This is a genomic window from Roseivirga sp. UBA1976 (assembly GCF_002336325.1).
Classification (GTDB): domain Bacteria; phylum Bacteroidota; class Bacteroidia; order Cytophagales; family Cyclobacteriaceae; genus Roseivirga; species Roseivirga thermotolerans.
Map to the genome: position 1 here is coordinate 1 of NZ_DDDQ01000105.1, position 57,671 is coordinate 57,671.

The following is a 57,671-nucleotide window of genomic DNA, read 5'->3' on the forward strand; positions in this document are numbered from 1 at the left end:
AAGAGCCAGCTTTTTTAAATCGGAACTGGCCAAATTTCTGGAACTTACTTCTAAAGAAAAACTGGACCCTCTGGCGATAAAAGGATCATATGCCGGGGCCATGGGCTTCTCTCAGTTTATGCCCAGCAGCTACCTGGCCTATGCCAAAAGCTTTGAAGACGATGGCAGTGCTGACCTGATTTCTGACCCTGCCGATGCCATTGCCAGTGTGGCCAACTACCTGAAGGTACACCGATGGCAGCAAGGTGAACCCGTGGCCACCAAAGCCACTTTTACCCGCAAGGTGACTAACCTGAACAAACAAGTGATCAAACCCAAAAACAAACTTTCTGACTATACGGCTCTGGGAATTAAACCTGCAGCAAACCAAATACCCGGCAGCACTCCGGCCACTTTAGTTATTCTGGACAACGAAAGTGACAAAGAGCACTGGTATGGTTTCTATAACTTCTATGTGATTACCCGGTACAATAGAAGCCCCATGTATGCCATGGCTGTTTACCAACTGGCCGAAGCCATGAAAAGCAAGAAAGACTGGTAGCAATTAGTTGAACCCATATTCCGGAGGCGTTATTCCATTGAGTCTCAGATAGAGTACTGCTTTGGCTCTATGGTTGGTAATATGGTCTCTCATAAACAAAAATGATTGCCATTTGGTAAGCGGAAAAGCTCCGTGTGATTTCCCCTGGGTGAGCAGTTCACTATCTGTCATGCCATTAAGCGTGGTTATTACTTCATCGAAAGCGGCCGTCAAGGCATCTATTATTTGCTGTTTACTCATAGTAGCGGCATTTTGCTCTACCCCTGAGTAGCTTTTCATAAGAATAAACCGGGTATTCATAGAAAGCAGGCTATTGGCCATATGTGTCATTTGTTGACCAAACGACTTAACTCCTGTTGTTGGTGTATAGCTATACTTATCTTCCGGCATAGCTTTGGCCACGGCCAGAGTTCTGGCTTTGGCTAACTCCCACACCTTGGTTTGTTGTTGAGAAAAATTAAACTGCTGAGCCTGAACTCCGGCAGACATGAGCAGCATAATAGAAGTGATAATTATGGTTCGTTTCATTTCTTTTCTTACAAAGAAAGAACCTGAACCTTAAGTTATAGCGGTAATTCTTGCTTTAAAAAAGTAGAGCTCTGCTGTTGCAGAGCTCTGTGGACAGAAAACACTTCTTATGCTAATATATCTCAAACCAAAAACTAATCAGGCATTTGTAAGTGTTTCGTTTTTTGAATTAGATGTTCAACCTCAACCTTTGTAATCACTTCTTTGCCCTCTTCCCGTAATTCTTCCAGTAACAATTCTGCCACAAGTTCTTCCTTTAGTTCTTTAAGACTTTGTTTGCAGAGTGTATCTAAATAGGCATTCAGTTGCGGACAGCAGTTTTTTTCGACATGAAAAACCACACCGCTAATGGTGATCTTATCTTGGCCATTCATGGTTGTCGGGTAAAAAGTTGGTTGATAAAACATCTAGCAGGTTCTTTGTGGTTAGACTCGGAAGCAATAGTTTGGTTACTTCTTTGCCTAGTATTTATACTCTATAGATGCCTGCAAAGCCAAAAATGTTGCATAACATCCTCAATTTTAACAGTTGTTAAGTCAATTTAACATTTACCGCTGCGCCCTGAAGTAAATATTCGAGGTAACCGTCTCCAATCGAATTCGTTTTCCGCCACTTCCCAACTTCCCGTTGATCTTGTGAGAACTAATTAGCGGAAGCCCCTTATCTACCCTGGTCTGAAACTCTCTGTTGGAGTAAATTCCTCCATTCACCGTCTTAATCTCCACCTCTGCTCCTTCTTTTTCAGGCCATGTAAGGTTTATGGTTCCTGTGATGGTTTTTGCCATTAACTGCCCATAAACACCACTTATTTCCAGATCTCCAATAATGGACTCTACCGATATATCGGCATTGGCCGGAATACTTACTTCTACCTGTGCATCTATACACACGCGGGTAGCATTGTCTTTATTGTCCCAGGTAAGAGCATTCTCATCGTCACAATTGTAGTAACCCCTGGCCTTAATTTGTTTATCATCGAACGAAACATTGAGCTTTACATTCCCACCTGACTCTTGCAAGGACACACTCATCAGGTCATTTAGCTGCCCATCGTTTATCGAATAAAGCACCCGAATTCCAATCTCTTTTTTATCCCAGTTCACCACTTTAATGCGATCTACCAGACTGGCATCTACCATGAGGTGCCTTCCATTATAGTCCACCTGTTTTTCAAAAGTCTCGGTTTGAGCTATTCCCTGAACAGCCACTACCCAGAAGATAATTGCGAGCAGTTTTTTCATGGCTAATTATTTCTAAGGTAAATGTGACCGTACTTCGACTTTATCCTGACCGATTCTGCTCCTTTGCTGGCTGAATAGCTGGCTACCATTTGCTCACCTATTCGCTCACCACCGGTTACCTGAATGGGTGAGGTAAGATTAGAAAATATTTGTCCCCAGGAGGTAGACACCTCAAGCTCCTTGAGATTGGGCTCTGCGACCTTCACGTCAGCACCACCATAAGTCGCCACTATCTCTAGCATTTTGGGCATTTCTACCACTTCTACCAGGCCATACCGGGCTTCAACCTCAACCTCTCCTTCTTTGGGAACGAATACTTCAAGCTCTATATCAATACGAGTTCCATTGTGGTAACTCCCTTTTCCATTACCAAATACCAGGGTTTTACCGCCCCGTTTTATACTTACATTCTTCGATTCTTCGATATCCTCATCGATAAAGATGTACTGACTCTTGTACTTGTCCAGATTCTCCAGCTGAGACTCAATAAGAAGTACTCCTGATTTTCTGGAATCGAGGAGCTTGAAATCGTCTCTTACTTCTTCTCCATTAATAAAAACCCTGGCCTTAATGAGCACCTCCTGCTTATTCCATGTTCTCAGTTGAATAAGCTGAGGATAATCGAATTGGAGTGCCAACTTTTCTTGGGGGCCGAGTGCGTAGGTTTTCTCCAAAGTACTTTGACCAAAAAGCCCTCCGGAGATGCACAAAAGAGCAAGTGTTATTGCAATTGTTTTCATGATAGTTTGAGTTTTTGATGAAAAAACTGCCTGCCGCTGAGATACCAATTATCTTTTGCGACAGGCAGTTACTGCATTTATTTCTTTCTCAGGTATACGTTGCCATAAGAAGCCTTTAACTCCAGCTCTACTCCTCCACCATTGAGTGTTCCTTCAATTGCCGAGCTGATTTTGCGTATTTCTTCCGTTTTAGGAAATTCAATGTTCAGATCGGAGTAAGCCTCTCCATAGGGAGTTTTTACCAGCAGATTGGCCTTGGTATTGGTAGGTAGAGTAACATCTACGGTTGAATACACAGAAACCAGTGAAGTGGGGCCTTTTTGGCTAAGCGAAGCAAAATCGGCTTCAATTTTACCGTAAATGGTATTTACCAAAGCAGGACCGGTTATGTTTTTCAGGTATACAGAGTTGTATCTTCCGGAAATTTCAAGTTCGGTAGAAAGTCCGCTAACCTCAATTTTACCACCCTCATGCTGGCCTGTATGTTCTATCTGCACCTTCATGCCTTTGGGCACTTTAATTACGTATTTCCCTTGCGATCTTCTGGCGGCTTGGAATACAGTAACTTCATTTCCTGAAGTGGTCACATTGAGCCCTATGCCTGTATTGTCTTCTCCCCTGGCACTCAATGGCTTTAAGCCTTGCGCTCTTTCCGGATGGTCTCCATGATTTTCGCTTGTCATAAGCACCTGATTGCCATCGTGAGCCTCTACAGCAACACGGTTCAATTCTTTGAGGATAAGGGTCTTACCTGAAGGATTGGATACATCTAACTTAAATTCCTGGGCGTTGAGTCCCGTAAGTGTTGCAGCAGTAAACAATACTGCCATTACCATTCTGTTTAACTTATTCATTTTCATCGTTTTATTGTTTTCAGATATTTGAGTTTGTTCTTTGGACTGTCTTGTTGACTATTTTGAATTACATGTCTTTGAGTTTGAAAATACCTATGTAGGCTTCGTCTCTTACTTCTTTGAGCACCTGATCCTGTTCGGTTAGTTTTTCGAGCGATTCTATGGCCGATTTCTCCTGCAAGGCCACCAAAGCCTCAATAATGGCTATTTGTGCGGCAGGCTCATTCTCTTCTAACAAGGCTCCAGTGAGTGCCTGAACGGATCCGGGTTGTTTTCCCATTTTGGCCAGAGCCTCTACAGCCTTAATGCGCACATGCATGTTTGGGTCGTTTTTCATCACCGCAAAGAGTGTGATGAGCATTTCCTCATCGGGACGTTCAGCATGCTTTATTTGACTAACCGCCTGCAGCCTGCCACTGGCCGAATTGCTTGATAACTGTTGCTTGAGCAGTGCCAGCTCTTCTTTGATCTCAGACACCTCGGTATTTTGAGAAAAGTGCTCTCCTACCCAAAAGCCTACCAGTACAAGTGCTATTGCAGCAGCCACTCTCAAACCCCAGGTTTGCCAGTTGGTTTTTAACTCTACCACTTTAGGCTCTTTTGCCTCACTTGCCTCCTCAATTTTGGCAAACAGATCATCATCATTCAGCTCGGTTCTCACCTTCCTTAACTCGGCAGCCATCAGTATTTGCTGTCGGTAAGATTCCAGTTCAGCGGGAAGATCTTCTCTTTGAAAGAAAACCTGGAGTTGCTTTTCTTCTTCCAGAGAAGTCTCTCCACTGAAATATTTTTCTATTAATTGCTCTATTTCTTTATTGGCGTTCATATTCTGTCTCTTTTAAATAGGCCTCTCTTGCTGCCTTGCGGGCTCTTGAAAGCCCCACTCTTATGTTGTTTATCTGTAGACCGGTTTGCATAGATATTTCTTCGTAGCTATAGCCTTCAACATCGCGCAGCATCACCAGCAGCCTTTGCTGGTCAGGGAGCGTATCGAAGGCTTTGAGCATTAGCTTCATGCTTTCTCCCAACTCCAAACTCCTGTATGGATTGGATAAGCCCGATTCAACTTCCAGTGTCTGCACGTCTTCATGATGCTTGTGCTTTTTAGACTTTAGTTTATCAATGCATCGGTTTTTGCACACCGTCACGGCTAGAGCTTCTACACTACGATACTCTCCTAGTTGTGCTCTTTTATCCCAAAGCCTTACCATTACATCCTGAAGCGTATCTTCGGCCTCTTCGACCGACTTTAGCATTGCTAGTGCTATTCTGTAAAGCCGATCTTTAAGCGGTAAAACTTTGGTTTTAAATTCCTGCAACTCCATTCAATTGTATAGACGAGCCTTGTCTAAAGGCATTACACTGTTTTGAAAAATGCTTGAAAAAATGAGTCAATGATCATTGTATCTCATTGATTTTCAAAAGATAAGGTTTATCAAATAATTGACATTATTTTCGCTATGCATTCCATATGTTTTTTATTCTATCAAAGATACTGTCTCTGTTTGTAGGTCCGTTGACCTGGGTTATCGGCTTGCTCATACTTTCTGTTTTCTTAAAAAATTCCCGATGGAAGAAGCGCTGTTTTTGGCTTTCTGTTGGGCTATTGGCCTTTTTTTCTAATCAATATATTGCCAACCGGGTTATGCTTTGGTGGGAACCTGAGCCGGTACCCATGAAGGAAATGGCTTACTACGATGTGGCTGTGGTGTTTTCAGGAGTTACCAAAGGCAGTAAAACTCCAAGAGACCGAATCTACTTCAATATGGGTGCTGACCGGATCACCCATACCCTCCAGCTTTACAACGAGGGAAAAATTGGGAGAATTCTGGTAAGTGGGGGGCTGGGCTTCGAACAAGTAGACAATAGCAGAGCGGCCGATAGGTTGAAATCTTTTCTAACTATGGCTGGTGTACCCGATTCAGTTATTGTGGTTGAACCACATGCCATTAACACCCACGAAAACGCGGTGAAATCGGCCGAATTATTAAACAGCCATTTTCCGGGTCAGAACTACCTACTCATCACATCTGCTTTTCACATGAAAAGAGCATCGCTCTGCCTGAAAAGGCAGGGTGTCGATTTCGATACTTTTCCGGCCGGGTATTTAACAGACCGAAGCACTCTTAACTTTGATGACCTTGTAATACCTCGCGCTTCAGCCATTGGCAAATGGGAAACACTTTTCAAAGAATGGGTTGGATTGGGTATGTACCGGGTAATGGGCTATATCTAAGGCAGCACAATGGTTTTCTGGTTTACAAACTCGCGGATACCCAGATGAGACAGCTCTCTACCATATCCTGATTTCTTTATTCCTCCAAAAGGCAGCCGGGGATCTGAAGCTACCATTTGGTTCACAAACATGGCTCCGGTTTGTACCTTGCGAGCTACTTCAAGACCTATTTTAGGGTCTGCTGTCCAAACAGAGCCTCCCAAACCAAAACGGGAGTTATTGGCAATTGCCACTGCATGGTCAGTATCTTTGGCTTTGATTACGGAAGCCACCGGACCAAACATTTCCTCCTCGAATGCAGGCATACCTTCCTTTACCCCGGTAAGTATAGTTGGTTCGAAGAAAGCTCCTTGATTACCCGCCATTTTCCCTCCCAATTCTATATGGGCACCGGCCTTGACCGACTCACTCACTTGTCTTTGCAGCTCTTCGGCCAGCGATAGAGAGGCCATTGGCCCACAATTGGTTGATTTTTGAAGCGGATCGGCAGGAATATAGGTTTTCATAAAGGCGGTAAACTTATGAATAAACTCCTCATAGACACGTTCCACCACAATGAAGCGCTTGGCTGCTATACAGCTCTGGCCGCAATTAATCATTCTTGCCTTGGCTGCTATACGACAGGTTTTATCAATATCGGCATCGGCCAATACGATGAAAGGATCACTTCCACCTAGCTCAAGCAAGGAACTTTTTATGTTTCGTCCGGCCGCCTCCGCAACTTTAGCACCGGCCAGTTCACTTCCTGTTAGTGTAACAGCCACAATTCTTCCGTCATCAATAAGCGCCTCTACTCTGGAAGATTCGATCAAAAGATTTTGAAATACCCCAACGGGAAAGCCTGCTTCTATAAAGAGTTGCTCAATAGCCAGGGCGCACTGCGGAACATTGGATGCATGTTTAAGAATGCCCGTATTTCCGGCCATAAGAGTTGGCGCAGCATAGCGAAACACCTGCCAGAAAGGAAAATTCCAGGGCATAACTGCCAACACGCAGCCTATGGGTTCATAACTAATAAAGGCTTTGCCTGAATCTGTTGTGAGAGGCTCATCTCTTAAGAATCGCTCCGCATTTTCTGCATAATACTCACACACCCAGGCGCATTTTTCTATCTCCGCTATTCCTTCGTTAATGGTTTTACCCATCTCTAAAGTCATTAAACGCGCCAGGTCTTCTTTTTGGGATCTGAGTTGAGAGGCTAGCTGAATAAACAGCTTACCACGGTAAGCAAACGATTCTGCCGACCATGATTTAAAGGCCTGCTCGGTTCTTTCTAAAGCTGATTCCACATAGGCCGATGAATGCGGTTCAAACTCGGCTTCGATCTGGTTGTTGGTGGGATTAACAGATTGTATTGCCATACTCTAATTAAGTCAAACTAAAGCTTAATTGTTACGGCTTAACCGGGAATTTACTAGAACACAATCACATCTACATCTTCTAACACTTTAATGAGGTCGGGTACTTCCTTCATTCGCAAGAAATAGAAGATATTCTTACCTTCTCGCTTGCTGCCGAGAATTCCCTTCATTTTCATGTTAGCCAGATGGTGGGAGGTTAGTGATTGTTCCAGTCCAAGGTAAGCGGTAATGTCGTTAACCGACATTTTCTCATGCTCATTGAGCAGGTCGATGATGCCAATTCGCATCGGGTGAGCAATTGTTTTGAGCACAAAAGCAATTTTCTCGACCCTGTCTACGTCCAGTTGCTCTTCCATTTGGATAGGTTTGCTTCAAATATATGAACATACGTTCATATTAAAAAGCGAAAACTGTAATTTTTAACCCCAAGTTGGAGCCATTGCCCACCGAAAAGATATACCGGGTTCAATAAAAAAAGCCAGACGTTGATTCGCCTGGCTTTTCACTAGATATTAACTGATCTATCTATAGATAATTTCTATCTCTACTCTTCTGTTGGCTGCTCTACCGGCACTGGTGCTGTTATCAGCCACAGGGTTAGCAATACCATATCCATCGGCACTAATTCTGCTTGGGCTAATACCCTGTTCTACAAGGTAGTTCTTCACAGCGTTAGCTCTTCTTTTAGACAGCTCAAGGTTTGAAGCTGCATTGCCGGTATTGTCAGTATAGCCACTCAACTTAATATCGAAGTCGTTTTCTTTCATCAGCTGAGCCACTTGATTGAGCGAAGCATAGGAACTAGATCGTAACACATCACTTCCGGAGTTGAACTGAATGCTCTTAACCGCAAGGTCTAATACCTGTTGCACTTCTTCCTGCACTTCAGGACAACCACCATTGCTGGCAAGTCCGGCAGTTTCCGGGCAGCGGTCATCACTATCTTTTACACCATCACCATCTCTGTCGGGGCAACCATTTAGTGTACCAGCCACTGTCGGACATTGATCATCGCTGTCTTTCACACCATCACCATCTCTATCAGGACAGCCATTGAGTGTACCGGCCACGGTTGGACATTGGTCTTCTGAATCCTGAATACCATCTCCATCCGTATCAGGACATCCGTTGAAGCGCGCAATACCGGCCACATTAGGACACGCATCCTCACTATCTTTTATACCGTCACCATCAGCATCAGGACAGCCATTGAGCTTTCCTGCTACCGCAGGACACTGATCGTCTTTGTCCAATACGCCATCGCCATCCGTATCGGGCCATGGGCATCCTTTGTTTTCTGCAGGTCCGGCCTGAGTAGGACAAGCATCTTCTTTATCATAAATGCCATCGCCATCCGAATCTTTTTTGCTGCTTAAGGAGAAGGATACTCCCAGTGAATACTGCATGTAGTTAGGAGCCTGCTGAACACTCTTTTTATAGGCAGCGCCCACTTCTATGCTAGCGCCTTCGGTTAGCTTAAACTCAAGTCCGGCTCCAATCGGCACATGACTCAGCAAGCCATCTTCAAACTCTTCGTATATGCCTTCTATATTGCTGAAAGAAGTGAGTCCATAGCCTATAAAAACAAACGGAGCTACTTTAGACTCTTCTTTGAGGACATACCCATTAGCCAACTTATAAACCAGTCGGGCATCCACATCGAATACATTACCCACGAAAATATTTTCATGGCTCAACTTACCATAAGAGGTTCCCAGCTCTAAATCTAAACTATTGTTGAGGTAGCGATCCACCCCTACTCGAAAACCGGCACTACCCAAGTCTCCAAAATTGAAGAGGCTCTCATAGTAGCGGTAATCAAACTTGTTATTGATGAGGTCAATGTCAATCCACCACTTGTCGTCAGCGGTTTGGGCATGAGCAGTAAATGCAAAAAGAATTGCCGTAAGTGTTAGTAAAAGTTTTTTCATCGATTTAAGGTTTTTGTTGTGTGTTACAGACTCAAAAATACCACCAAACTGTCAGACAATAAACAGTCTTTGAGTAAAAGAGACTACACGATAAATAAAATGGCATTTTTTTTTGAATCCGCATCAAAGCGAGGCCAGAAAAGTTTCTTCATCCTAGAAATGATTCCCAAATTAGGAACATGAAAATTGGCCTTATTTCCGATACTCACGGGTTTCTCGATGATCGCGTTTTTCATCATTTTGAGACATGCGATGAAGTATGGCATGCCGGTGACATTGGTGAGGGCGGGGTGTTAGAGGCCTTGCAAAATTTCAAACCCACTCAAGCGGTTTATGGAAACATAGACGGCCCCGAGATGCAGCGGGAGCTTCCGGAATACATTGCAACCTCTATAGAAGGCTTAAAGATTCTAATGATTCATATCTGTGGAACTCCGGGCAAATATGCCAGAAGGGCGAAAGAACTTATTGCCGAGCACTCTCCTGACCTGCTCATTTGTGGCCATAGCCATATACTTAAAGTAATGCCCGATAAGCAAAACCAACTTTTATACATGAACCCTGGCGCTGCGGGAAGGCACGGTTTTCATCAGGTGCGAACGCTGTTGCGCTTCGACATTGCCCAAGGAAGGGCACAAAACCTGGAAGTTATTGAATTGGGTAAACGAAGTGAAATAAAAAAGCCCTGACTTCAGGGCTTTCATTAGGTTATATTTTTAAAAGATGCTTATTCAGCAGACTCTTCTTTTTTCTCTTCTTTAGCAGGCTTCTCTTCTTTAGCAGCTTTTTCAGCCTTAGGGGCCTCTTCTTTCTTTGCCTTGGCCTTAGTTTCTTTCTTAGGCTCTTCAGCGTTGAAAGACGCCTTCAGCTCCTCTTTATCAACGTTTTTCAACACAGGTTTGCTGGTAAGAAATTTAATTCTGCTCTGTCTTTGAGCCGCTTTTTGCTTATTTCTTCTGCCTTTTCTCTTTAATCTTGTTACTCCCATGACTAAGACCTTATTTCTAAATGAGGGGCAAAGATACTGGTTTAATATTCATTTGCGAATATTTTGACGAAGAAAAACTGTCATTTTTTTCCTATAAGTTAGGAAGAGCTACTCAGTGAGCCATGGTTTTACTAGTTTTGGCAAAAATTTGAATAGATGTCTAAGAAACCATCCCTTCCCAAAGGCACCAGAGATTTCGGTCCGGAACAAATGTTCAAACGAAGCTTTATTATCGAAACCATTAAAAAGGTGTTTGAAAAATACGGTTTTATGCCTCTGGAAACTCCGGCCATGGAAAACCTGAGTGTTTTAACCGGTAAGTATGGGGATGAAGGCGATCAATTGCTCTTTAGAATCCTCAATTCGGGAGACTTTTTGAGTAAGACTCAACCGGCAGATTTCGAAGAAGGCACTAAATCGTTGGTACCTAAAATCTCCGAAAAAGGGCTCAAATATGACCTTACAGTGCCTTTTGCCCGCTATGTGGTAATGAACCGCAACGACATCACCTTTCCGTTCAAGCGTTACCAGATTCAGCCGGTATGGCGAGCCGACAAACCTCAAAAAGGGAGGTATCGAGAATTTTTTCAGTGCGATGCAGACATTGTAGGTACCGACTCGCTGGTTTGCGAGGCCGAGTTGCTGGCCATGGTGCAGGAGGTTTACAAATGCTTTGCTTTCGATGCCTATAGCATCTCTATAAGCAACCGTAAAATACTGGAAGGAATTGCCGAAGTGTGTGGAGCCAAAGAAGAGTTTAGCCGGTTTTGTGTGATTCTCGACAAGCTAGACAAGATAGGCAAGGAAAAGGTGTTTAATGAATTGGCCCTTCTTGGTCTGAATAAGCAATCGCTTCACCGACTCGATCAAATTCTGGCACTTTCCGGCAATAATGTGGAGAAACTGGATGCCCTGCTCTCCCTGCTCAACGAATCTGAAATAGGCCAAAAGGGAATTGCCGAAACCAGAGAAACTCTGGACAACCTAAGTTTACTGGGCTTTCTGACCGACAAAGTACTTGTGGACTTTACCCTGGCCAGAGGACTCTCCTACTATACCGGCATGATCTACGAAGTGAAACCTACCACTATTAAAATGGGAACAATTACGGCCGGTGGACGATACGATAACCTCACAGGAGTTTTTGGACTAGAAGGTATTTCAGGCGTGGGTATTTCTTTTGGAATCGACCGTATTTACGACACCCTCGAAGAACTCAATCTCTTCCCCCAAGCCAAAGCAAGGTACAGCAAGCTTTTGATCGTGTCGTTCGATGATGCTGCACAAAAGCATTCGCTTAATCTGCTATCTAAACTAAGAGCGGCAGGAATTAGCGCAGAACTATACCCTGAACCCGCCAAGCTTAAGAAGCAATTGGGTTATGCGGATAAAAAAGGGATTCCCTATGTCTTATTGGTAGGTTCTGAAGAAATGAAAAACCTGCAATACACGCTTAAGTATATGGAAACCGGTAACCAAGACAGCTTCAGTATAGAAGATGTGATTAAACATCTGCTTGAGGAAACGAACTAGCAAATACGGTTTTGTTTTACCTAATTTGAATAAGTTTCCAATACGCGCTACGTTTATTGGATAGTTCAAATGGATATTCTTCACGTTCATATCCTTTCATTATTGACACGAAGCCGGTGGGGTAAATTTATACTGCTCATGCTGCTTTTTGCACTGCCCTATGGCGCTTATGGCCAGTTCAATAGTAGTAAGGGTTGGATAGAATCTGATTTTGTAGCCGGTTGCGCCCCCCTTTCATTTGTAATTAAACACACCGGCCTTAAACCGGGCACCTTATTTTACACCATAGATGGCGATCCTAACAACCCACAGTTTACCAATGCAGATGGAGCCCTGGACCCCGGAGAAGAGAATACTATTGAGTACCTGGACCCCGGCACATACCATATCATATTGGTCGATCAGGGGGTAATCAGAGAATACGACAGCCTAAAAATCACTGTATATCCTAACGATCCGCCACAGGTTTCTTACAACTCCTGCCAGGGCAACAGCGTGCAACTGGAATTCCGGAAAGATCAGGACATATACGATTTTTATCGAATAGACTTTGGAGACAATAACATAGTAGAACACGATGGCGAAAGCCCCCTAAACTACAGCTATAGCACTCCCGGAGTTTATCGGCTCACCGTGCGTGGTATGCTCAACACAGGCAATGCCTCCAGTTGCCGTGTGGCTATTTTCAACGTATCCTCTTTTGAAAACCTCCCTCCTCCCGTTCTCAACACAGTAGAAGTAGTGGATGAGCAAAGTTTTCGAATTGCCTATGAGGAACTTGAACCTAACCTCAATTATACCCTCGAAATTAACCGGGGCAACGGATTTGAGGTAGTTACTTCTATTAATCCTGACAACAACCCTACCTCATTTGAGTATAGCAACAACGCTCTTTCTTTAAACGATTCTTATGTGGGTATCCGCCTGATGGTAGCCGATGACTGTGGCACTCAAACCATTTATTCGGAGACAGGTTACACCATTGCCTTTAGTTTATATGATGAATCGGTTGACGATAATATAGAAATGACCATTGCCTGGCTTACCAGCACCACAGACTTTAGCGACATACGGCTACACCTGAACGGTTTGGAATGGCAAACTTACTCTGAGGCTGAAAATAGCAACGGACAATCCCTTTCTTTCAACAGCTGTACCGAACTAGGCACCCTGCAAATGGTGTCTGTGTTTAACGGGGTTACGTCTCTGAGCCAAAGCCTTGAACCATTTAATGGTCAGCCCTTCACTTTACCGGCTCCACCGGCTCCTCAAATAAGCGTTCGGGGTGCTGTGGTAGAAGTAGTTCTGCCAGCCACTAATTTTCCCTTGGGGCGATACATTCTGTACAGGAAAGATATTGAAGCAGACTTTGCAGAGATATTTAGCACCGCAGAAACAGAAATAACAGACACCACCATTCCACCGGGTACTTCCGAGGTATGTTACCGCTTGGTTTATGAAGACGCGTGTGGCAACCTTTCCGAAACCAGTGAGCAAGTATGCCTCATACTTTCTACCAATCTGGGTGTTCCTAATGCTTTTAGCCCCAATGGCGATGGAATCAATGACATTTTCAAAGTAAGTGATGGAATTTATAACAACTTTGTACTGAGTGTTTACAGCCGATGGGGAAGTCTCGTTTTTGAAACCACCAACCCCTCAGAAGGTTGGGACGGAAATTTTAACGGTGAGCCCGCGGCATCCGGAACCTATCTTTACCGTGTCTCGTTCGAGAATGCGGACAACCAACCCATAAGAAGAACAGGTTCTTTTATATTAATTCGATAGCTTTGACAAAAAATACAGGCCATGTTTGATATGATGAAAATGATGGGCAAGGTGAAGGAGATGCAAGCCAAAATGAAAGAAGCCCAAGAGAAGCTGGAGTTCATTGAAGAAACCGGTGAAGCCGGAGCAGGAATGGTAAAAGCCACTGTAAACGGCAAGAAAAGCGTAGTCTCTATTGAAATTGACGAAAGCCTGTTGAGCAAGGATGACAAAGAAATGCTTCAGGACCTTACCGTTGCGGCCATTAACAATGCCATGGAAAAGGCCGACATCCGGGCAAAAGAAGAAATTAAGAAAAGTACTGAGGGGCTTATGCCCAATATTCCCGGAATGGATCTGGGCAATTTATTTTAATGGAAAAACTTTCTGTTGTTCTCCTCAACTACAATGGGAGAGCCCACCTGGAAACATTCTTACCATCGGTAGTTGCTCACAGCCAGCCACACACCGTATATCTGGTAGACAATGGCTCTACCGATGATTCACTCCAATGGGTAAAGGCAAACTTTCCTTCCGTAAAAACCATTGCTTTTTCTCAAAATCATGGTTTTTGCGGTGGTTACAACAAAGCACTGCCCCTAATTGAGTCTGAGTATGTGGTGCTCCTCAATACCGATGTGGAAGTAACCAAAGGGTGGATTCATGCTCCCTTACAGTTGCTAGAACAAAACAGAACCATTAAGGCCCTTCAACCCAAAATACTCGATTATAAGAAGAAAGATACTTTCGAATATGCCGGAGCTGCCGGTGGTTATATCGATTGGATGGGCTACCCTTTTTGTCGCGGCCGGATTTTTGAAACGCTCGAAAAAGACAACGGCCAATATAACACCAACACTCCCATTTTTTGGGCCTCGGGCAGCTGCCTTTTCGTGCACCGCAAAACCTACCTAAAACTTGGCGGTCTCGATGAAGACTTTTTTGCCCATATGGAAGAAATAGATCTCTGTTGGCGCATTTGGAATGCCGGGTTTCAGGTGAGTGTAGCTACCGAAAGCATCGTATTTCATTTGGGTGGAGGTACATTAGACAAGTCGAAACCCAAAAAAACTTACCTCAACTTTAGAAATGGTCTAAGCCTGCTCATTAAAAACGAAACCATTGGCCACCTGCTGTGGAAATTCCCTTTGCGCTTAGCCCTGGATTGGGTAGCTGTATTCAAGTTTTCTGTACAAAGCGGCCCACAACACGGCCTGGCCATTCTGCACGCCCACTTGAGCACTTTTTGGTATATGAGAAGAACATGGGCTAAAAGAAGCAAGAAAAGCCAAAGTTTACCCAACATTCCAATCTACCGAGGGTTTATAACCTGGCAGTATTTTGTAAAAGGCCGGAAAGTGTTTGCCAATCTGAACCGAAAAAACCTACCCTAATTATACCAAACAGGGTTTTGTCTTCTTCTAAGATGTTTTCTAATGTTGATGATATAGGCCAAACCCAAATAAACAATGAGAGGGGAGCCAAAGGTTAGAAAAGAAGAGTAAATGAAAAACAAACGGATGCTAGAGGTAGAAAGATTGAGCTTCTCCCCTAGTTTGGTGCATACCCCAAAGGCCTGATTCTCAAAAAACTGCTGAATTCTTTCCATTTAGCTAAAAGATGTACCAATTTAGAAACAAATTCCAATTGGTGAAATCGGAAAGTACTAAAAAATTATTAAACTTGCAGCCTGCTAAATCAGGCTTAAACAGACGAAAACAATCAAAATTCTTATGAAAACCCGAACTGCTAAAAAGTTTTTTCTAGTTGCACTTGTGGGCATCTTCTCATTCACGGGCTGTGCACTCAGCACCATGAAGAAAATGGCCAAAGATCAACAACTAACGGTGACTCCAAGCCCACTTGAGGTACATGCAGACACTGTAAGATTCGAGTTATCTGCCAACCTTCCGGTTAAAATGCTTAAACCAGGCAAGGTGTACCAACTGAATACTTTCTATACCTACGGAACACAAGAGCGTCAGCTAAAAACCATAGAGTTCAGAGAAGTTGACTACCCTAATGCTGGTACCGAACAACCAAAGAAAACCGAAACCTATGCCTTCCCATTTGTAGAGGGTATGGAAAGAGGTAATCTTCAGGTTCAAGGCCGTGCACTAAACCCTAAGAACGGCAACTACCTTGAGACCGAGCGACTTGGCATTGCCGATGGCGTAATCACTACTTCAAGACTGGTACAGTCTTCTTACTATGCCTCTTATGCCCCTCACGGTTACAACGATCAGGAAGAATTGATCCCTACTAACGTAGAGTTCTACTTCGATCAGGGAAAATCGGTATTCAAAACTTCTGAGAAAAACAGTGACAGAGGTGAGCGCTTTGCTGCCTTTATTGCCGAGAAAAACGTAACAAGAACTGTTACCATTACCGGTACTCACTCTCCTGAAGGTAGAGAAACATTCAACTCAGAGCTTTCTCAGGAAAGAGCTGCCGCCATTGAAAAGTGGTATAGAGAAAAAATGGATCAGTATGACTACAAAGGCATGGCTGATCAGATCAGATTTATTCTTAAGCCAATTGTTCAGGACTGGAACGGTCTAAAATCTATGCTTGCCAGCTACGATGGTATCACTGCGGCTCAAAAAGCAGAGTGGACTAACATTATCAATGGAGCCGGTTCATTTGAGCAAAAAGAAAAGCAGCTACAAAAACTAAGCACTTACAACAAAGTGTTTAAAGACATCTACCCTAAGCTTAGAACAGCTAAAACAGAAGTGTTGACTGTGAAGCCAAAGAAATCGAGAGAAGAAATTGCCACGCTGGCTACTCAAATAGCTAACGGTTCGGCTTCGGCAAGCGCTCTTTCTCTTGAAGAATTGCTTTATGCTGCTGCCAACAACCCTTCACTTACTGAAAAGCAAAAAATCTACGAAGCTGCTGCCAAGAAAAGCGATACTTACGTAGTGCACAACAACTTAGGTGCTGTACACCTACAGTTAGCCATGCAAACTTCTGGCAGAGAAATGACTAACCATGTTAGAACTGCATTGAACCACTTCAATATTTCTAACCAAAAACAAGCTAACGTATATGCTCAAGCCAACATTGGTATGGCTCTAGCTATGCAAGGCAACCTTTGGGGAGCACACGATGCGCTTACAAAAGCAGCCGGAATGAACCCAAGCAACGAAGTAAGCCAGGGTATTAACGGTGCCAAAGGAGCTGTAGAAATCAAAGTAGGTCGTTACGATCTTGCCATTGGTTCATTGAACAGAGCTACTAACCGTTCTGTAGATCAGTTCAACAAAGGCCTTGTACAGTTGTTGAGAAAAGACTTCAGAAATGCACAGTCTACTTTGGAAAGTGTAATTAGCAGCGACAGAGGTTATGTAGTTGCTCACTATGCTGCTGCAGTTGCCGCTGCCCGTCAGGACAACGAGAACAAAGTAATTGAGCACCTGAGAAATGCCATTAGTGCCGATGCTTCTTTGAGAGCTAAAGCTGCTAACGACCTTGAGTTTAGACAATACACTGGCTCACAAGCATTTCTTGACTTACTGAAATAAGTAAATCATTAAAAAAATACTCGAAAGCCCCGAATGTGATTCGGGGCTTTTTTTATGCCAATTTATCAGTTCATTCTGTATTAAAAATATCTGAGCTTATTCAAGCTATGTTTTATTACAAAGTTGCGCTCAAGCCTTTCCTTAGAAGTGTTATTCAAACCAAGGTTAAAGAAATGAGAATCTTTCTTAAATGCTACTTATATTTAAAGAGTGGTTTAATTACATTTCTTCCGTGAAAATAAACACTACTCTTCTAATACTTCTCTTTGCATTAGTCTCTTCATGTGATGACTCAAGCAAAGTAGAGCCCGTGGATTTGGGATTACCACCTATTGTTTCAATCGAAGTTCTTAATACAAACTGGACGCCAGATCTTATCGGATTTACAGCCAGCGCAAATGGAACTGGCATTGCAATATCAATGTATGACATTGACCACCTTGGAAGACAATTGGATTTTTTAAGTTTAGGAATCACTAATTCCACAATCGAATGGAATTACCTAGAACCAATATCACTATCTAACCTTTCCACTCCATTTGAACTTAGTTCTAGGTACGACAAATTTGAAGATGGCTTTTCTTCCAAAAAAAGGCGCTGGCTTGCTAGTAAACCGGAGTTTGGAAGCATAATAATTGAATCTATCAATAGCTTGAAAGAAAGAATCTATTACAACGGATCGTTTGAAGTTATACTTTGCAATGGCTCAAATTTACCCGCCTGCCTTACTATAAAGGGATCATTCGAGAACGTCCAATTTTTCAAAAACCCTGATGATAGGACTGAGTATTTCTACTTGTTATCAAGAACTCTAATCAACTAAATAAATGCATGTATGAGAACAAAAATCATATTTCTATTAATTTTTTCTGTGTAATTGGCCTTCACGCAAACGATAAAGCTTGAAGGTTATTCAAGTCCTTATATGGAATTTTGTCCTGAAGGAGTTACAGAACTGGAATTTTCTGCCCGAGATGTTTGGAACAACAAACTCCATGGAGATTTTACTTTTGAATTTTTTGTAAATGGAGTTAGCGACAATAGCATAAGAATATTTGTGGGAAATAATAATCCCCCAGGGATTAACCCACTTCAAACACCTACTGTGGCCATTGGTACAGATAGCAATAAGGAGGTAATTATAAGAGTTGTACACTATAATCCCATCTCAGAAGAATGGGAAGATGGGTTCGCTTTTCAAAGCAACAATATCAAATTGAGGGTACGTTTCAAACAAAGTATTCCTTTTTCTACATGGAAACAAGACGACTTTTTTATCAAATCTAATGTGATTGAACCAGGACTTGCAACAAATCAAGGTTTTGGTTACTTATTTTTCTGTGAACCGGGAGACATCATACAGTCACACTCTCTAGTTTTCCTGAAAACGCTAATTTCCCGGAATTTTGTAATTGGCATCATCAATGGATTTGGGAGCTGCCACTTGGTTGGAAAATAACCTCCTCAATTTCCCCCAATTTTAGTACAGCTACTAATATTTTTCAAGGCGGAAGAACAGTGAAAATACAAGCTCCATTAGGTAGTTTACCATCCTCAGCAACACTTAACGTAAGATCTGAAAGTGCATGGCCATACCCTATCAATACTCAGACTCCAATCAGATTGGGCAATGCTCCTGTAGGCTCAGACATTCATTACAATGGAAATCCATATACTCCGATAGAAATTTGCTATGACTCTAACAACACAGGTACCTTTAATGTGATATTACCTGCGGGTTCAAATGCGGATAGCTATTATTGGGAGACAAATGCTGGAACTATCTCTAACCGAACCACCACTCAGCCTTCAGTTACAGTTAATTTTAATACTCAAGGCCTTAATAGATACATAAGAGTAAAAACGACAAATAACTGTGGAACATCCGCTTGGTACACCAAATACTTTGATCTGACATACCAATCATTTGGATGCTCAGGCGGGGGTGGCGGAGGCCCGATGTTCTCGATCATTACATATCCAAATCCTTCATCTGCTGAAATGAGCATTGAACTTCAAGAAGAAGACGAATTGAAGCAAAAAGGATTCAACAGAAAAACAAATGAAAAATTTGAATATACACTGTTCAATTCTGACCTCGAGGTGGTCTATAACAAGAAGACTTCTTCTAAAAAAGAAACAGTACCAGTTAAAGATTTGCCCAAGGGCAAGTACATATTGCGTATAGTTACACCATATGGTTCCGATTCACGACAAGTAATTATTAACCGATAATAAATCGCATTCGACATAAAAGGCTCTCTACATTTTGTAAAGAGCTTTTTTTATACCCAATTCTAAAGCAATTCTATATTGGGATTTGAACCCTGATTGTGTATTTTTACGCCCGCTAAAAACCAAGTTCAATGAGAGAAATACAATTCAGAGAAGCCTTAAGGGAAGCCATGTCTGAGGAAATGAGAAGAGACCAAAAAGTCTTTCTCATGGGAGAAGAAGTTGCTGAATACAATGGTGCTTACAAAGTGAGCCAGGGCATGCTCGATGAGTTTGGACCGGAAAGAGTTATAGATACCCCTATTGCCGAACTGGGCTTTGCAGGAATTGGTGTTGGAGCAGCCATGAATGGCCTGCGTCCGATCATTGAATTTATGACCTTCAACTTCTCGTTGGTGGCCATAGACCAGGTTATTAACTCAGCCGCCAAAATGATGTCTATGTCAGGTGGTCAGTTTCCAATGCCTATAGTTTTTAGAGGACCAACCGGTAATGCCGGAATGCTAAGCTCTCAGCATTCTCAAAACTTTGAAAACTGGTATGCCAATACTCCCGGACTCAAGGTGGTAGTACCTTCTAACCCCTACGATGCTAAAGGTTTGCTCAAGTCGTCTATAAGAGATGAAGACCCGGTTATCTTTATGGAGTCTGAGCTCATGTATGGCGATAAAGGAGAAGTACCTGAGGGAGAATACCTCTTGCCTATTGGCCAGGCCCATATTGTAAAAGAGGGTAGCGATGTAACACTCGTTTCCTTCGGTAAAATGATGAAGATTGCCATTGAAGCAGCAGACGAACTGGCCAAAAAAGGCATTAGTGCAGAAGTAATTGATCTACGATCAGTACGCCCCATTGACTATAAAACTGTTATAGGCTCCGTTAAGAAAACCAATCGATTGGTGATTGTTGAAGAAGCCTGGCCACTGGCTTCTATTTCAACCGATATTGCCTTCAACGTACAAAAAGATGCCTTCGATTATCTGGACGCACCTGTAAAAAGGGTAAACAGCATGGATCTTCCGTTGCCTTATGCCCCTACGCTCATCGATGCCATTCTACCTAATGTAAAGCGGACACTAGACGCGGTAGATGCAGTTATGTACAGATAGTAAGAAAAAACTAAAAAAGAGCCCTGTCGGAACTGACAGGGCTTTTTTTATGCTCATCAACGCCATAGGAGAAAATATTATACCCATCTCCCCTACTTAATTGAGGCCTCTTTGAACGCAGAAAACAAATGGATTCTTTCTCATAATTCAAAACACCACTTAAATTGCCTACTGTTGAAAAGGCTCTAGCTCAGAGCACCAACAAGCACATAGATTAATTTCCCTGAAGTACAAAGCAACATAAAGATGTACTCCATGGAAACTCAGAAGAGAGAGAAAGTAAGGTTTAAAATCAACAGATGGGTCAACTGATTTTAGTAGCCGGGGTCAGCCGATCGGGAAAATCGTCATTTTCGAAAGAACTATGTGCCCTTCTGCATGATTCCATCCATCTGGATCAGGATGAATTTGTGAAAGCCCAATCGGAAATACCCACCATTAAAGACAGGATTGATTGGGAAACCCCCGATTCAATCGACTGGAACAGATGGAGAAACACCATCGACAGTTCTTTGAATGAAAATCGCTATGTAGTCGCTGAAGGCATTTTTGCTTTCACAGATCTACAAATAATAAAAAACGCCTCTCTTACCATTGCCATAGACATTCCCTACGAAACCTATCTGCAGAGACGTATGAAGGAAACCCGCTGGGGTAATGAACCGGAGTGGTTTTTAGAGCATGTTTGGCATTCTCACCTCAAATATCATAACCCTCACAAAATAACTCCTGATATTATGCTTAGCGGCACGGAAACTATTGACGCTCAACAGGTACTCTTAGCCGCACAACTTATTTAATTACGCTTTTGGATTTAAGAAATAGAAACACTTTATTTAACGAAATAATTAGTTAAGTTGAAGTATTTCATAGTTATACCAATTCTCTCTGTTGTCTTATTGGGCTGCACCCCCCCACAAAAAGAGCCCGATTCGTCAAAAAGAATGGTAGAATCCGAGCCCAAAAAAGAAGAACCCATCACCCGTGTATTGGCTGAAATGCCGGATTACTACTTTCAATTTTCTTCGCTAGAGCTCAATCAACACCTAAAAGATTTGGATTTGCGGGTGTTCAAACACTATGGCGAGTTTTACACTGATGATTTTAGCATATACAAGCTTCACCGCCTGGACTACCTGGTAGAATCGTACTTCATAGAAGATATTAACCTATACTTTATCGATAGCTTATTAGTTAAAATCCAGGTCTATCTGCGCGAAGACAAGACTCAAGAGTTCCTCAACCGCTACGGAATGGCTAAGATTTATATTACTGACTATCACAATAAAAAACTTTTAGAATCGGAACGGGTATTATTGTATCAAAAAGGCAAATACCGGATCAACGAGAATCTGGATCACTACATTCTTCGATGGAAAGCCGACAGCATGGACATTGAATACCGGGTGAACAAGAAGCCGGACAGTATAAAAATACAGGCGGCAAGCAACACTACCTTGTTAGACGACAACCGAAAGCGCTACAAGCTCACCTTTCAAACAGCCGACTATGATCACCAAATGGCATGGATAAAATGGGAATCGTACAAAGAGTCTAGAGGGCTTGTGGCAGAACCCGCAGAAGAACAATGAAAACGGCCAATTTAATGGTCAGGATAAAAGGTTTGTCAAAAACCGGTAATGATGGAGGAATTTGGCCTATCAAAACCATAATCTTATCATTTCTGCGTCCATAAAAAAAGTCCTCGTTTTTAACGAGGACTCCTTAGTTAATATCCACTGAAAATGCTTGAGGCTTATCTCCTGCCGCCCATTTGAGCCAGGCTTTGCATGGCTCGCTTGCCTCCTACTTTATTCATCATTTTCATCATTTTTCGCATGTCGGCAAACTGCTTCATAAGGTTATTTACCTCCTGAATAGAAGTACCCGAGCCATCGGCAATTCGCTTTCTTCGGCTACCATTAATAATCTCTGGGTTAGCCCGCTCATCTTTAGTCATTGAGCGGATAATGGCTTCAATCGGCTTAAAGGAATCGTCATCAATATCAAGCCCCTTCAAAGCCTTTCCCATTCCGGGTATCATACCCATAAGGTCTTTCAGGTTACCCATTTTCTTAATTTGCTCTAGCTGCGACAAGAAATCATCAAAATCGAACTTATTCTGGCGAATCTTTTTGTTGAGCTTCTTGGCTTCTTCTTCATCAAAGGTTTGTTGCGCTTTTTCTACCAACGACACCACATCGCCCATACCCAATATTCGGTTGGCCATACGGTCTGGATGGAAGACATCAATAGCCTCCATCTTCTCTCCGGTAGAAATGAACTTAATGGGTTTGTCTACTACCGTTCTGATCGAAAGGGCCGCACCACCTCGGGTATCACCATCGAGTTTGGTGAGTACTACTCCGTCAAAATCGAGCCTTTCGTTGAAAGTTTTAGCTGTGTTCACAGCATCCTGACCCGTCATTGAATCGACCACAAACAAGGTTTCTGAAGGGTTCAGTGCTTTTTTGAGCCCTTCAATCTCTTGCATCATTTGCTCATCGACCGCCAATCGACCGGCTGTATCGACTATAACGATCTTTTTTCCTGTTGACTTAGCATGTTTAATGGCATTGTTGGCAATTTCAACAGCATTTTTATTCTCAGGCTCGGCATAAACCTCCACACCAATTTGCTCTCCCAATACCTTCAGCTGATCAATGGCAGCCGGACGGTAGATGTCGCAGGCAGTAAGCAACACCTGTCGCCCTTGCGATTTGAGCATTCGGGCAAGCTTACCTGAAAAAGTGGTTTTACCTGAACCCTGCAAGCCGGAAATAAGCACCACCGCAGGATCTCCCTGCAGGGTCATATCTACCTTTTTGCCACCCATCATTTGGGTAAGTTCTTCGTTAACGATCTTAACAAGTAGCTGGCCGGGAGAAACCGATATGAGTACATCTCTGCCGAGTGCCTCTTCTTTAATTTTGTCGGTTACCTCCTTTGCTACTTTATAGTTAACATCAGCATCAATCAGTGCTCGTCTGATCTCTTTGACTGTGGTGGCTACGTTTATTTCTGTGATCGAACCCTGACCTTTTAAGGTCTTAAAGGCCTTATCTAGCTTGCCGCTTAAATTCTCAAACATGCTTTCAACTTTTGGCTTGCAAAAATAGCCATTTTTCCTGTCTTAAAAAGCGGCTAAACCGAGTAAAACAGACAAATAGCGGCTTTGGCTTTTCTATTAGTGGCCTAATGAACATATTGTGTCGCAAATTGATATAGATAGCATGAAGAAGATCAACTTTTCGCAACATGTGTTGCCGCATCTGATAGCCGTACTGGTATTTTTGGTAATCACTGTAGCCTTTTTCAACCCGGTCTTTTTCGACAATAAAAACCTGAACCAGAGCGATATTATTCAATGGGAAGCAAGTGCCCAGGAGTTGATAGAACACAGAGAAGCTACTGGCAAAGAAGGCTTATGGACCAATTCTATATTTGGAGGCATGCCTGCTTACCTTATCAGTGTGAAATGGGGCAATCAGCTTATTAAATATGCACATGCTGTTTATTCTGTAGGGCTTCCTCACCCGGTAAGAATAATTTTTGCCAGCATGCTTTCTTTCTACATTATGCTATTGTGCTTTAGAGTTAAACCATATCTGGCACTGATAGGGTCGGTTGCTTTTGGTTTATCTTCTTATAACATTATCGGGCTCACAGCCGGTCATAACGCCCGCATATCGGCTGTTTCGTTTATGCCACTGGTTATGGGAGGAATTCACCTTTGCTTTAACCGCAACAAATGGCTGGGTGCAAGCCTTACAGCCCTTGCTCTGGCAATGCAGCTAAGGGTGAATCACTTACAGATTACTTATTACTTAGCCTTTATAATAGGTATTTATGGTCTAATACAACTCATCTATGCCTACCGGGAAGGGCAGTTGCGCCTTTATGTGCAACGGTTGAGTCTTTTAATTGTAGCCGCGCTAATGGCCATTGGTACTTTCTTTGGTGAGTTTTATGCCACCTATGAATATGGTAAATATTCTAACCGAGGGAAGTCCGAACTTTCTCAGCAGGTGGATGAGGAAATGAATGCCGATGGCCTTTCACCTACATATGCCTTTCAGTATTCCAATGGTATTTGGGATCCTTTCACCCTATTTATCCCTAATGCATTGGGCGGTAATACCCCTCTTTCTACTGATTCTGAGACTGCCGATTTTTTACGAGCCAATGGAGTAAACAACCTACAATTGGGTCAGTTTTTGAATTATGACCCGCGATTTAGGGCTTACTGGGGTAGTGAGAGCCCTACTACCTACTATGCCGGAGCCATTATGGTTTTTCTGTTTGTACTGGGCTGCTTTCTTGTAGAGCGTAAGTATGTGGTCTGGTTAGTTTCTGTGGCCATATTAGGCATTCTACTGAGTTATGGACGCAACCTTGGCTGGTTCAACAATTTTATGTTCGAGTATTTTCCCGGTTACAATAAGTTTAGATCGGTCACCTTCACAATGGTGATGCCCATCTTCTCCATTGGCCTGCTGGGAATGATGGCACTTCAAAAGCTGGTGGAGCTTAAATGGGACAAAACCTTGCAAAAGAAACTATGGATAGCGCTTGGCTCTACAGCCGGTTTGGCTCTGCTGCTTGGCCTGAGCACGGGTATGTTTAGCTTTAGAGGTACATATGACTCCCAACTTCCACAAGAACTTGCTCGGGCATTAAAAAACGACCGTAAAGACCTGTTTTCTGCCGATGCATGGAGAGCTTTTTTCTTCATCGGCATTTTTGCTCTTACCTTCTACCTTTATAAGGTGGGGAAACTTAAAAAGGGGTTGGCCACCTTGCTTCTCGTTGTCATTGGTTCCTCAGAAATATTAATTGTGAGCGCCAGATTCATTGGCAAAGACAACTATAGCGCCAACTTCAGAAGCAATGTTTTTGCAGAGACGCCTGCCGACCGTTACATTAAGCAAACCAAAAAGAACGGGGACAGAGTTATAGACCTTTCGGCACAGTTCTACAGTGCAAGAGCTGCCTACCACCATCATCTGGTGAACGGGTACCACGGAGCAAGAATCAGAAGGTATCAGGAGCTAATTGATAATGTAATACTACCAGAATATTCATTGGTTGCTCAAGCCCTTAATGCAGGTAGTATACCGGACTTTAGCCAGACTCCGGTCCTCAACATGCTCAATACACGGTTTTTTATTACCGACCCTCAAGCAGCCGGAGATGTGATTCAAAACCCAAATGCCCTTGGTGCTGCCTGGTTTGTAAAAGAATTAAACTATGTGGAAGATGCCGATGGCGAATTCAATGCCACCCGAAACCTTACCACACCGGCTATTACAGCCATAGTAAATGCCAGTGAGGTGCCTCAGGGACTCAGTACATCGGCCAACGGCAACATTAATTTGGTAGAATACAAACCGGGTTACTGGAAATATGAAAGCTCCAATACATCCGATGGTTTTGCTGTTTTCTCGGAGGTGCATTACCCCAAGGGCTTTAGAGTAACCATTGATGGCGAAGAAGTAGACATGCTCAGAGCCAATTACATTTTAAGAGCACTGGCCATACCTGCAGGCGATCATACCATTGAGTTCAGCTTTGAACCAAAGATTTATTCTGTAGGGAGTACCGTGATGCAGGTAATGAGCCTAATGGTCTTGTTAGCTTTTGCCGGGAGTGTTTATTTTAGTCTTAGGGAAAATTGAGTGCCTCTGACAATTGAGTATAATAATTAATAAGAGATTTAGCCGTACAATCCCAGTTATACTCTGATTCAACAGCTTTCTTACCATTCTCTCCAAACTCTCTGGCCAATGTGGGGTTATTATAAAGTTCTAAAAGACAGGTTGCTAATTGTTCATGATTTGCTGCCTCAAATATCAACCCTGCTTTGGCTTTGTTAACTACTGAAACCTGAGCCGGACAATCACTCGCTACTACTGCCCTTTCTCCGGCCATGTATTGAAATAGCTTATTGGCTAGAGTTGTATCGTGGTGAAGGTTTCTATGCAATGGAGAGATGCAAACCTCAGCACCTTTAATATAGGAAGGGAAAAGTGAAACATCCTGCCAGCCTTCAAAAAGCACATGAGCTCCGAGTCCCAAATCCGCCACCAGTTGTTTCAGCTGACTATCCTCGGTGCTTTTACCTACAAGAACCAGCTGAGCCTGTGGAATATACTTCACCACCGTTTGCATTGCCCTTACTGCTGTATCTGTTCCTCTCCGCAAGCCCGTGTCACCCACATAAACAACATCGAAGCCCTTTTTAAACCGCTTTACCACCTTCGTATCAATGGGGTAATTCCAGTAAATTTCGGGCGAAATTGTGTTGGCCACTGCCAAGAACTTGGATCTAGGCTCCTGCGTGTCTCTAACAGCCACATCGATTGCCTCAGGGGTAACCATTACCACCTTATCAGCCCTCCTGATGAGTTCATTCTGAGCGCTTTTCCACAGGTCGATTTTCACCAGATGCTTGGCAGGGAATTTTTGTAAATGCGGGTAGTATTGCATAATCTCGGGCCTGTTCTCGTGCAAATCCAACGTGAGAGGTAGCCTATAATACCGATCATTCACATCCATTACTGCCTTGGCGAGTAACATATCATGCACATGAAGTGCATCTGGTCTGATCTCCTCAATGAACTCCTTAATCGGTTCCCTAAGGCTATTATGAAAGTAACCCCATTCATAAGCCAGAGCCGAGGCCTTATAGAGTAGTTTACCCGCCTTGCATCTGTAAACCTCTATGCCATTGATTGTAACCCTTGAAGGAGAAAGCTTCTTATAATTGAGGGAAAATAAATGAACCTGGTGGCCTGCTTGAATTAAAGAATGAGCCTCATTTTCAACTCTCGAATCAGGTGGAAAAGATTGATCCAAAAAAAAGGCAATGCGCATGTGGCAAGATTGATTATCTGTTTAAAATATCAAAGCAAATGCTTTTTTATGCTATGATTTATTAGTTTCGAAGCTTGTCATGCCAATCAGTTTATCGCAGTTCAATAAGGTCAGGGACCTGGTGTACAGCAAGCCATTTGCCAGGAAAAATTATAGTCGAAAGAAAAGCCTTACACTGGGCTATTTTACGTATCGGTTAAGGAGACCCTACTTAAAATACCGGTATAACCTTTATCAAAAAGCACATCCAACAGAACCATGGCTTTGTCCTGATGCCATATTCGCCCTTACTCAATTACTCCAAAATGCCAGCGAGGGATTAGAATATGGCAGTGGTCGAAGTACCACTTTCTTTGCGCCATACTTTGAGTCTTATGTAAGCATTGAACACGAAGAGAAATGGTACAACCTTGTGAAAGAAAAACTGAATACCTTGCCGCAGGTAAAATACTTCCTGATCGAAGCAGAACAAAATGTACCACAGCAACACTTGAGCAGTGAACAACAGGTTTTTATGCCCGTAGAACTCTTTCCGGTGCCTGATTCTTTATTTAAATCATACACTGATTTTATACTTCAGTTCGAGCCGGAAAGCTTTGATTTTGTGCTGGTAGACGGCCGAGCGCGAACAACCTGTGCACTCAATAGTATTGAAAAACTTAAGTCGGGAGGCCTGCTTGTTTTAGATAATTCTGAAAGAGCTAGATACAAAAGGATTCATGAGGCATTGGCAAGTTGGCCAAAAATTGAAACTACAACTGGCCTAACGAATACTACCATCTGGAGAAAACCATAATGGGTATAATCATCAGACAAAGCATACGGTCCTCAATCATCTCCTACTTTGGAGTAGCTATTGGCTATGTAAATGCCTTATGGCTATACCCTTATTTTCTAAGCACCGAACAAGTTGGACTGTTTCGACTGATACAAAGTACGGCTTATTTACTGGCTACATTTGGCCAAATGGGCCTGGCCCAGAGCTTCATAAAATTCTACCCTGAGTTTAAACACAAGAAGGGCTACCTTGCCGCTGCCCTCGTTGGTGGAACCGTGGGGTTCCTCTTACTGTGCGGGTTTACCGGGGTCTTTCAACGGCAAATTGTAAACTACTTCTCCAGAGAATCTCCTCTTTTTGTAGAGTATTTCCAGGTGACACTCATTGTATCTTACCTGATTATACTCTTTCAATTGCTAGAAGCTTATTCCAGAAGCCTATTAAAAATAGTTTTTCCAACCCTAATGAAAGACATTGGTCTGAGAGTGCTAACTATGGCTTTTCTGCTGTGCTATGGTTTTGGCTATCTGCGATTCAACCAACTTGTTTATCTTTTCATAGCCATATATGGAACCGTACTTGTGGGTCTTCTTATTCATTTTGCCAGAAACAGAGAGCTCCATTTTTCGTTAGACTTTGGGTTTCTAAAGCAAGGCCGGTTGAAACGGATTGTACATTATGGCTTATTTTCTCTTATAGGAGCCGGAGGCACTCAAATAATACTTCAAATTGATAGTGTAATGATTAGTGGTAGCCTGGGGCTGGAGGAAACCGGTATTTATACCATAGCTTTCTTTATTGGAATAGTCATTGAAATGCCCAAAAGAGCCATTGCACAACTGAGCTCAGCCTTGCTGGCTCAATCTTTTAATAAGCATGACATGGCTGCGGTAAAAAAACTTTACCAACAAACATCAATCAATCAGTTGTTAATCGGCTCGCTGCTTCTTATTGGCATCTGGGCTAATTTGAGCAATATTTATGCATTCATCCCCAATAACGAGGCCTATTTGACCGGAGTTAATGTAGTGCTCTTTATTGGCTTAGGTAAGCTTTCCGACATGGCTTTTGGCACCAATGGCGAAATCATTGTCATGTCTAAATACTTTCGGTTTAATGTTGTTGCAGTGGCCGTTTTGGCCGTGCTTACTATTCTCTTAAACCTTTGGCTTATTCCACTTTTTGGCATAGAGGGTGCAGCTGTGGCTTCCTTTTTAGCCATGCTCACCTTTAACCTAACCAAGTATATTTTTGTATGGTATAAGTTTGGCATACAGCCTTTCAACTCAAAAACACTGGTGCTGTTGGCCATTGCAGCAGGCGCATTGATTTTAAATAGCTTGGTTGTGCCTTTCAACAATCCTTTATTGGATTTACTGCTTCGCTCTACCATGATTGCTTTCTTTGTGCTTGGCTTGGCTTATTGGCTTAAAGTGTCTGATGAATTTAACAATCTGACCCATCAGGTTTTGGAGAAATTAAATCTGCGCTAACCAAGTGGCAAGTTGCCCCGTGAGCTGGTGCCTGCTATACTGCTCAATATTTTCATAGGTCAAATCCAATTGCTGTTCGTAGGCTGCTTCCAAAAACTCCTTTATGCCAGTATAGTCATCATAATCGAAGCACTTTCCAGCATTACACTCTCTAAGAATAGTCGCCAAATCACTGTGCACATCACCAATAGCCAAAACGGGCTTCTTTGCTCTCAAATATTCAAAAAGCTTACCCGGAAGTTGCGTTTGGAGCCTTTCTGTTTGAGTTTGAATAAGTATGAGCACATTGCTTTGAGCGTACAAAGAAAAAACCTCCTGATGGGGCACGGAGGGCTCAATGGTAGTACACTTCTTTAAAGCCACATGCTGCTCCACCTCGTTGCGCACTTCATCGCTTAAAATCCCAATTAGTTTAAGTGCCATATCAGCGTGTGTCACTGCCAAAGCATCTATTGCCTTCCATAGGTTTTTCGGATTCCTTTGCCTACTGAGCATTCCAACATGGCTTAGAATAAACTTTTGATCACGATTAAGCTGTTCGGGCATTTCGTCAGCATCGTCATATCCATTAGTAATTACTTTTACCGAACGTGCCCCAAGCCGCTTAAACTCATCTCTTGCACTTTGGCTAGTTACCAACAGTGCGTCAGACACTTTTATAACTTCCTGTTCCAGCTTTTGGTGGCGTTTCCAAAGGGGAGCTGTAATTTTCATTTCCTGAAGAATCTCCCATTGTGTCCATGGATCTCTAAAATCTGCTACCCAGGTAAGCGATGGCACTTTCATCTTTAGTCGTTTACCAATAAGATGCAAACTATGAGGTGGCCCGGTGGTTATCACATGCCTTATATGGTTGGTCTCCAGAATACTCAGTAAATAGTTAGATGCCGGTTTTACCCAAAATATTTTGGGGTCGGGCACAAATAAATTTCCACGAAGCCAAACAGCTAATTGCTTCAGAAGGCTATTGTTGGCGTCTTCCAAAATTTGCCCTTGTTTTAGCTCCTTTTGCCCCGATAGTTTCTTGAAAATACTGTATGGTTCCCAAATGGGAAACTTCAGCACTTCCACTTCCGGGTGAATATCATGAACCAACGATTCATCTTTCAGGTCGAAATCAGGGTTTTCCGGAGTAAAAATTATAGGTCTCCATCCATAAGAAGGCAGGTACTTGCTAAACTTGAGCCAACGCTGCACTCCGGCTCCTCCGCTAGGCGGCCAATAATAGGTTACAATAAGAACAGGCTTTAGCTCTTTTGGGGTTAGTTGTTGAGTATTGCCAGAATTAGTGCGCTCCATAGTAGACTTGCAATTAAGAAGAAAAAAATCTTATTTCAGCCATCAATACAGGTCAAACTCAACGAATCTACCATGGGCTTTTTACCACTTTTTGTCGCTTTATTAGGCTTAATATTACTTTACACTCTCTATACATACAATCAAATAAAGCCAAGAAAGGCCAACCTTAACCGGGTTATTGATGCCATGGCAGCCAACAGTCGCGAAAGGAAACAACTGGTTTTACAACACGAACAGAACAACCCCGCTCTGCAAGAGCTTGCCGAAAAGCTTCGAAAAACCTCTACAGACAGGTTTCAGAGTTATAAAAAAGAAGAAGAATTCATTGAAGAATTAGAGCAAGCCACCAAGCAACTCGCCAATGAAGACCTAGCTCATAAATTAAATGCGCTCAATCATAGACAGCAAGAGCTTATTCAAAACCTAAAGGCCAAAGCCAAGGAGTACAACTCTTTCATTGGCAAATCGCCTGCTTCGGCAGTAGCCTCAGCATTCGGTTTCAGACAATTTTAACTGTTCTTTGAGATAAGAGACTACTTCTTCGGCAGAATCAGGTTTAAACCATTGTACTTCTGAATCCCTTCTAAACCACGTAAGCTGCCGTTTGGCATATCTCCTCGAGTTTCTTTTGAGCAACCGAATAGCCTCCTCCCTGCTGTATTCTCCCTTTAGGTAAGGAAAAATCTCCTGATACCCCACGGTTTGCAACGCGTTCAGATGCTCCAAAGCCAACAGTTTTTCTGCTTCTTCAAAAAGTCCTTGCTCAATCATGGCATCCATGCGCACATCAATACGCTCATAGAGTTTTTCTCTTTCCATGTGCAGTCCAATTTTATGAATGCAGAACGGTCGGTGTTTTTTGTTCTGGTTTTTCCTAAAATGAGAAAATGGTCTACCGCTGACGCGTATTACTTCAAGGGCTCTAATAACTCGCTGCGGGTTGTGCAAGTCAACAACATCTGCATATTCAGGGTCTGTTCTTTTCAGCTCTTCTACCAACGGGCTCAAACCGTTCTCTTCCAGTTCATCATTCAGTTTTTGTCTTACCTCCCCGGGCACTTCGGGAAACTCGTCCAATCCATGACAAACGGCATTCACAAAAAGTCCCGATCCGCCCACCAATACCAAAACATCATGTTGCCTATGGAGTTGTTCTATTAAGCGTAGAGCGTCCTTTTCGAACTTTCCAACATCGTAAGAATCATGAATAGAATGAGAATTTATAAAATGATGCGATACTCGGCTCAATTCTTGAGCGTTAGGCTTTGCAGTACCAATTTCAAGTTCTCTGTAAAATTGCCTGGAGTCTGCTGATAGTATTTCAGTTTGAAAGTATTCAGCAACTTCTATGGCCAATGCCGTTTTACCTACGGCTGTTGGCCCCACAATACATATTAAGTGCTTTTTTATTGAGCTCATGTTGAATTTACGCACCCAAATATATTATAATTGAAATTGCAGTATGAATAATAGACACAACAGCATTCTGGTCATTGATGACAATGACATTAATAGAAAATATTTAAAATCAGTACTTTCCAACAACAGCCTGGAACCCGTATTAGTAGAAAGCGGGTATAGGGCTTTGGAAGAATTACGATTACGCCAGTTCGATTTGATTTTAGTAGACATTCAGATGCCCGAAATGGATGGTTTTGAGTGCTACAACCGAATTAAAGAAGAATTTGGTTTATATTGCCCTGTTTTAGCAATAACTGCTTTTTCGGATAATGCCGATAAGAAGCAAATCATTGAATTTGGCTTTAACGATTACATTCTGAAACCTGTAAAACCTAACGTATTGGTAGAAACCATTAAATACTGGATTACCAATTTTAGCAAGACCAACGGGGCCAGCCCCTTTCAGGAAGATGAACATGTAGACGAAGAAGTAATTCAGGACCTACTTAGATACACCGATAAAGACTCACTACTCTTATTAATTGATGAATTTGTTGAAGAGACTAAATCAAATCTTCAATCAATTTCATTTTTAAGGAGCAATCATAAGTACACTGAAATTTTGAGTATCTTGCATAATATAAAAGGAAATGCTGGTTCTTTCGGATTCACCACTCTTTCTTCTATGGCCTCTACCATAGAGTCATACATTAAAGAAGAAAAATGGGATAGGGCTGTTTCTATTCTCGATGAATTTTTAGAATATGGCGACTTTCTTTTTAAAGACCATAGAAGACTGTTAAAGATTTATTAGTTATGACTGTTGAATACAAGAAAGTGCTCGTAGCCGAGGACAGTTCTGTTATTCAGAATCTGTTGAAGAAGATTCTGCTTTTTGAGAATTGTAAAATCACCTCCGCCAAGGATGGACAGGCTGTGTTAGACAAGTTCGAAGCCGAAGACTTCGACTTGGTTATCATGGATGTAAACCTTCCGATTCTCAATGGATTGGAGGCCACCAAGCGAATAAGAGCCGGAAAAACAAAAAAATCTAAAATTCCGATAATTGGAATTTCTGGCAACGCCAAAAATCTGCCGGTTTCGGAGTTTTTTGAGGCCGGAATGAATGAATACATTCAAAAACCACTCGATTATGACAAACTGATTGAGCTGGTTAAAAAATATACTTCCACCAACTAAATGTCTGTAAAGTACACAAAACAATTTCTGGGTAAACTAGAAGACATATTTGCCGAGTCTGACTACGTATTGCGCTACGAAAAAGGCAACTTCAAGTCGGGCTATTGTATTCTAAAAGACACCAAAATTGCCATTGTGAACAAATACTATACTACAGAAGGCAAAATCACCTGCCTTTTGGACATTATTAAATCTATTGAACTAGACCCTAAGCAGCTTAGCGAAAAAAACGTTAAGCTGCTTAACGAACTCTCTCAAACCTCACTAAAGCTGTGAAAGTAACTGTTCTTGGATCAGGAACTTCGCAAGGTGTGCCGGTAATTGGCTGCCAGTGCCCGGTTTGTCAATCTCTTGACTTTCGAGATAAAAGACTCCGCTCTTCTGTTCATATAGAAGTAGAGGGCAAAAGCATTGTGATTGATTCCGGCCCAGACTTCCGTCAGCAAATGCTCCGAGAACGCATCAGCCAACTAGATGCCCTACTGTTTACTCACGAACACAAAGACCATACGGCCGGCATGGACGATATTCGTTCGTTTAATTTTCTGCAAGAAAAAGACATGCCCGTTTATGCCGCCCCGAGGGTAATAGAGCAATTAAAACGTGAGTTTGCTTATGTATTTTCTGAAAAGAAATATCCCGGTGTGCCCATGGTAGAGGTAAATGAGTTAGACGGTGAACCTTTTGAAGTAGAAGGGATACAGGTTATACCTATTGAGGTCCTACACTACAAATTGCCAGTATATGGCTTTCGTATAGGAGACTTCACCTATATAACCGATGCCAAAACCATTAGCAAAAAGTCTTTGGAAAAAGCTCGCGGCTCAAAAATTCTGATGATCAATGCATTGCAGCAAACCGAACACTTGAGCCACCTCACACTGAACGAAGCCATAGACATGGCTCAAAAAATTGGAGCAGACGTCACCTATTTTACTCACTTAAGCCACAAAATGGGCAGTCACAAAACCATAGAAGCGCAACTGCCCAACAATATTTATATTGCCTATGATGGTCTTCAGCTATCGCTCTAAGACCAACTATTTTGCCACGTTTATTTTAAGCGTATTTGTTCTTCCAAATTCATGAATTGGCATACTGGCTGTGGTAATAAACACATCGCCCGACTTCAGCTTGCCTGCCTCTTTTAGTATCTCCTCCTGATCTTCGAATGTCTGGTCTGTAGAATGACGTTTGTCATAAAAAAATCCTTCTACTCCCCAAACCAAGCCCAGTTTGGTTAGCAACCCTTTGTTAGCTGTAAATATGAATATCTTAGAATAAGGTCTGTGCGAAGCCATTTTAAAGGCGGTATAGCCCGAAACAGTGTTGCCTATAATGGCTTTTGCCCTTACCTGTTCGCAAAGCTTACAGGCCGCAAGCATCACATTGTCGTTAATAAAGGTGTCGCTATCTTCCTGAGGGTTGTAGAAGTGATCATATACTTTGGCCGAACTTTCTACCGAAGCAATGGTTCTAGCCATATACTGAACCGTTTCTACAGGATATTTTCCGGCCGCTGTTTCGGCAGATAGCATCATTGCATCGGCACCATCCAACACCGCATTGGCCACATCGTTTGTCTCTGCCCGGGTTGGCCTCGGATTAGAGATCATGCTTTCCATCATCTGCGTAGCAATAATTACAGGCTTAGCGGCTTTGTTGCATTTATCGACAATCATTTTCTGAGCCATGGGTACCTCTTCCATCACTATTTCTACCCCAAGGTCTCCCCTGGCCACCATTAGAGCGTCAGAAGCGGCAATAATGTCATCTATGTTTTTTAGAGCCTCGGGCTTCTCAATTTTAGCCACTACCCTAATATCCTTACCCGATTGTTCAATTTGCTTCTTTAGGTCCAGAATGTCCTTGGCCGTTCTAACAAAAGAAAGAGCAATCCAGTCAACCCCCTGATCGATTCCAAACGCAAGATCTTCCTTATCTTTCTCTGTAAGAGCCGGGGCCGAAACATCCGTAAAAGGAAGATTAATCCCCTTCCTGGACTTCAAAGAACCACCGTATTTAACCTCACATATTACGTCTTTACCTTTAATATCCTTTACAAAAAGTTCGAGATTACCATCATCAATAAGCACCATATCGCCCTTTTTCACATCTTTAGGCAAATCGGTGTAAGAGGTACTCACACGCTTAGAGTTACCCAAAAGACTTTCGGTAGTAATGGTCAGTTCCTGGCCGGGTTCAATAAACACTTCCCCATCTTCAACCTTTTCTACCCTTATTTTTGGTCCTTGCAAATCCTGAAGAATAGAAACATGAGTCCCAAGCTCTTCATTTACCTCTCTTATTCTCTGAATTACCTGAGCATGTGTGGCGTGTTCACCGTGAGAAAAGTTCAGTCTGAAAACGTTTACACCAGCCTTTACAAGTTCGGTTAATACCTCTTTAGACTGGCTGGCAGGCCCTACAGTGGCCACAATTTTTGCTCTTTTAGAATAAATAGTCTGACCCATATTAAAAGATAAGGTTATCCTTAGATTTTAGTGATTGAATATCGATTTTGGTTGTAAACTGCACGAAAGGTATTCGTTTGACTTCGCTAATAAAAGTATTCTCATCGAAAGTGCTGGATTCGTTTTCCAAAAGCACCAGATAGTCGAAATTTTTCAATTCAGGCAGCAAATAGGCATTATAAGCTCCATCAGTATCTTCGGCCCTATTTCTGATTAATCGAACCGTCTGAAACTCTGACCGATCCAGAAAATTCTGAATGGAAAGACTCTTCTGTTCATTGAAACCTATTTCTATGTTTTCTGCTTTTACCAGGTTGAGCTTCAAATCTTTATTGAGGCACCACGCGAGCTTGTATGGTTTCACGTTAGCATTGAGGGCTAAAAGAAGAAAGTCGAAATCATAAATAACCTGAAGCTTATTTTTAGCCATACGATGCAAAATTAGGCCTTTTGAAGGGCTCGGACAAGATTAAAAATTTTGTTTGACATTCGGGGAGAATTGCATTTCTTTGCATCGAGTTTTAACTAAATTTTAACCAAAATGTCAGAAATCGCATCAAAAGTTAAGGGTATTATTATTGATAAATTAGGTGTTGAAGATTCTGAAGTAACACCAGAAGCCAGCTTCACCAACGATCTTGGAGCTGATTCCCTTGACACTGTGGAATTGATCATGGAGTTTGAGAAGGAGTTCAACATTTCAATTCCTGATGACCAGGCTGAAAACATCGCTACTGTTGGCGATGCCATCTCTTATTTGGAAGCAAACGTTCAGCAATAATTTCTCACTTACGACTCTAGTATGCAATTAAAACGAGTTGTAGTAACCGGACTAGGCGCACTTACACCACTAGGTAATAATCTCAATGCATATTGGGACAATCTTATTAAGGGTGTAAGTGGGGCTGGACCGATCACCAAGTTCGATCCCGAAAAATTCAAAACCAAGTTTGCCTGCGAGGTAAAGGGATACGATCCTAACGAGCATTTTGATAGAAAAGAAGCTCGTAAGATGGATTTATTTACCCAATACGCCTTAGTAACAGCCGAGGAGGCTATGCAAGACGCAGGTATTGACCTGGAATCAATCGATAAGCTAAAGGCCGGTGTTATCTGGGGTTCAGGTATTGGCGGTCTTAGAACTTTTCAGGAAGAAGTGGCCTCTTTCGCCCAAGGCGATGGAACTCCACGATTCAACCCATTCTTCATTCCTAAGATGATTGCAGACATTTCTGCAGGAATGATTTCTATCAAATACGGATTCAATGGCCCCAACTTTGTCACTGTTTCGGCCTGTGCCTCCGCTACCAACGCCATGATAGACGCCATGACCTACATTAAGTTAGGCAAGGCCAATATTATGATTACAGGTGGCTCAGAAGCATCGGTAACCGAAGCAGGAATGGGTGGGTTTAACGCCATGAAAGCCCTGTCTGAGAGAAATGATTCTCCGGAAACGGCTTCAAGGCCTTTCGATAAAGATAGAGATGGGTTTGTTTTAGGCGAAGGTGCAGGAGCTCTCATTCTTGAAGAATACGAGCATGCCAAAGCACGCGGTGCTAAAATATATGCTGAAGTAGTTGGTGGCGGTATGTCGGCCGATGCCTATCACATTACAGCCCCTCACCCGGAAGGGTTAGGTGCCTACAATGTGATGATCAACGCATTGGAAGACGCCCACATGAAACCGGAAGAGATTGATTATATCAACGTTCATGGTACTTCTACACCACTTGGCGATATTTCAGAGGCGGCTGCCATTGAAAAAGTATTTGGCGAACATGCCTACAAACTGAATATCAGTTCTACCAAATCCATGACAGGACACCTGTTAGGTGCTGCCGGAGCTATTGAGGCCATTGCCAGTGTAATGGCCATTAAGCACCAGATTGCCCCTCCTACCATTAACCACTTTACAGACGATGATCAATTTGACCCTCGTTTGAACTTTACCTTTAACAAGGCCCAGGAGAGAACAATCAATGCTGCACTTAGCAACACCTTTGGTTTTGGAGGACACAATACCTCAGTGATTTTCCGTAAAATTGACTAATTGTGCGGTTGATAGTAAACCGTGTAACGTCTCTTTTCAAATCATATTCTAAAGAAGAAAAAGCGCTTATTGCCTCTATCAAAATGATAACAGGCAGTAAGCCTTTTAATTTAAAACCCTACCAAATAGCCACTCAACACACCTCAGTGGCTAAAGCACTCAAAAAGGGCTTCAAAGAATCGAACGAACGTTTAGAATATCTCGGAGACTCTGTGCTAGGCATGGTGGTGGCCGAGTACCTCTTCAAACGCTTTCCGTTCAAAGACGAAGGCTTTCTTACAGAACTCCGCTCGCGTATTGTAAGCCGAGAAAGTCTCAACAATGTGGCAAGAACCATAGGCGTACCGCAAATTGTGCGCTTCGACCGAAAGCGCAAAACACCCAATTCCCACAAGTCGCTTTATGGTAACACATTAGAAGCGCTCATCGGAGCCATTTATCTGGACAAAGGCTTTAGACACAGCCGAAAATTCATTCTTAAAAAATTGCTTCTGCCCCATTTCGATCTGGAAGAAATCATTAATACCACCAAGAACTATAAAAGCAAACTGATCGAGTGGTCGCAAAAACACTCCAAGTCGCCTACCTTTGAGCATATTGACACCATAGATAAAGGCCATTACAAGGAATTCATTATTGAAGTAAAAGTAGATGACGAACCGATAGCCAAAGGACATGGTTTAAGCAAGAAGAAGGCCGAGCAAGATGCAGCCCGCGAGGCTTGTATTATTCTAGAACTAGAACAATGAGAACATATCGCATAGGTGGAGCCACTATAAACCAGACCCCACTCGACTGGAAAGGTAATCTTGAACGCATTAAAAAGGTGTTGGTTGAGGCCCGAAAAAATGGCGTAGAAATACTTTGTCTTCCCGAATTGTGCATTACCGGCTACGGATGTGAAGATTTGTTTCTAAGTCAATGGCTCCCCGAAAAGGCTTTGAGCCTCATCCCTCAGTTGGTTGCCGAAACGGAAGGGCTACTCACTACCCTTACCCTCCCCCTTCGCCACAAAGGATTGCTCTACAACTGCGCTATTGTGGTTAAGAACAAACAAATACTGGGTATATATGCTAAGCAATACATGGCACTAGATGGTGTACACTACGAACCCCGCTGGTTTAACCCATGGCCCATTGGCTTGGTAGAAGACTTTGAAATTGATGGAGAAACATACCCAATTGGCGACCTTACCTTCGATGTAGATGATTGGAAGGTAGGCTTCGAGATTTGCGAAGACGCATGGCGCGGACCCGTGAGACCTGCCTGCAGACTCAAAGAACGCGGAGTTAACCTTATTCTTAACCCTAGCGCCAGTCATTTTGCCATGCAAAAAACACTGGACCGCATTAAGCTTGTTGAAAACTCCAGCTTAGACTTTAATTGCACCTATGTATATGCCAATCTGCTGGGCAATGAGGCCGGACGCATGATTTACGATGGGGAAATTATGGTTGCCCAGCGAGGAAAAATACTGCTCAGAAACCAACTGCTCAGTTTCCGGGCATTTGAGCTATGCTATGGCGATTTCAAAGCCGATCAATCGACCCAAGAGAACAACGAAGCCGTTGCTCCGGTACTTTCCAAACAAGAGGAATTTCCCAGGGCCTGCGCACTGGCCCTTTTCGACTATATGAGAAAAAGCCGCACTAAAGGATACACCCTTTCGCTAAGTGGTGGAGCCGACTCAGCCACTTGTGCCATTATGGTGGCCGAAATGGTAAAAAGAGGTATTGAGCAGCTGGGAAAAGAGTCTTTCTGCTCAGCCATAGGCTTCGATGAGCTGGCTGAAAAACCCGAAAAAGAAATAGTCTACACCATTTTCAATACGGCCTACCAAGGCACTGTCAATTCCTCAGAGGCTACTTTAAATGCTGCTAAATATTTGGCAGATTCAATTGGTGCAAGATTTTACAGTTGGACCATCGACTCTTCCGTTGAAGCTTACACTTCAATTATTGAAACGGCACTCCACAGAAAATTAAGTTGGGAGCAAGACGACCTGGCCTTGCAGAATATTCAGGCACGCTCGAGAAGCCCCATTATATGGATGCTCACCAACATTACCAATACCTTATTGCTCACTACCTCGAACCGTAGCGAGGGCGATGTAGGTTATGCCACTATGGACGGAGACACCAGCGGTAGTCTGGCCCCTATTTCTTCAGTTGACAAGCACTTTATCAGGCAATGGCTTATTTATGCCCAGAAGGAAATGGGTTATGAAGGTTTAAGGTTCATCAACCAACTTCCTCCCACTGCAGAACTAAGACCACAAGACCAGAAGCAAACAGATGAAGACGATTTGATGCCTTACCATATAATGGTTGAAATAGAAAAGCTAGCTATTAGGGACCACAAATCTCCTTTAGAGGTTTTTACTGAATTGAAAGCTGCAGATCTTGAGCCGGAAGATTTGCTGAGGCAACACGTGAGGAAATTCTTTCGGCTTTGGAGCCGCAATCAGTGGAAACGGGAGCGCTTAGCACCAGCCTTTCATCTCGATGAATTCAACGTAGACCCCAGAACTTGGTGTCGTTTCCCTATTCTCTCGGCTGGTTTTGAGGAAGAATTAGCCTTATTATAAAGCTTAACAATTAGTTTTTTCGGTTTCAGGCTATTCAATCGGATTGCTTTCAGCAATTCGTATATCTTTGCTTTATGCACCAATTAACAGTTCTATCTTACTTTGTATGGGATCCAATGCGGGAGATTATCAAGGGTATTCAGCCCCCCGTATGGTATAGTGTACTTTTTGCTGCCGGTTTCATATTCGGCTACCAAATAATGGTCTACATTTTTAAGAAGGAGGGTAAAAACCCACTCAATGTAGATACACTTTCTGTTCATATGATTGTGGCAACCATTGTGGGCGCAAGATTAGGACACCTCATATTCTATGAACCAGAACGATTCCTGGCAGATCCCCTTGTATTTTTCAGAACCTGGGAGGGTGGTTTGGCAAGCCATGGCGCAGCCATATGCATACCCATTGCCTTATACCTCTATAGTAACTATGTGGTTAAGGTGGTAAAACCCAGACCATGGCCTTTAAAATTCATTAAACAAAAACGAGAGGGACAAAGCTATTTGTGGATTATAGACCGAATAGTGATTACCGTAGCCCTGGCCGGAGCCTTTATTCGCTTTGGTAACTTTGTAAACTCAGAAATTATAGGAAAGCCCTCAGAATCGGACTACGGGGTGGTGTTTGGTCGCGTAGCCGAAGAGGCTCTGGAAAAGGCTCCTTTAGGTATTGAAAGTGCTGAAGCTTCAAAAGGCAGTACGACCGAAAGGCGTGCTCCAGGTATTGTTCCGGTAGACCTCAGGTTAGTATTTGAAAACAGGCAACTATCAGAAGCTCAAGCACGAAAAATCATTGAAGATGATGTACGATTGATACTTCTGGGAAACCAATCGGTACAGGAGCATTATGCCCAACCCAACGAACCACTCGATTATGAAATTAACATTGTGGACCGTAAGGTGGAAGCCATAGTGCACACCTGGGGTATTGCAAGATATCCCGCACAGTTGTACGAATCGGCCACCTGTGTACTCCTTTTCCTTATTTTGCTAGGCATTTGGTTTAAATGGAAGTCGAAAACTCCTGAAGGCTTACTGTTCGGTATTTTCCTCATCTGGATATTTGGCCTTCGCTGGTTCCACGAACTATTTAAGGAAAACCAGGTTCCTTTTGAAAATGACATGACCTACAACATGGGGCAACTGCTCAGTATTCCTTTGGTACTTGTAGGGGTAATTATGCTGATAAGAGTCATAGTATTATCTAAGAAATCTTAAATCGGGAGTGTTCATAAAGTTATTCAGGCTGTGGTTGATTGTGGGGTGCATTTTATGTATTAAGTCCGGCACCTACGGACAAACTTTGCCTGATATTGACACCGCCTCGGTGGTCAAGATTGGTAAGATTTACGTTACAGGAAACAAGCGTACCCTGGAAAGCATCATTTTGCGGGAGCTTAGTTTTGCTGAGGGAGACCAAATTAAAGTAAGCGATCTAGCCGATAAAATAGTGCTGGACCAACAAAAGCTCATTAATACACGCTTATTTGTGACGGCCGAAATTGTGCCGCTTTTTCTTTCCTCCACCCAGTGCGAAGTACTCATTAGGCTACAAGAGCGATGGTACGTTTTTCCGGTTCCCATATTTAAGCTGGCCGACAGAAACTTTACGGAGTGGTGGGTGAATCAGAACAGAGATTTCTCCAGGGTAAACTATGGCATGCAACTATACCACCTTAACTTCTCAGGTCGAAACGACAGGTTGGTTGTCCGCACTCAGTTTGGCTTTACCAAACGCTACAGTTTTCAATATTCGGTGCCATATATAAACCGTGCTCAAACAGCAGGGCTCACCCTTTCTACTTCGTTCGATACCAATAAAACAGTGAGCTACGCCTCCGATGGTCACCTGCAACAGTTTGTGCAGAGCGAAGACGTAATTCGCAGAATATTCAGTACAACAGGAGCCATAACCTTTCGCCCCTCATTCTATAACCGGCATTCGTTCATTCTTAATTATAACAGAGGCTCCATTGCCGATACTGTTTTCCGTCTCAATAGTGAATACTTTCAGGCCAACACCCAGTTGCAACAGTACTTTGCTTTTGGGTATTCCTTTGTTCACGACCGCAGAGACTATGTTGCATACCCACTAACCGGTACAGAATTTACCTTCAACTTCAATCAGTTTGGCCTGGGAATATTCGATGACATAAACATGACCAGCACCCGGCTGGGCTATGGCACTTTCTCCCAGTTGAGCAAAAAACTCTACCTCGCCAACAGAGTAGACATTTACAAAAACTTCTCCGATGAAATTCCCTATCTGATTCGGGCTGGTTTTGGTTATAACCCCGATTTCATCAGGGGCTATGAGCGCTACGTTATTGAAAGTGACTTTTTGGCTTCATACCGTACGGCTTTGCGCTACGAGGTGCTTAAAGGAGTTAAGCAAATCAACCCTAGAAGTATGATCGACCAATTTAGAACATTACCTTATGCTTTCTACTTAAAGGTGTTTTTGGATACCGGCTATGCCGGAGATTCACTGGCTTCTAACATCAACAACTTCTACAACAATCAGTGGATTGGTAGTGTAGGTGTGGGTCTGGATATTGTCACCTACTACGATTTTGTGGTTCGACTGGAGTATAGCATTAACCGTGAAGGAAGCACGGGCTTCTTCTTCAATTTCAGATCGGCACTTTAGATTATTTTCCCCATCTAAACCCCTAATTTCCTATATTCGGAAGTGCGAAGAGTAACACTCACTTTTTTTCTATTTATTCAACTAATCTTTGTGGCGAACGCACAATTGGCCGGTGTTCCTCCCAAAGGCCCTGTTTCTCTGGCTCTTGGTGGAGTATCTGCTTCTACGGCCAATGAATGGTCGGTTTTCAATAATCCTGCCGGGCTTATTGCCAATGAAGGCATTAATACAGCTTTTAGCTATCAAACCATTTTCAACTTTGCCCCCTTTAATACGGTCATGGCCGCTGTGAACCATGAGACCAACTGGGGAACGGCCTCCTTTGGAGTATATCGCTTTGGAGACGAGCTTTTTAGCAACCAAATGGCCAGCCTTGGTTTTGCCCGAAAAATTGGCATTATGAGTCTTGGAGCTAAAACCAGCGTATTACAATACCATATCGATGGTTTTGGCAAAAGGGCCACTTTTATTGGCGAAATGGGCGTATTAGCTGAGTTCACGGAGCAGTTACATTTTGGTGCCCACGTATATAACTTCACCCAATCGGTAATTGCCGAAGAAAGTGGCGAACGCGTGCCAACTATCATTCGCTTGTCGCTCAAATATCAACCCGATGAGGCCTTGGCTATTTATATGGAGGGCGATAAGAATGTAGAAGACAAACCGGATCTACGCCTGGGCATAGCCTATGGTCTTATGGAAAACCTTGAGTTGAGAACAGGTTTTTCTACCCAAACCAATCGGCACTCTTTTGGAGCGGGCCTTACACTCAAGAAATTTAAGATTAATTATGCCGTCCGCTCCAACCGCGGCACAGGCGCTACGCATAATTTTGGGCTCGGCTACCAAATTAAGCAACCATGAAAAAGTGGGTACTTCCGGCTTTGATTTTGCTGCTCGTAATCAGCCATTTTCCACTAAGGGCCCAAACACGGGAAAATTTTGATTTACAGCTTTTTATTGAATCACTCTTCAATACTCAAGAAGAATCGCTGAACTATGAAGACCTGTACGAGCGTCTTCTACTGCTTTACGAAACACCGGTAAACATCAACACAGCCTCCATCGAGGACCTCAGAGGCTTGTACATACTTTCTGACCCACAAATAGATTCGCTGAAAGCCTACATTGCTCGCAATGGCAAACTGCTCACCGAATATGAGCTTCAACTAGTGCCAGAGTTCGACCTGGCCACTATAGAGAAAATTCTACCATTTATTACCATAAATGCACAAGACCTAACTACCGACAACCGGCCTCTCTGGCAACGTATTTTGAGCGAAAGAAACCACTACTTCATATACCGTTATGAGCAAACCTTAGAGAAAAAAAGAGGCTTTGATCCTCCGGAATCTCCCACCGATACGCGCTATGCAGGTAGTAGAGGTAAACAATACCTTCGGTATCGGGTAGCAAAACCGGGAGATTTTAGCTTTGGCTTTACTACCGAAAAAGATCCGGGCGAAGCCATTGTTTGGGATCCTGACAGCAAGCGCTATGGCATGGACTTTTGGTCTGCACATGCCATGCTTGAGAATAATAACCAATGGAGAAAGGTAATAGTGGGAGACTACCAGTTGCAATTTGGGCAAGGGCTCATATTTGGAGCAGGTTTTGCCATTGGAAAAGGCTCCGAAACCATCAATACGCTTGAAAGGGTAAACCTCGGCATTCGGCCTTATACTTCCGTGTTAGAAGGTGGCTTTTTGCGAGGGGTTGCGGCTACATATTCGCTCTCCGAGAAGGTAGCCCTAACCGCTTTTTTCTCACGCTTAAAACAAGATGCCGCATTGCAAGAAGATGAAGAAACCTTTGAGCAATATTTTTCATCCATTCAAACCTCGGGGTTCCACCGCACCCCATCAGAAATTGATAATAAAAAACAAATTACCGAAACAGTGGCCGGGGCAAACCTTCATTTCAAAGTGAATGGAAGAACTCAGCTGGGCTTTGTTATCAGCAACAACAACTTTAACATCCCTATACAGCGTAGCAATCAGGGTTACAATCTATTTGAGTTTTCGGGCCAAAGCAATAGCAACGGCAGTGTTTATGCCAACTTCAACATCAACAAATTCAGGTTTTTTGGTGAAGCAGGTGTTTCCAAAAGTGGAGGAAAAGGCGGAGTGTTAGGGCTCACCACCACCCTATCTCCCAGGGTAGACTTTGCTCTGTTATGGCGCAACTACAGTCGGGATTTTCACGCCCTTAGGGGAGCTTCATTTGCAGAAGGAAGCCGCAACATTAATGAAAGCGGTATTTATTGGGGACTTAAATACACCCTGAACCGATCGCTCTTTGTAACGGCCTACTACGATTCTTTTCAGTTTCCTTGGCTCAGATACCGGGTAAATGCCCCTTCGGAAGGCAACGACTACCTACTACGAGTCAATTACTTACCCAACTCAAAAGTCCATTCTTATATTCAATACAGAAAAAAGACCCGCGAAGAGAACGCCACAGAAACAGATACCGGCAACACCATAATAAGACCCGGAGTCAGGCAGCAGGTTTTGGTCAACTTTGACTATCGGCTGGCTCCCGGCCTTTCACTAAAATCGAGAGTTCAATACAGCCATTTTCAGCTATATACAGAAAAGAATGATGGATATGCCTTTATACAAGATGCGGTGTATGATTTCGGTAAACTTATTCTTAGTGGCCGCATAGCACTATTCGATACAGAGGGAGCAAACAACAGGCAATATGCCTATGAGAGAGATGTATTGTATTCTTTTTCAATTCCTGCCTATAGTGGTGAAGGCGTTAGAAACTACATTCTCATTCAATACAAAGCGAGTAGAAAGTTAGACCTGTGGGCCAGGTGGGCAAGAACGCGCTATTACGATAGAAAAACCATAGGAAGCGGACTCGAAACCATTGAAGGCAATCAGCGCACCGATGTAAAGTTTCAGATTCGCTACAAGCTCAGGTAAAGGCAGGCAATCACCGGCCCCTGTTATTACATTGGATATCACATATAACCTTACTAGTTAAGGTCTTAGCAAGAGTAATACTTGTCTATAATTTTTTTCTAAAATTATAATCGATCCATTCAACCCATTTGATTTGTTGGGCAAAACAAACTTTGATAATTTCCAAGTCTGAAAACCTATTGAAATGAATATGAAACTTAAAGCGATAATACTGCTTTGTGGCCTATCAGTTTCAGTGGCATTTGCCCAGAAGAAGGCCGATAGAAAAGACCATGAGCGATGGCAGCAATATGCCAAATACTACATGGAAATAGACATGGACGTAAATACCAACCGATTTACGGGAGTACAAAAACTGGAATATACCAACAACTCTCCTGATGAACTGGACAAGGTGTTCTATCACCTATATTTTAATGCTTTCCAGCCGGGAAGCATGATGGACGTACGATCCAGAACCATTGATGACCCAGACAGAAGAGTGGGCGATAGAATCTCTAAACTCTCTGACGATGAAATAGGCTACCAAAAAATTCTTTCCCTAAAGCAAAACGGCAAAGATGTAACGTATAAGGTAGAAGGCACAGTACTCGAAGTTTCACTCAATGAGCCTATTAAACCGGGACAAAAAGTAACCTTTGACATGAACTTTGAAGGTCAGGTTCCGGTACAAATTCGCAGAACCGGAAGAGACAATGCCGAGGGCGTACGCTACACCATGACTCAGTGGTTTCCTAAACTGGCCGAGTATGACTATCAGGGCTGGCATGCCGATGAATACATAGGCCGCGAGTTCTATGGGGTATGGGGCGACTTTGAGGTAAAAATTTCGATTGACAAAGACTATGTTGTTGGTGGTACCGGTTATCTTCAGAACCCACTAGAAATTGGCCACGGATATGAAGACAAAGGACAAACCGTAAAACAAAAAGTGAAGAATGGTAAGCTTACCTGGCACTTTGTGGCTCCTAATGTTCACGATTTTGCCTGGGCAGCCGACCCAGACTACATTCACGACAAGCTGACCATGAAAAACGGAATGGAGCTTCACTTCTTCCACCAAAAAGGTCAGAATGAAGAAAACTGGGAAAAGCTCATGCCTTTGGCTGAAAAAGCTTTTGAATATGCCAATAAACACTTCGGCCAATACCCTTACAAGCAGTTCTCTGTTATTCAGGGAGGTGACGGAGGCATGGAGTACCCAATGTCTACCATGATTACAGGTATGCGAGGTAGTCTGCTAGGTGTAACTGTGCATGAAGCCATGCACGATTGGTACCATGGAGTATTGGGCAACAACGAAGCCCTGCACCCCTGGATGGACGAAGGGTTTACTTCTTATGCCACTTCTCGCATCATAAGCCACATAGCGGGTCGCGATACAGCCGAAGAAACTATTGAGAACTTGGGAATGCCGGCCAATGGTGGTTACCTGAGATTGGCCACCAGCGGAGTAGAAGAGCCTCTAAGCACTCATTCAGATCACTACCATCTAAATGGTGCCTACGGAGCAGCTGCTTATAGTAAAGGCTCCGTTTGGATGAGCCAGATGGGCTATGTAATTGGAGAGAAAGCCCTTAACAAAGGACTCTTAGAGTATTTTGAAACATGGAAGTTTAAACACCCTAATCCGAACGATGTTCTACGCGTATTTGAGCGTGTTTCGGGTCTGGAGCTAGACTGGTACAATGAGTATTTTGTGTACACTACTAAAACCATTGACTACGGAGTGAAAGAAGTAGTTGGCGAAAACAACCGCACCAAAGTTACACTCGAAAGAGTTGGGTTAATGCCTATGCCAATGGACGTAGTCGTAACTTACAAGGATGGGACCAAAGAGGTACACTACATGGCGTTGCGCATGATGCGAGGTGAAAAACCAGCCGAAACCAACGACCCGCGCGTGGTACACCCTGACTGGCCATGGACTCACCCTACTTATGAATTTACTATCAATAGACCAGCCTCGGAGATTGCCTCCGTTGAAATCGACCCATCAGGACGAATGGCCGATGTGAACCGCGAGAACAACGTTTGGAAAGCGGAAGCTATCGATAGCAAAAAATAATTAGGCTCTTGCCTGCAAACGCGAAAATCCGGCTTGTATAAACAGGTCGGATTTTTGCTTTTAAAAAGCTTTCAACAATTATTAACTTAAACAAAAACGCACCATTATGACAAAATCTACTCTATTCCTGTTTGTTCTACTTCTAATTTGCTCATGTAATTCTAAACCAGAATTCAAGATCCAGGGTACCATTGAAAACTATGAGGGCTATGTATTTCTTCGCTATGGAAATTACGTAGACAGTACGCTTACAGAAGATGGACGGTTTGAATTTACGGGGTCGGTTGAGCACGTACGTAACGCCACCATTACTCATAAGGCCGATGGAATATACAGCGCACAATTCTTCTTAAACAATGAGGAAATATCGCTTAAAACAACTTATAAAGAGCCATTCATTAGGCTCGTTGAAGTACACAGCTCCACAAACAGCCAAATGAAGCAAATTCTTAGCGACCTTGAAGGAATTATGGAGGATGAGCAAAAACTGAGAGGCAATGCCCTTTACTTATACATGGACTCCATAACTAAACTCTATCCCAGAAACGAATTTATAGCAGAACTTACTTCAGAAGTAGTCACCAGTGACTTTATTACCATTGATCAGTCACAGCAACTATTATCTACCATAGACACCACCCTTCTCGATCCGCTAGACCTGAAGTCCGTTATGCTCTCTTTAGACCGACAGGAACGAATAAACCCGGGAGATCCTTTTCCCGACTTCTCCTTTGAAGGGTTCAATGGTGAAACTTATACCCAAAACAGTTTTTCGGATAGGTATGTTCTGATAGACTTCTGGGCTACCTGGTGTGCTCCTTGCATTAAAGGGTTTGGATCATTACTGCCAGTTTACGAGGAATTAGAGGGAAAATTGGAAGTGCTTGCAGTATCGATCGACTCCAACAAGGAATTTCCTTTAAAACACCTGAATAATAAGAATTACCCATGGAAGCAGGCTTTTGCTGAAAAAGGGTTTCAAAATCCTTTTCTGGAACAGCTAGGAGTTGTTTTTCTTCCATTCTATTATTTGATCAGCCCGGATGGCGAAATTCTGGCAATCAATCCGAAAATAGACGAAATTCCGGAACTCATTAACAAACGTTCGAGCCTCAAAGAGGTTCTAAAGTAATGGACATAGGAAAAATCTTAATGGGGGTTGTTTATATCATGGCCGGGCTAATGCACTTTGTAAAGCCCAAGCTGTATATGAAAATAATGCCCCCTTACCTCCCACTCCACCGAATACTGGTTTATCTCAGTGGCCTGTTTGAAGCACTTTTTGGAGCCCTATTGCTTATCCCAAGCACTCAAAACATTGGAGCTTGGGGTCTTATTGCCACGCTGCTAGCCGTATTCCCGGCCAACCTCTACATGCTCACTTCTTATAAGGGTAAAAAACGCTGGTACAAAGTCGCACTTTGGCTGAGACTCCCCCTACAGTTTGTGCTCATATACTGGGCCTGGCTGTATGCCTAATAACAAGCCGTGTATTCACTCAAACAATAAAGACCTGAAAATCAACATACTATAAAAGTTTCGTAATTTTATTTTCAATGTTTGAACTTTAATGTTTAAACACCAGTTAACTTCCTGAACTTCGAAAAAATTAAACAAACAATTATGAGAACATTTAATGTACCCACCCGAGATGAGGTTAGTGTTGAGAGTCAGCAACTTTTCGATGCACTAGAGAAAAAGCTAGGCATGGTGCCTAATCTATATGCCTCTATAGGATACTCCGGCAATGCCCTTGCTTCTTACCTAACCTTTCAGGATGCACAAGCCCAAGGCACATTCAATGCAAAACAGCGTGAAGCCGTAAACCTGGTTGTTTCGCAAGTTAATGGTTGCACTTATTGCCAGGCAGCACACACCACTCTGGGGAAAATGAATGGCTTTACAGAAGAAGAAACCATAGCACTAAGACAAGGTCGCTCTTCCGATGCCAAACTGAACGCCATTGTTGGTTTAGCCAAGAGCCTTGTAGAAAATCGTGGAAGAGCCTCAGAAGATAAAGTAGAAGAATTTTTGGCTCAGGGATATGATCAGGCAGCCCTGGTAGACCTGGTTGCCCTTGTGGCGAGTAAAACCCTTGCCAATTACGTGCACAATCTATTTGATTTTGCCATAGACTTTCCTGAAGCACAGCCCTTAGAAGAGGCTATTAATGCTTAAAAGCATAGACGAAAACCATTAAAGGTAGAGTTAAGTGTGTGTTGGTTGAGGGCTGCCCGGCTTAGTCGGGTGGCTCTCTTTGTTCATAGGCAATCACAGCGAAGCACCACCAGCCAAGAGCTTTATTAATGTGGGAACATTAGTATATTTAAAAATCGTTCGAGTAGCCAAGAAAACGCCCCACTATGGAAGAACAGTTAAAAAATGGTGAATTCCTTAATGAACAACAGAGGTTGCGCGTAAATCTTCAGTATACTGCAGCCTGGTTGGGCGAAAAAATTTCGGCTTTTCTGAAGCCCTATGACATTACTCAACAGCAATTCAATGTGCTTTCTATTCTCGATAAACAATTTCCAGAGCCTATTAGCACCAAAGAGATCAGGGAACGAATGATTGTAAGTAATGCCGACACCTCTCGATTGGTTGATCGTTTGTGTAGCAAAGGCCTGATTTGGAAAAGACCTTGCCCGCACGATGGCCGTTTGGTTCAGGTTTTTATTGCCGAAAGTGGACAAAAACTGCTGCAACAAGTTAATACCCACATGCCCCAACTGGATGCGGAGATGGACAATCTGTCGGAAAAAGAACTGCTCATACTCAACCAGCTTTTAAACAAAATGAGATTTAGAGTTAAGAGCAGCTCTCCGGCCTAACCTTCTTCCCAAGCCTCCTTCTTCTACCGGCCAATTGCTCTCTGTGCATTGATTCAGCCATATAAAAACAGCCGCTACTTCCCTTCCTGTCTCTCCTCTCATTCCCCATTGTTCGTAGTTTATCGTCTTAGCACCCGATACAGAGTATAGGTAGAGCCAACACACAACACACTAAATATCCACCGGGGCTCAACTACACCAACCAAGGGTAGGCCAATCAATGCCCCTACTGCAGCACCTATGTCTTTAGCTGTTGAGAGCTTGGCAAACGCATTGTAATTCTCCCGGGTTGAACTTCTTTGCAAAGCAAACAAAGGCATGCAAACATTATTGACCGCAGCGGCTGCGAACACTATTACTAAAGCCTCAACTATAATACCTCCGGCCATAAAGCCTAAGGCAACACATATCAACACAGAAGATAAGGCAAACACCAGTCTATGACCGTAACGCCTAATAGCAGAGCCTGTTAAAGGAGCCAGTATAATCTGAAAAACCCTTCTCATAGAGATAAAAATTGCTGTATTCATCAGCACATGTTCCGACCAGAAATTGGCATGGGACCGCAGCAGTATGCTAACTGTCACTACCACAAATCCATCGATTAGAAAGGAGGAAATAAATACCCATGCATCGAGCCAATTGGGCTTTTGAAAACGTACGACTTCTTTTAGCACTACCTTAGCCTTAGGATTTGGAAGGTTGTGGAGTAATGCCATCCCCATGAGCGTGGCCACGGCAGAAGTAAGGAATACTGGTGAAGCCCCCCATGTTGTTAGCACTATTGGTCCAAACCAATAGGCAAGCACCGGCCCAAGCTCTTTAATCGATGTAGCTATACCCAGGGCTTCTCCTTTGTGCGGTGCTACTTGTACATACTGAACCGAAGCAAATCGAAACATGGAGTAGCTGATTCCCCAAACAACCCGCACAAGCAACCAAAACCATAAAGGCATTTCAAAGGCATAAGACATTGAGGTGAGAGCTGCCAAACAGATTGCCATACTTACAATATGCTTAAGTCCTGTGACCGCGGCCAGAGCATTGACCCATCGATTTGATAAAACCCGGACAAACTTATTAATGCTTAATATGGCTCCTACTGAAAAGGCGTTTAACTCTAAGGTTGTAGCATTTAATGGCAGGTAGGCATAGAGAAAAGCATCGGCCATGCCTCCGAGCGTCATGGCCAAAGAAGATCGAACTGTTGGCCTCAACGACAGGGTTGCATTCTCCACTTCTAACCGGCCAGAGTTTGCCTGTGTTGAGCGCATCTAACCACAGCAGGCAGAAGCGTGCGCATGAGTAACCGTGGCAGTGGTTCCACAACCACACCCTTCCTCTCCTTCTGCCTTTTTTACCTCATCCAGTTTACAACACGCTTCAGTGTTTTCAGTCGGGGCCCCTCCACAACATCCTGCAACTTCACTATCAGACTCCGCTGGGCTACTCACCGATCCGCAACAAGATAAATCGCCCTCATTGGTAGAACCACAAACCCCGGTCTCCGGCAAATCTAACTCCACTCTTCTAGCTCCTTCTATATCGCCATCTAGCCAAGCGGCAATACTCCTCACTTGTTCATAGCCTGTAGCCATTAAGAAAGTAGGTGCCCTTCCGTAGCTTTTCACCCCTACCACATAAAAATTGGTTTCAGGTTGTTTGAGCTCCAACTCTCCATGCGGACGTACCGTACCGCAACTGTGTATATTGGGATCTATAAGCTCTGCCAACTGAGGCACACATTCAAGTGCAGGGTCTCGCGCCAACCGAATTTCTTGCAGCATCGAAAAATCGGGCCGGGCTCCGGTGTTCGCAATAATCTCATCGATTGCAGAAACCGTATGATCTTTGCCCTCTAATAAACCATGAACAGCAATGGTTCCATCTTCTGAGCTTACTCTATCAATGTAAAAGGGCATGTGCAGGCTCAGCTGGCCGGAGTTAACTAACTGTTCTATCCTTGTGCCTAAAGCTCCCCTTGCTTCCAAAGCATCTTGCTCTCTACCACCATAAAGCTTTGAAAGACTCTCTGAGTGAAGTGCCCAATGTAGCCGGGTATTGGGGTAATCTACCTTTAACTCGGCCAAACTAAGCAATGAGTTAATGGCTGAATGGCCTCCACCAACTACGAGAACCGACTTGTTGGCATATCGCTGTTTATCTTTTCCCAGAATATCCGGAATACGGTAAGCAATTTTATGCCGATGTTCATGCTCACCTTGTGCAAAACTACCTCCTGAGCCAATGGGATTGGGGTTTTGCCATGTGCCTGAAGCATCAATTACCACAGATGCCTCAAAAGATAAGTTCGTTTCTTCCTGCCTAACCCAGATTACAAAAGGCGAAGAATCTCTGTTGTGAGAATTCACCTTGGTGATTCCTTTTTTAGTGATGCTTAAGACGGTGGAATTCAGGTGTAGATATGGTTTTACTTTAGGGTGCCCGGCCAACGGCCTCAGGTATTGGTTCACCAAGTCCGCCCCGGTGGGCAGAACCTCACGGTCGGGTTCAACCCAGCCCGACTTTGACAATATCTCCTTTGCCGCTTTGTCTATGTTGTAGCGCCAGGGTGAAAACACTTTTACATGCTTCCAGTCTGAAACATTATGACCAACTTCAGGGCCATTTTCGAATATGAGAAAAGGGATATTTCTTAACGCCAGATGAGAGGCAGCCGCTAATCCTACAGGGCCTGCTCCTATTATGGCAACAGGTAGTTCTCTATTGATTGTCATCATTTTATATCGTTTTGCCAAACAAGACGGACAAAGGGTAAAATGATGCAGGCGGGCTTATGATTTACAACAGACTAAATTAACCTGAGTTCGATGTACAAAAGGAACGTCATGCTGGAAAAACAGGCCTTAAACTCCCAAAAAGGGCTGTTTTATCCGATATCTCGACAGAGCCTAAATGAGATTGCGGATATTTTCCTTTGTGTATGTGAAGTTTTCACAGGAAAATTCCGCAATGACGTCCTAAGAGGGGATATTTTACTACTTAGTTACATCGAACTCAGGTTAATTTAGACTTGTGCTTAGGGCAGACATAAAAAACCCAGACCTACTAAGTAAGCCTGGGTTTTGTAATGTTCTTACTATTAAGTAATCTCCTTTATCTGGAGAACACAAACCGTAGATTCAATCCAAATCCATCTACGTTAAAATCTGTTTCGTCTATTAATCGGAAGCCCGGTCTCCAGTCCATTCCTAAAACCAGCGGTACGTCTCTGAACTGGTATTCGATACCAATTTCGCCCACAGCACCTAAGGAAAAGTCATCTCCAATGCCCAAAAATGGCCCTGCCCCTACATACCAGAAGAAGGTTTCTCCTTCTGCTTCAAAAGGTTTATAGAGAAAGTCCCATAGGGCATCTATACCTAATACATCATTGCTCAACGATAGATCGGCATGTATTCGGCTAAACTGACCTGAAGAGAATACTGCGTCTACAGCAAAATCACCGGCAGTAACGTTTCCGAAACGAACACCAAGCTCCTGGCCTTGTGCAGTCAGAGAGCCTGCTGTAAGTAATGCAACCAGTACGAATAGTCTTCTCACGAGTTTCATCTTACCTTTTTAATTATTTCTCTACCGTAATTACATACTCACCCGCCAGGCCGGCACGTACCGGCCCATTCGATTTAGTAAAACTGAATACAAATTTACTCAGAGATAAACTCTGAATAGTGATTTGCTTTCCATCATCTAACACTACGGCATTGGCATTGGTATCTGCCCACTCCCAAGTACCACTAGCCCTAAAAAGGTCTCCGGCATTGGTAGTGGTATATGTTCCCTGAGCAAACGATAGTGCGAAGCCCGGGTAATTCGCACTTACATTGCTCCCATCTACCTTAATACTACCGAACTGTCCCAGTGTCCATTGTCCGGCCAGTTTTTCGTAGGTCAGCTCTTGTGCTGTGGGTCCTGTGGGATCGTCATTGTCACAGGAAATACTCAATAAAGCCACCGCGGCTATTAGTATGTAGGTATATATGCGGTTGGTTTTCATCCTTATTCTTTTGCTTTTTGTTTTATGATCTACAGTCTTGGGTTATTTTCTAATCAACACCTTCTTCCTCACGAGTGACTTTTCATTGCTGAACTGTATAATGTACAGGCCACTTTCAAAGCTAGCCACATCAATAGTCAGCTCCGGTTGGTCATAACCTTTCTTCTGAAGTAAACTCACCCCTGATGGATTTATCATTTGAATATCAACAGGTTTTCCGTTTAGTTCACTAAGGTCAATAGTCACCTGTGTAGAAGCAGGGTTCGGGAATACACTAATCTGCTCTTCCTGAATCTGGTCGTTATCTACTCCCGTCACAATTACTCCTTCGCCAGACAAGCCCACTTCAATCACATTGTCTTTGATTCTGCTGGTAATATCGAAGTTGAACACAACTACACCTTGATATACTCTGGCCTCTCTTGGTCTGAAGACAGCAGTAATTGGTTTGGTTTCACCCGGCCCTACCTGCACTGAACCAGGAGTAATACTGAAGCCTTGAGAGGAGCTAATTACCCTAACCTCAGTGGCAGCATCTCCATTGTTGGTCACCGTCCAGCTCTTGGTGCTGCTCAGACCAAGTATGGTAGCATCGAATACGCCATCTCCTTCAACTACAATAATTGCTTCAGGTTCGTTGGTGACGGTTATGGTAAGTACTTTTTCAAAAGTTCCATTGAATCCATCATCTGCCTTCACTCGAATGCTATAGCTGGCCTTGGTTTCAAAGTCGAACACCACATTGGTCTTTAATGTATTGCCACTTATAGTGAAGGCTGCATTATCTGTATCGCCCGTACCAGAAACAAGGGTATAGGAATGAGAATCTCCGGCATCGGCATCGGTACTGGTTAATGTACCTATAGTGGCTCCTACCGCATTGTTCTCCTGAATACTGGTTGCTGAAAGTGTAATGTTGGTTGGAGCAAAGTTGGTCGTGTAAACCTGACCTTCGAATGCAGCCGCCAACTCATTGCCGGCCTCATCTTTAATTGTTCCATCTGCTTTCGCATTCAACTTCAGGGTACCTTCACCATTAAGACCCTGGATAGTTACCGTATAGGTTTTGTTATCTGTTGTAGTTACGGTTCCTACAGTAGCTACTGCAGTTCCTGTGGCAACTACTTCGAAGTCTGTGGCATCTACACCGTTTACTACTTCACTAAAGGTAACGGTGTATTTTCTGCTGGTTGTTCCTGTTGGTATTTGATCGGCTTCGGCTCTCGAAATGCTGCTCACCTGTGGAGCAGTTCCATCGAAGGTAGTACTCACCGTATTGGCCGATGCCGCACTGGTATTACCAGCCTGATCGTTAACTGTTCCGGCAGGAATAGCAACGCTCACCGTACCATCGGCAGCAGGAGTGATAGTTACTCTCCAAACAGAACCGGCTGTAACTACTTCCAGATTAGACGCTACTCCGTTGGTCACAGTAAGGTCGGTAAGCTCAAAGCCTGTTACCGGCTCATCGTAAGTTACAGTGGTTGAGAAGGCCGCATTGGTTAAAGTTCCGGCAGAAGTACTTAGTGTAGGAATAGCTCTGATTCCGTCTACCAGTATGGCTGCGGTTGACCCTACATTGTTCAGTCCTGTAATGGCATCTACATTGAACTCATCCTTCATGGTTGCCCCATTGAGATCAATTGAGCTTGCCAGAGCAATACCATCTGTATCAAGGTCACCTTCGGTTATTGTATAACGGAAGGTGGCTGTGGTAGCTGCAGACACAGTACCTACAAGGTTTGCCTTCACTGTTTTCGAACCAATGGTTACATCGATACTTGGTGTGCCAGTAATTGTTATTGGCAAACTGAAGGTGGCCTGGAAGTCCAGTTCATCACCTATACCATAGATATCAGCCGTTGGTACTGACACGCTCGTTACTACTGATGCTGCTACGGTTGTAAATGTCCATGACGTATTATTGCTTATACCTGCATAGGCATTCTCAAAATTGTCTTCGAAAGCCCCGGCATCTATCATTACATAGAACTCTGTCGATGGTGGTAACAAAGCATTGTCAGGATTAATAGTAATGACTCCACCTGTTATGCTCACTTTGTTGCTGTTTACATCGATAGTTTCTAGCACACTATTGTCGCTGCTTTTCTTAATGGTAATAGAGCCTGTACCTTTCACCATTGACTCATCGAATGTGAGTACCAGGTTTTGGTTTGGCAACACATCTACTTCATTGTCTGCCGGTGAGAGAGTTGGTGCTGAAATTCTACTCTTCATTTCAGTTTGACTGGTTGCAGCCACACCCTCATTATTGCTATCGTCAGTGAGTGTTACACTCACCGTAAGCACACCATCGTTGAGACCCGACAGGTCGGCAACCAAAATCTGCTCATCGGCAGAAGTTATGGTTCCACTACCGGTTACCGCTGTTCCTCCTTCACTGGAAGTTATGCTGT

The 57,671-nt window shown here is 43.2% G+C and carries 58 protein-coding genes (1 of these 58 running past the window's edge); 35 read left to right on the forward strand and 23 right to left on the reverse strand.

Features of this window, described 5'->3' with window-relative positions; genetic code table 11:
* Nucleotides 1–541, forward strand: a 541-nt coding sequence (locus tag B3763_RS10310; RefSeq protein ID WP_286746235.1) for a lytic murein transglycosylase, incomplete at its 5' end; no start/stop codon positions are given.
* Between the two features lie 3 nt (nucleotides 542–544).
* Here B3763_RS10310 and B3763_RS10315 read toward each other — a convergent pair.
* The 7 genes from B3763_RS10315 to B3763_RS10345 form a co-directional block, all read right to left on the reverse strand.
* A complete protein-coding gene (locus B3763_RS10315; RefSeq protein WP_286746237.1) occupies nucleotides 545–1,069 on the reverse strand; it encodes a DinB family protein in 525 nt (174 codons plus the stop codon).
* A gap of 134 nt (nucleotides 1,070–1,203) precedes the next feature.
* Nucleotides 1,204–1,476, reverse strand: coding sequence for a hypothetical protein (locus tag B3763_RS10320; protein WP_189629577.1), 273 nt, complete (start codon nucleotides 1,474–1,476; stop codon nucleotides 1,204–1,206).
* Nucleotides 1,477–1,617: 141 nt separating this feature from the next.
* Nucleotides 1,618–2,310, reverse strand: a complete 693-nt coding sequence (locus B3763_RS10325) for a hypothetical protein (protein WP_286746239.1) — start codon at nucleotides 2,308–2,310, stop codon at nucleotides 1,618–1,620.
* A gap of 2 nt (nucleotides 2,311–2,312) precedes the next feature.
* Nucleotides 2,313–3,050, reverse strand: a complete 738-nt coding sequence (locus B3763_RS10330) for a hypothetical protein (protein ID WP_286746241.1) — start codon at nucleotides 3,048–3,050, stop codon at nucleotides 2,313–2,315.
* 77 nt (nucleotides 3,051–3,127) lie between these two features.
* Complete coding sequence (locus B3763_RS10335) at nucleotides 3,128–3,904, reverse strand: hypothetical protein (RefSeq protein ID WP_286746243.1); 777 nt, start codon at nucleotides 3,902–3,904, stop codon at nucleotides 3,128–3,130.
* Between the two features lie 67 nt (nucleotides 3,905–3,971).
* The gene (locus B3763_RS10340) at nucleotides 3,972–4,730 is read right to left on the reverse strand and encodes a HEAT repeat domain-containing protein (RefSeq protein ID WP_286746245.1); all 759 of its coding nucleotides are present in this window, start codon (nucleotides 4,728–4,730) and stop codon (nucleotides 3,972–3,974) included.
* On the reverse strand, nucleotides 4,717–5,229 hold the full coding sequence (locus B3763_RS10345) for an RNA polymerase sigma factor (protein ID WP_286746246.1): 513 nt from the start codon (nucleotides 5,227–5,229) through the stop codon (nucleotides 4,717–4,719). Before B3763_RS10345 ends, B3763_RS10340 begins: the two co-directional genes overlap by 14 nt.
* 191 nt (nucleotides 5,230–5,420) lie before the next feature.
* On the opposite strand from B3763_RS10345, the gene B3763_RS10350 reads away from it, so the two are divergent.
* On the forward strand, nucleotides 5,421–6,140 hold the full coding sequence (locus B3763_RS10350; RefSeq protein ID WP_286746248.1) for a YdcF family protein: 720 nt from the start codon (nucleotides 5,421–5,423) through the stop codon (nucleotides 6,138–6,140).
* On the opposite strand, the gene B3763_RS10355 is transcribed toward B3763_RS10350, so the two are convergent.
* The 3 genes from B3763_RS10355 to B3763_RS10365 all read right to left on the reverse strand — a co-directional run bounded on the left by B3763_RS10355 (nucleotide 6,137) and on the right by B3763_RS10365 (nucleotide 9,432).
* A complete protein-coding gene (locus tag B3763_RS10355; protein ID WP_286746250.1) occupies nucleotides 6,137–7,501 on the reverse strand; it encodes an NAD-dependent succinate-semialdehyde dehydrogenase in 1,365 nt (454 codons plus the stop codon). The genes B3763_RS10350 and B3763_RS10355 overlap by 4 nt on opposite strands.
* Before the next feature lie 53 nt (nucleotides 7,502–7,554).
* The gene (locus tag B3763_RS10360; RefSeq protein ID WP_189629569.1) at nucleotides 7,555–7,857 is read right to left on the reverse strand and encodes an ArsR/SmtB family transcription factor; all 303 of its coding nucleotides are present in this window, start codon (nucleotides 7,855–7,857) and stop codon (nucleotides 7,555–7,557) included.
* 165 nt (nucleotides 7,858–8,022) lie between these two features.
* Nucleotides 8,023–9,432 carry an OmpA family protein gene (locus B3763_RS10365; protein ID WP_286746252.1) on the reverse strand — a complete coding sequence of 470 codons (1,410 nt, stop codon included), beginning with the start codon at nucleotides 9,430–9,432 and terminating at the stop codon, nucleotides 8,023–8,025.
* A 179-nt stretch (nucleotides 9,433–9,611) separates the two neighbouring features.
* Between B3763_RS10365 and B3763_RS10370 the strand changes: the two genes are divergently transcribed.
* Complete coding sequence (locus B3763_RS10370; protein ID WP_286746254.1) at nucleotides 9,612–10,121, forward strand: metallophosphoesterase family protein; 510 nt, start codon at nucleotides 9,612–9,614, stop codon at nucleotides 10,119–10,121.
* A 38-nt stretch (nucleotides 10,122–10,159) separates the two neighbouring features.
* On the opposite strand, the gene B3763_RS10375 is transcribed toward B3763_RS10370, so the two are convergent.
* Nucleotides 10,160–10,327: a hypothetical protein gene (locus B3763_RS10375; protein WP_286746330.1), complete on the reverse strand. Its 168-nt coding sequence runs from the start codon at nucleotides 10,325–10,327 to the stop codon at nucleotides 10,160–10,162.
* 249 nt (nucleotides 10,328–10,576) lie between these two features.
* Between B3763_RS10375 and hisS the strand changes: the two genes are divergently transcribed.
* The 4 genes from hisS (at nucleotide 10,577) to B3763_RS10395 (ending at nucleotide 15,114) form a co-directional block, all read left to right on the forward strand.
* Nucleotides 10,577–11,953 carry a histidine--tRNA ligase gene (gene hisS / locus B3763_RS10380; protein ID WP_286746260.1) on the forward strand — a complete coding sequence of 459 codons (1,377 nt, stop codon included), beginning with the start codon at nucleotides 10,577–10,579 and terminating at the stop codon, nucleotides 11,951–11,953.
* 138 nt (nucleotides 11,954–12,091) lie between these two features.
* Nucleotides 12,092–13,741 (forward strand): gliding motility-associated C-terminal domain-containing protein, encoded by a 1,650-nt coding sequence (locus tag B3763_RS10385; protein WP_286746262.1) that lies wholly within the window; start codon nucleotides 12,092–12,094, stop codon nucleotides 13,739–13,741.
* Nucleotides 13,742–13,762: 21 nt separating this feature from the next.
* On the forward strand, nucleotides 13,763–14,095 hold the full coding sequence (locus B3763_RS10390) for a YbaB/EbfC family nucleoid-associated protein (RefSeq protein WP_189629565.1): 333 nt from the start codon (nucleotides 13,763–13,765) through the stop codon (nucleotides 14,093–14,095).
* Nucleotides 14,095–15,114: a glycosyltransferase family 2 protein gene (locus tag B3763_RS10395; RefSeq protein WP_189629564.1), complete on the forward strand. Its 1,020-nt coding sequence runs from the start codon at nucleotides 14,095–14,097 to the stop codon at nucleotides 15,112–15,114. Before B3763_RS10390 ends, B3763_RS10395 begins: the two co-directional genes overlap by 1 nt.
* Here the strand turns inward: B3763_RS10395 and B3763_RS10400 are convergent.
* A complete protein-coding gene (locus B3763_RS10400) occupies nucleotides 15,111–15,329 on the reverse strand; it encodes a PspC domain-containing protein (protein ID WP_189629563.1) in 219 nt (72 codons plus the stop codon). The genes B3763_RS10395 and B3763_RS10400 overlap by 4 nt on opposite strands.
* Nucleotides 15,330–15,453: 124 nt before the next feature.
* Between B3763_RS10400 and B3763_RS10405 the strand changes: the two genes are divergently transcribed.
* The 7 genes from B3763_RS10405 to B3763_RS10435 all read left to right on the forward strand — a co-directional run bounded on the left by B3763_RS10405 (nucleotide 15,454) and on the right by B3763_RS10435 (nucleotide 22,183).
* A complete protein-coding gene (locus tag B3763_RS10405) occupies nucleotides 15,454–17,247 on the forward strand; it encodes a tetratricopeptide repeat protein (RefSeq protein ID WP_286746265.1) in 1,794 nt (597 codons plus the stop codon).
* A 232-nt stretch (nucleotides 17,248–17,479) separates the two neighbouring features.
* Complete coding sequence (locus B3763_RS10410; RefSeq protein WP_286746267.1) at nucleotides 17,480–18,070, forward strand: hypothetical protein; 591 nt, start codon at nucleotides 17,480–17,482, stop codon at nucleotides 18,068–18,070.
* A gap of 54 nt (nucleotides 18,071–18,124) precedes the next feature.
* The gene (locus B3763_RS10415) at nucleotides 18,125–18,706 is read left to right on the forward strand and encodes a hypothetical protein (protein ID WP_286746269.1); all 582 of its coding nucleotides are present in this window, start codon (nucleotides 18,125–18,127) and stop codon (nucleotides 18,704–18,706) included.
* A 59-nt stretch (nucleotides 18,707–18,765) separates the two neighbouring features.
* On the forward strand, nucleotides 18,766–19,482 hold the full coding sequence (locus tag B3763_RS10420; RefSeq protein ID WP_286746271.1) for a T9SS type A sorting domain-containing protein: 717 nt from the start codon (nucleotides 18,766–18,768) through the stop codon (nucleotides 19,480–19,482).
* A gap of 131 nt (nucleotides 19,483–19,613) precedes the next feature.
* Entirely contained in the window at nucleotides 19,614–20,591 is a 978-nt protein-coding gene (locus tag B3763_RS10425; RefSeq protein ID WP_286746273.1) for a pyruvate dehydrogenase complex E1 component subunit beta, read from the forward strand.
* A gap of 299 nt (nucleotides 20,592–20,890) precedes the next feature.
* Entirely contained in the window at nucleotides 20,891–21,391 is a 501-nt protein-coding gene (locus B3763_RS10430; protein ID WP_189629560.1) for a uridine kinase family protein, read from the forward strand.
* Nucleotides 21,392–21,535: 144 nt separating this feature from the next.
* Nucleotides 21,536–22,183, forward strand: coding sequence for a hypothetical protein (locus B3763_RS10435; RefSeq protein ID WP_286746276.1), 648 nt, complete (start codon nucleotides 21,536–21,538; stop codon nucleotides 22,181–22,183).
* A 164-nt stretch (nucleotides 22,184–22,347) separates the two neighbouring features.
* Here B3763_RS10435 and ffh read toward each other — a convergent pair whose 3' ends face one another.
* Nucleotides 22,348–23,682: a signal recognition particle protein gene (ffh, locus tag B3763_RS10440; protein ID WP_189629557.1), complete on the reverse strand. Its 1,335-nt coding sequence runs from the start codon at nucleotides 23,680–23,682 to the stop codon at nucleotides 22,348–22,350.
* 142 nt (nucleotides 23,683–23,824) lie between these two features.
* On the opposite strand from ffh, the gene B3763_RS10445 reads away from it, so the two are divergent.
* A complete protein-coding gene (locus B3763_RS10445; RefSeq protein WP_286746279.1) occupies nucleotides 23,825–26,269 on the forward strand; it encodes a YfhO family protein in 2,445 nt (814 codons plus the stop codon).
* On the opposite strand, the gene B3763_RS10450 is transcribed toward B3763_RS10445, so the two are convergent.
* Nucleotides 26,256–27,467, reverse strand: coding sequence for a glycosyltransferase family 4 protein (locus tag B3763_RS10450; protein ID WP_286746281.1), 1,212 nt, complete (start codon nucleotides 27,465–27,467; stop codon nucleotides 26,256–26,258). The two genes, B3763_RS10445 and B3763_RS10450, sit on opposite strands and share 14 nt — an antisense overlap.
* 79 nt (nucleotides 27,468–27,546) lie before the next feature.
* Between B3763_RS10450 and B3763_RS10455 the strand changes: the two genes are divergently transcribed.
* The gene (locus tag B3763_RS10455; RefSeq protein ID WP_189629554.1) at nucleotides 27,547–28,263 is read left to right on the forward strand and encodes a methyltransferase domain containing protein; all 717 of its coding nucleotides are present in this window, start codon (nucleotides 27,547–27,549) and stop codon (nucleotides 28,261–28,263) included.
* On the forward strand, nucleotides 28,263–29,738 hold the full coding sequence (locus B3763_RS10460; protein ID WP_286746283.1) for a polysaccharide biosynthesis C-terminal domain-containing protein: 1,476 nt from the start codon (nucleotides 28,263–28,265) through the stop codon (nucleotides 29,736–29,738). Before B3763_RS10455 ends, B3763_RS10460 begins: the two co-directional genes overlap by 1 nt.
* Here the strand turns inward: B3763_RS10460 and B3763_RS10465 are convergent.
* Nucleotides 29,724–31,037 (reverse strand): glycosyltransferase family 4 protein, encoded by a 1,314-nt coding sequence (locus tag B3763_RS10465; protein WP_286746285.1) that lies wholly within the window; start codon nucleotides 31,035–31,037, stop codon nucleotides 29,724–29,726. The two genes, B3763_RS10460 and B3763_RS10465, sit on opposite strands and share 15 nt — an antisense overlap.
* A gap of 72 nt (nucleotides 31,038–31,109) precedes the next feature.
* On the opposite strand from B3763_RS10465, the gene B3763_RS10470 reads away from it, so the two are divergent.
* Nucleotides 31,110–31,550, forward strand: coding sequence for a hypothetical protein (locus tag B3763_RS10470; protein WP_286746287.1), 441 nt, complete (start codon nucleotides 31,110–31,112; stop codon nucleotides 31,548–31,550).
* On the opposite strand, the gene miaA is transcribed toward B3763_RS10470, so the two are convergent.
* Complete coding sequence (gene miaA, locus B3763_RS10475; RefSeq protein WP_286746289.1) at nucleotides 31,524–32,456, reverse strand: tRNA (adenosine(37)-N6)-dimethylallyltransferase MiaA; 933 nt, start codon at nucleotides 32,454–32,456, stop codon at nucleotides 31,524–31,526. The genes B3763_RS10470 and miaA overlap by 27 nt on opposite strands.
* 43 nt (nucleotides 32,457–32,499) lie before the next feature.
* Here miaA and B3763_RS10480 point away from each other — a divergent pair, with 43 nt between their 5' ends.
* Genes B3763_RS10480 through B3763_RS10495 form a run of 4 tightly spaced genes read left to right on the forward strand, consistent with a single transcriptional unit; the run spans nucleotide 32,500 to nucleotide 34,672 of the window.
* Nucleotides 32,500–33,252, forward strand: a complete 753-nt coding sequence (locus B3763_RS10480) for an Hpt domain-containing response regulator (RefSeq protein ID WP_286746291.1) — start codon at nucleotides 32,500–32,502, stop codon at nucleotides 33,250–33,252.
* A 2-nt stretch (nucleotides 33,253–33,254) separates the two neighbouring features.
* The gene (locus B3763_RS10485; protein ID WP_189629548.1) at nucleotides 33,255–33,638 is read left to right on the forward strand and encodes a response regulator; all 384 of its coding nucleotides are present in this window, start codon (nucleotides 33,255–33,257) and stop codon (nucleotides 33,636–33,638) included.
* A complete protein-coding gene (locus B3763_RS10490) occupies nucleotides 33,639–33,914 on the forward strand; it encodes a hypothetical protein (protein ID WP_189629547.1) in 276 nt (91 codons plus the stop codon).
* The gene (locus tag B3763_RS10495) at nucleotides 33,911–34,672 is read left to right on the forward strand and encodes an MBL fold metallo-hydrolase (protein ID WP_286746294.1); all 762 of its coding nucleotides are present in this window, start codon (nucleotides 33,911–33,913) and stop codon (nucleotides 34,670–34,672) included. The genes B3763_RS10490 and B3763_RS10495 overlap by 4 nt, the downstream gene beginning before the upstream one ends.
* A gap of 6 nt (nucleotides 34,673–34,678) precedes the next feature.
* Here B3763_RS10495 and pyk read toward each other — a convergent pair whose 3' ends face one another.
* Both pyk and B3763_RS10505 read right to left on the reverse strand, forming a co-directional pair.
* The gene (pyk, locus tag B3763_RS10500) at nucleotides 34,679–36,112 is read right to left on the reverse strand and encodes a pyruvate kinase (protein ID WP_189629545.1); all 1,434 of its coding nucleotides are present in this window, start codon (nucleotides 36,110–36,112) and stop codon (nucleotides 34,679–34,681) included.
* Between the two features lies 1 nt (nucleotide 36,113).
* Complete coding sequence (locus B3763_RS10505; protein ID WP_189629544.1) at nucleotides 36,114–36,542, reverse strand: IPExxxVDY family protein; 429 nt, start codon at nucleotides 36,540–36,542, stop codon at nucleotides 36,114–36,116.
* A gap of 111 nt (nucleotides 36,543–36,653) precedes the next feature.
* On the opposite strand from B3763_RS10505, the gene B3763_RS10510 reads away from it, so the two are divergent.
* From B3763_RS10510 to B3763_RS10570, 13 genes are all read left to right on the forward strand, one after another.
* Nucleotides 36,654–36,893: an acyl carrier protein gene (locus B3763_RS10510; RefSeq protein ID WP_068224820.1), complete on the forward strand. Its 240-nt coding sequence runs from the start codon at nucleotides 36,654–36,656 to the stop codon at nucleotides 36,891–36,893.
* 21 nt (nucleotides 36,894–36,914) lie between these two features.
* Complete coding sequence (gene fabF, locus B3763_RS10515) at nucleotides 36,915–38,165, forward strand: beta-ketoacyl-ACP synthase II (protein ID WP_189629543.1); 1,251 nt, start codon at nucleotides 36,915–36,917, stop codon at nucleotides 38,163–38,165.
* 2 nt (nucleotides 38,166–38,167) lie between these two features.
* Nucleotides 38,168–38,914, forward strand: a complete 747-nt coding sequence (rnc, locus tag B3763_RS10520) for a ribonuclease III (RefSeq protein ID WP_229838573.1) — start codon at nucleotides 38,168–38,170, stop codon at nucleotides 38,912–38,914.
* Nucleotides 38,911–40,752, forward strand: a complete 1,842-nt coding sequence (gene nadE, locus B3763_RS10525; RefSeq protein ID WP_286746297.1) for an NAD(+) synthase — start codon at nucleotides 38,911–38,913, stop codon at nucleotides 40,750–40,752. The genes rnc and nadE overlap by 4 nt, the downstream gene beginning before the upstream one ends.
* Nucleotides 40,753–40,868: 116 nt before the next feature.
* Nucleotides 40,869–41,969, forward strand: coding sequence for a prolipoprotein diacylglyceryl transferase (locus B3763_RS10530; RefSeq protein ID WP_189629541.1), 1,101 nt, complete (start codon nucleotides 40,869–40,871; stop codon nucleotides 41,967–41,969).
* Between the two features lie 7 nt (nucleotides 41,970–41,976).
* Nucleotides 41,977–43,401, forward strand: a complete 1,425-nt coding sequence (locus B3763_RS10535) for a hypothetical protein (protein ID WP_189629540.1) — start codon at nucleotides 41,977–41,979, stop codon at nucleotides 43,399–43,401.
* Nucleotides 43,402–43,491: 90 nt separating this feature from the next.
* Entirely contained in the window at nucleotides 43,492–44,265 is a 774-nt protein-coding gene (locus B3763_RS10540) for a hypothetical protein (RefSeq protein ID WP_286746300.1), read from the forward strand.
* Entirely contained in the window at nucleotides 44,262–46,337 is a 2,076-nt protein-coding gene (locus tag B3763_RS10545) for a ComEA family DNA-binding protein (RefSeq protein WP_286746302.1), read from the forward strand. The genes B3763_RS10540 and B3763_RS10545 overlap by 4 nt, the downstream gene beginning before the upstream one ends.
* Before the next feature lie 190 nt (nucleotides 46,338–46,527).
* Nucleotides 46,528–48,405 (forward strand): M1 family metallopeptidase, encoded by a 1,878-nt coding sequence (locus B3763_RS10550; protein WP_286746304.1) that lies wholly within the window; start codon nucleotides 46,528–46,530, stop codon nucleotides 48,403–48,405.
* A 106-nt stretch (nucleotides 48,406–48,511) separates the two neighbouring features.
* Nucleotides 48,512–49,537, forward strand: coding sequence for a TlpA disulfide reductase family protein (locus B3763_RS10555; RefSeq protein WP_286746306.1), 1,026 nt, complete (start codon nucleotides 48,512–48,514; stop codon nucleotides 49,535–49,537).
* Complete coding sequence (locus tag B3763_RS10560; protein ID WP_286746308.1) at nucleotides 49,537–49,884, forward strand: DoxX family protein; 348 nt, start codon at nucleotides 49,537–49,539, stop codon at nucleotides 49,882–49,884. The genes B3763_RS10555 and B3763_RS10560 overlap by 1 nt, the downstream gene beginning before the upstream one ends.
* 144 nt (nucleotides 49,885–50,028) lie before the next feature.
* Entirely contained in the window at nucleotides 50,029–50,583 is a 555-nt protein-coding gene (locus B3763_RS10565; protein WP_189629534.1) for a carboxymuconolactone decarboxylase family protein, read from the forward strand.
* Between the two features lie 185 nt (nucleotides 50,584–50,768).
* A complete protein-coding gene (locus tag B3763_RS10570) occupies nucleotides 50,769–51,236 on the forward strand; it encodes a MarR family winged helix-turn-helix transcriptional regulator (protein ID WP_189629533.1) in 468 nt (155 codons plus the stop codon).
* A gap of 119 nt (nucleotides 51,237–51,355) precedes the next feature.
* On the opposite strand, the gene B3763_RS10575 is transcribed toward B3763_RS10570, so the two are convergent.
* From B3763_RS10575 to B3763_RS10595, 5 genes are all read right to left on the reverse strand, one after another.
* Nucleotides 51,356–52,510, reverse strand: a complete 1,155-nt coding sequence (locus tag B3763_RS10575) for an MFS transporter (protein WP_286746310.1) — start codon at nucleotides 52,508–52,510, stop codon at nucleotides 51,356–51,358.
* A complete protein-coding gene (locus B3763_RS10580) occupies nucleotides 52,511–53,977 on the reverse strand; it encodes an NAD(P)-binding domain-containing protein (protein ID WP_286746312.1) in 1,467 nt (488 codons plus the stop codon).
* Nucleotides 53,978–54,353: 376 nt separating this feature from the next.
* A complete protein-coding gene (locus B3763_RS10585) occupies nucleotides 54,354–54,809 on the reverse strand; it encodes an outer membrane insertion C- signal (RefSeq protein ID WP_189629531.1) in 456 nt (151 codons plus the stop codon).
* Nucleotides 54,810–54,822: 13 nt separating this feature from the next.
* Nucleotides 54,823–55,254, reverse strand: coding sequence for a hypothetical protein (locus tag B3763_RS10590; protein WP_189629530.1), 432 nt, complete (start codon nucleotides 55,252–55,254; stop codon nucleotides 54,823–54,825).
* A 42-nt stretch (nucleotides 55,255–55,296) separates the two neighbouring features.
* A protein-coding gene (locus B3763_RS10595; protein ID WP_286746315.1) for an Ig-like domain-containing protein crosses the window boundary here: on the reverse strand, nucleotides 55,297–57,671 show its end. The gene runs 8,827 nt beyond the window's last position; 2,375 of the gene's 11,202 nt are visible here — the last part of the coding sequence; the start codon falls outside the window, past its right edge; it ends in the stop codon at nucleotides 55,297–55,299.

Coding starts and splice junctions, on each gene's coding strand:
- B3763_RS10345 (WP_286746246.1), bottom strand. CDS start 5,229: ATGGAGTTGCAGGAATTTAAAACCAAAGTTTTACCGCTTAAAGATCGG.
- B3763_RS10425 (WP_286746273.1), top strand. CDS start 19,614: ATGAGAGAAATACAATTCAGAGAAGCCTTAAGGGAAGCCATGTCTGAG.
- B3763_RS10430 (WP_189629560.1), top strand. CDS start 20,891: ATGGGTCAACTGATTTTAGTAGCCGGGGTCAGCCGATCGGGAAAATCG.
- B3763_RS10355 (WP_286746250.1), bottom strand. CDS start 7,501: ATGGCAATACAATCTGTTAATCCCACCAACAACCAGATCGAAGCCGAG.
- B3763_RS10360 (WP_189629569.1), bottom strand. CDS start 7,857: ATGGAAGAGCAACTGGACGTAGACAGGGTCGAGAAAATTGCTTTTGTG.
- B3763_RS10315 (WP_286746237.1), bottom strand. CDS start 1,069: ATGAAACGAACCATAATTATCACTTCTATTATGCTGCTCATGTCTGCC.
- B3763_RS10485 (WP_189629548.1), top strand. CDS start 33,255: ATGACTGTTGAATACAAGAAAGTGCTCGTAGCCGAGGACAGTTCTGTT.
- B3763_RS10435 (WP_286746276.1), top strand. CDS start 21,536: ATGGTAGAATCCGAGCCCAAAAAAGAAGAACCCATCACCCGTGTATTG.
- B3763_RS10335 (WP_286746243.1), bottom strand. CDS start 3,904: ATGAATAAGTTAAACAGAATGGTAATGGCAGTATTGTTTACTGCTGCA.
- B3763_RS10330 (WP_286746241.1), bottom strand. CDS start 3,050: ATGAAAACAATTGCAATAACACTTGCTCTTTTGTGCATCTCCGGAGGG.
- B3763_RS10465 (WP_286746285.1), bottom strand. CDS start 31,037: ATGGAGCGCACTAATTCTGGCAATACTCAACAACTAACCCCAAAAGAG.
- miaA (WP_286746289.1), bottom strand. CDS start 32,456: ATGAGCTCAATAAAAAAGCACTTAATATGTATTGTGGGGCCAACAGCC.
- B3763_RS10555 (WP_286746306.1), top strand. CDS start 48,512: ATGACAAAATCTACTCTATTCCTGTTTGTTCTACTTCTAATTTGCTCA.
- B3763_RS10400 (WP_189629563.1), bottom strand. CDS start 15,329: ATGGAAAGAATTCAGCAGTTTTTTGAGAATCAGGCCTTTGGGGTATGC.
- pyk (WP_189629545.1), bottom strand. CDS start 36,112: ATGGGTCAGACTATTTATTCTAAAAGAGCAAAAATTGTGGCCACTGTA.
- B3763_RS10455 (WP_189629554.1), top strand. CDS start 27,547: ATGCCAATCAGTTTATCGCAGTTCAATAAGGTCAGGGACCTGGTGTAC.
- B3763_RS10405 (WP_286746265.1), top strand. CDS start 15,454: ATGAAAACCCGAACTGCTAAAAAGTTTTTTCTAGTTGCACTTGTGGGC.
- fabF (WP_189629543.1), top strand. CDS start 36,915: ATGCAATTAAAACGAGTTGTAGTAACCGGACTAGGCGCACTTACACCA.
- B3763_RS10565 (WP_189629534.1), top strand. CDS start 50,029: ATGAGAACATTTAATGTACCCACCCGAGATGAGGTTAGTGTTGAGAGT.
- B3763_RS10560 (WP_286746308.1), top strand. CDS start 49,537: ATGGACATAGGAAAAATCTTAATGGGGGTTGTTTATATCATGGCCGGG.
- B3763_RS10545 (WP_286746302.1), top strand. CDS start 44,262: ATGAAAAAGTGGGTACTTCCGGCTTTGATTTTGCTGCTCGTAATCAGC.
- B3763_RS10575 (WP_286746310.1), bottom strand. CDS start 52,510: ATGCGCTCAACACAGGCAAACTCTGGCCGGTTAGAAGTGGAGAATGCA.
- B3763_RS10370 (WP_286746254.1), top strand. CDS start 9,612: ATGAAAATTGGCCTTATTTCCGATACTCACGGGTTTCTCGATGATCGC.
- B3763_RS10530 (WP_189629541.1), top strand. CDS start 40,869: ATGCGGGAGATTATCAAGGGTATTCAGCCCCCCGTATGGTATAGTGTA.
- B3763_RS10320 (WP_189629577.1), bottom strand. CDS start 1,476: ATGTTTTATCAACCAACTTTTTACCCGACAACCATGAATGGCCAAGAT.
- B3763_RS10580 (WP_286746312.1), bottom strand. CDS start 53,977: ATGATGACAATCAATAGAGAACTACCTGTTGCCATAATAGGAGCAGGC.
- B3763_RS10385 (WP_286746262.1), top strand. CDS start 12,092: ATGCTGCTTTTTGCACTGCCCTATGGCGCTTATGGCCAGTTCAATAGT.
- B3763_RS10340 (WP_286746245.1), bottom strand. CDS start 4,730: ATGAACGCCAATAAAGAAATAGAGCAATTAATAGAAAAATATTTCAGT.
- ffh (WP_189629557.1), bottom strand. CDS start 23,682: ATGTTTGAGAATTTAAGCGGCAAGCTAGATAAGGCCTTTAAGACCTTA.
- B3763_RS10460 (WP_286746283.1), top strand. CDS start 28,263: ATGGGTATAATCATCAGACAAAGCATACGGTCCTCAATCATCTCCTAC.
- B3763_RS10445 (WP_286746279.1), top strand. CDS start 23,825: ATGAAGAAGATCAACTTTTCGCAACATGTGTTGCCGCATCTGATAGCC.
- hisS (WP_286746260.1), top strand. CDS start 10,577: ATGTCTAAGAAACCATCCCTTCCCAAAGGCACCAGAGATTTCGGTCCG.
- B3763_RS10510 (WP_068224820.1), top strand. CDS start 36,654: ATGTCAGAAATCGCATCAAAAGTTAAGGGTATTATTATTGATAAATTA.
- B3763_RS10395 (WP_189629564.1), top strand. CDS start 14,095: ATGGAAAAACTTTCTGTTGTTCTCCTCAACTACAATGGGAGAGCCCAC.
- nadE (WP_286746297.1), top strand. CDS start 38,911: ATGAGAACATATCGCATAGGTGGAGCCACTATAAACCAGACCCCACTC.
- B3763_RS10325 (WP_286746239.1), bottom strand. CDS start 2,310: ATGAAAAAACTGCTCGCAATTATCTTCTGGGTAGTGGCTGTTCAGGGA.
- B3763_RS10505 (WP_189629544.1), bottom strand. CDS start 36,542: ATGGCTAAAAATAAGCTTCAGGTTATTTATGATTTCGACTTTCTTCTT.
- B3763_RS10470 (WP_286746287.1), top strand. CDS start 31,110: ATGGGCTTTTTACCACTTTTTGTCGCTTTATTAGGCTTAATATTACTT.
- B3763_RS10585 (WP_189629531.1), bottom strand. CDS start 54,809: ATGAAACTCGTGAGAAGACTATTCGTACTGGTTGCATTACTTACAGCA.
- B3763_RS10365 (WP_286746252.1), bottom strand. CDS start 9,432: ATGAAAAAACTTTTACTAACACTTACGGCAATTCTTTTTGCATTTACT.
- B3763_RS10480 (WP_286746291.1), top strand. CDS start 32,500: ATGAATAATAGACACAACAGCATTCTGGTCATTGATGACAATGACATT.
- B3763_RS10490 (WP_189629547.1), top strand. CDS start 33,639: ATGTCTGTAAAGTACACAAAACAATTTCTGGGTAAACTAGAAGACATA.
- B3763_RS10550 (WP_286746304.1), top strand. CDS start 46,528: ATGAAACTTAAAGCGATAATACTGCTTTGTGGCCTATCAGTTTCAGTG.
- B3763_RS10590 (WP_189629530.1), bottom strand. CDS start 55,254: ATGAAAACCAACCGCATATATACCTACATACTAATAGCCGCGGTGGCT.
- B3763_RS10570 (WP_189629533.1), top strand. CDS start 50,769: ATGGAAGAACAGTTAAAAAATGGTGAATTCCTTAATGAACAACAGAGG.
- B3763_RS10450 (WP_286746281.1), bottom strand. CDS start 27,467: ATGCGCATTGCCTTTTTTTTGGATCAATCTTTTCCACCTGATTCGAGA.
- B3763_RS10390 (WP_189629565.1), top strand. CDS start 13,763: ATGTTTGATATGATGAAAATGATGGGCAAGGTGAAGGAGATGCAAGCC.